The sequence below is a fragment of the Chitinophaga sp. genome, assembly GCF_019236475.1.
Lineage (GTDB): Bacteria > Bacteroidota > Bacteroidia > Chitinophagales > Chitinophagaceae > Chitinophaga.
In genome coordinates this window covers 115,343-173,013 of record NZ_JAFAIX010000014.1, presented here as the reverse complement: position 1 = coordinate 173,013, position 57,671 = coordinate 115,343, and the positions used below count along the sequence as shown (strand labels likewise).

Annotated in this window: 37 protein-coding genes (2 of these 37 running past the window's edge); 23 read left to right on the top strand and 14 right to left on the bottom strand. The window is 42.5% G+C overall.

What is annotated here, in order from left to right; translation table 11 throughout:
* The 11 genes from JO154_RS25925 to JO154_RS25875 form a co-directional block, all read left to right on the top strand.
* Positions 1-461, top strand: the final stretch of a protein-coding gene (locus tag JO154_RS25925; RefSeq protein WP_291951995.1) for a hypothetical protein. The gene continues 610 nt to the left of window position 1, outside the view; the window shows 461 of its 1,071 coding nt (coding positions 611-1,071); its start codon lies beyond the left edge, outside the window; its stop codon occupies positions 459-461.
* Positions 462-883: 422 nt separating this feature from the next.
* Positions 884-1,945: a hypothetical protein gene (locus JO154_RS25920; RefSeq protein ID WP_291951992.1), complete on the top strand. Its 1,062-nt coding sequence runs from the start codon at positions 884-886 to the stop codon at positions 1,943-1,945.
* Between the two features lie 567 nt (positions 1,946-2,512).
* Positions 2,513-3,349: a hypothetical protein gene (locus JO154_RS25915; RefSeq protein WP_291951990.1), complete on the top strand. Its 837-nt coding sequence runs from the start codon at positions 2,513-2,515 to the stop codon at positions 3,347-3,349.
* A 250-nt stretch (positions 3,350-3,599) separates the two neighbouring features.
* The gene (locus JO154_RS25910; RefSeq protein ID WP_291951988.1) at positions 3,600-4,970 is read left to right on the top strand and encodes a hypothetical protein; all 1,371 of its coding nucleotides are present in this window, start codon (positions 3,600-3,602) and stop codon (positions 4,968-4,970) included.
* Positions 4,971-4,979: 9 nt separating this feature from the next.
* Complete coding sequence (locus JO154_RS25905; protein WP_291951986.1) at positions 4,980-5,369, top strand: hypothetical protein; 390 nt, start codon at positions 4,980-4,982, stop codon at positions 5,367-5,369.
* On the top strand, positions 5,370-5,732 hold the full coding sequence (locus JO154_RS25900; protein ID WP_291951984.1) for a hypothetical protein: 363 nt from the start codon (positions 5,370-5,372) through the stop codon (positions 5,730-5,732).
* 916 nt (positions 5,733-6,648) lie between these two features.
* Positions 6,649-10,434, top strand: a complete 3,786-nt coding sequence (locus tag JO154_RS25895; protein ID WP_291951982.1) for a DUF5977 domain-containing protein — start codon at positions 6,649-6,651, stop codon at positions 10,432-10,434.
* Positions 10,435-10,455: 21 nt separating this feature from the next.
* Positions 10,456-14,874: a DUF6443 domain-containing protein gene (locus JO154_RS25890; protein WP_291951980.1), complete on the top strand. Its 4,419-nt coding sequence runs from the start codon at positions 10,456-10,458 to the stop codon at positions 14,872-14,874.
* A 6-nt stretch (positions 14,875-14,880) separates the two neighbouring features.
* Positions 14,881-15,252 carry a hypothetical protein gene (locus tag JO154_RS25885; RefSeq protein WP_291951978.1) on the top strand — a complete coding sequence of 124 codons (372 nt, stop codon included), beginning with the start codon at positions 14,881-14,883 and terminating at the stop codon, positions 15,250-15,252.
* Between the two features lie 767 nt (positions 15,253-16,019).
* Positions 16,020-16,823, top strand: a complete 804-nt coding sequence (locus JO154_RS25880; RefSeq protein ID WP_291951976.1) for a helix-turn-helix domain-containing protein — start codon at positions 16,020-16,022, stop codon at positions 16,821-16,823.
* A 72-nt stretch (positions 16,824-16,895) separates the two neighbouring features.
* Positions 16,896-17,762, top strand: a complete 867-nt coding sequence (locus JO154_RS25875) for an NmrA family NAD(P)-binding protein (RefSeq protein ID WP_291951974.1) — start codon at positions 16,896-16,898, stop codon at positions 17,760-17,762.
* A gap of 250 nt (positions 17,763-18,012) precedes the next feature.
* Here JO154_RS25875 and JO154_RS25870 read toward each other — a convergent pair whose 3' ends face one another.
* A complete protein-coding gene (locus tag JO154_RS25870; protein WP_291951971.1) occupies positions 18,013-18,468 on the bottom strand; it encodes a cold-shock protein in 456 nt (151 codons plus the stop codon).
* 211 nt (positions 18,469-18,679) lie between these two features.
* Complete coding sequence (locus JO154_RS25865; protein ID WP_291951970.1) at positions 18,680-18,955, bottom strand: RNA-binding protein; 276 nt, start codon at positions 18,953-18,955, stop codon at positions 18,680-18,682.
* Between the two features lie 454 nt (positions 18,956-19,409).
* Between JO154_RS25865 and JO154_RS25860 the strand changes: the two genes are divergently transcribed.
* Positions 19,410-21,374: a KUP/HAK/KT family potassium transporter gene (locus tag JO154_RS25860; RefSeq protein WP_291951967.1), complete on the top strand. Its 1,965-nt coding sequence runs from the start codon at positions 19,410-19,412 to the stop codon at positions 21,372-21,374.
* A 135-nt stretch (positions 21,375-21,509) separates the two neighbouring features.
* On the opposite strand, the gene JO154_RS25855 is transcribed toward JO154_RS25860, so the two are convergent.
* The 5 genes from JO154_RS25855 to JO154_RS25835 all read right to left on the bottom strand — a co-directional run bounded on the left by JO154_RS25855 (position 21,510) and on the right by JO154_RS25835 (position 30,536).
* Positions 21,510-22,100, bottom strand: coding sequence for a TetR/AcrR family transcriptional regulator (locus JO154_RS25855; protein WP_291951965.1), 591 nt, complete (start codon positions 22,098-22,100; stop codon positions 21,510-21,512).
* Between the two features lie 5 nt (positions 22,101-22,105).
* Positions 22,106-23,674: an ATP-binding cassette domain-containing protein gene (locus JO154_RS25850; protein ID WP_291951963.1), complete on the bottom strand. Its 1,569-nt coding sequence runs from the start codon at positions 23,672-23,674 to the stop codon at positions 22,106-22,108.
* Between the two features lie 217 nt (positions 23,675-23,891).
* A complete protein-coding gene (locus JO154_RS25845) occupies positions 23,892-25,265 on the bottom strand; it encodes a RagB/SusD family nutrient uptake outer membrane protein (protein ID WP_291951961.1) in 1,374 nt (457 codons plus the stop codon).
* Between the two features lie 46 nt (positions 25,266-25,311).
* On the bottom strand, positions 25,312-28,356 hold the full coding sequence (locus JO154_RS25840) for a TonB-dependent receptor (RefSeq protein ID WP_291951959.1): 3,045 nt from the start codon (positions 28,354-28,356) through the stop codon (positions 25,312-25,314).
* Positions 28,357-29,144: 788 nt separating this feature from the next.
* Complete coding sequence (locus JO154_RS25835) at positions 29,145-30,536, bottom strand: FAD-binding oxidoreductase (RefSeq protein ID WP_291951957.1); 1,392 nt, start codon at positions 30,534-30,536, stop codon at positions 29,145-29,147.
* A 297-nt stretch (positions 30,537-30,833) separates the two neighbouring features.
* Here JO154_RS25835 and JO154_RS25830 point away from each other — a divergent pair, with 297 nt between their 5' ends.
* From JO154_RS25830 to JO154_RS25820, 3 genes are read left to right on the top strand one after another with little or no spacing between them, the layout of a single operon-like run.
* Complete coding sequence (locus tag JO154_RS25830; protein ID WP_291951955.1) at positions 30,834-31,865, top strand: S41 family peptidase; 1,032 nt, start codon at positions 30,834-30,836, stop codon at positions 31,863-31,865.
* Between the two features lie 29 nt (positions 31,866-31,894).
* Entirely contained in the window at positions 31,895-33,019 is a 1,125-nt protein-coding gene (locus tag JO154_RS25825; RefSeq protein ID WP_291951953.1) for a sensor histidine kinase, read from the top strand.
* Positions 33,019-33,714 (top strand): LytTR family DNA-binding domain-containing protein, encoded by a 696-nt coding sequence (locus tag JO154_RS25820; protein ID WP_291951951.1) that lies wholly within the window; start codon positions 33,019-33,021, stop codon positions 33,712-33,714. The genes JO154_RS25825 and JO154_RS25820 overlap by 1 nt, the downstream gene beginning before the upstream one ends.
* 35 nt (positions 33,715-33,749) lie before the next feature.
* On the opposite strand, the gene JO154_RS25815 is transcribed toward JO154_RS25820, so the two are convergent.
* From JO154_RS25815 to JO154_RS25800, 4 genes are read right to left on the bottom strand one after another with little or no spacing between them, the layout of a single operon-like run.
* Positions 33,750-34,997 carry an FAD-dependent oxidoreductase gene (locus tag JO154_RS25815; protein WP_291951946.1) on the bottom strand — a complete coding sequence of 416 codons (1,248 nt, stop codon included), beginning with the start codon at positions 34,995-34,997 and terminating at the stop codon, positions 33,750-33,752.
* A gap of 7 nt (positions 34,998-35,004) precedes the next feature.
* Positions 35,005-36,006: a 4-hydroxyproline epimerase gene (locus tag JO154_RS25810; protein ID WP_291951942.1), complete on the bottom strand. Its 1,002-nt coding sequence runs from the start codon at positions 36,004-36,006 to the stop codon at positions 35,005-35,007.
* A gap of 44 nt (positions 36,007-36,050) precedes the next feature.
* Positions 36,051-37,475: an aldehyde dehydrogenase (NADP(+)) gene (locus JO154_RS25805; protein ID WP_291951939.1), complete on the bottom strand. Its 1,425-nt coding sequence runs from the start codon at positions 37,473-37,475 to the stop codon at positions 36,051-36,053.
* Between the two features lie 21 nt (positions 37,476-37,496).
* Entirely contained in the window at positions 37,497-38,414 is a 918-nt protein-coding gene (locus JO154_RS25800; protein WP_291951936.1) for a dihydrodipicolinate synthase family protein, read from the bottom strand.
* Positions 38,415-38,640: 226 nt separating this feature from the next.
* On the opposite strand from JO154_RS25800, the gene JO154_RS25795 reads away from it, so the two are divergent.
* Positions 38,641-39,531 (top strand): AraC family transcriptional regulator, encoded by an 891-nt coding sequence (locus tag JO154_RS25795; protein WP_291951933.1) that lies wholly within the window; start codon positions 38,641-38,643, stop codon positions 39,529-39,531.
* Between the two features lie 62 nt (positions 39,532-39,593).
* On the opposite strand, the gene JO154_RS25790 is transcribed toward JO154_RS25795, so the two are convergent.
* A complete protein-coding gene (locus JO154_RS25790; protein ID WP_291951929.1) occupies positions 39,594-41,012 on the bottom strand; it encodes an MBL fold metallo-hydrolase in 1,419 nt (472 codons plus the stop codon).
* A 99-nt stretch (positions 41,013-41,111) separates the two neighbouring features.
* Positions 41,112-45,089, bottom strand: coding sequence for a hybrid sensor histidine kinase/response regulator transcription factor (locus JO154_RS25785; RefSeq protein ID WP_291951926.1), 3,978 nt, complete (start codon positions 45,087-45,089; stop codon positions 41,112-41,114).
* A 168-nt stretch (positions 45,090-45,257) separates the two neighbouring features.
* Here JO154_RS25785 and JO154_RS25780 point away from each other — a divergent pair, with 168 nt between their 5' ends.
* The 7 genes from JO154_RS25780 to JO154_RS25750 all read left to right on the top strand — a co-directional run bounded on the left by JO154_RS25780 (position 45,258) and on the right by JO154_RS25750 (position 56,826).
* Complete coding sequence (locus JO154_RS25780; protein ID WP_291951923.1) at positions 45,258-48,266, top strand: TonB-dependent receptor; 3,009 nt, start codon at positions 45,258-45,260, stop codon at positions 48,264-48,266.
* A gap of 11 nt (positions 48,267-48,277) precedes the next feature.
* Positions 48,278-49,741 carry a RagB/SusD family nutrient uptake outer membrane protein gene (locus JO154_RS25775; protein ID WP_291951919.1) on the top strand — a complete coding sequence of 488 codons (1,464 nt, stop codon included), beginning with the start codon at positions 48,278-48,280 and terminating at the stop codon, positions 49,739-49,741.
* An 18-nt stretch (positions 49,742-49,759) separates the two neighbouring features.
* Positions 49,760-51,808, top strand: coding sequence for a glycoside hydrolase family 2 TIM barrel-domain containing protein (locus JO154_RS25770; RefSeq protein ID WP_291951916.1), 2,049 nt, complete (start codon positions 49,760-49,762; stop codon positions 51,806-51,808).
* A gap of 110 nt (positions 51,809-51,918) precedes the next feature.
* The gene (locus JO154_RS25765) at positions 51,919-53,943 is read left to right on the top strand and encodes a DNRLRE domain-containing protein (protein WP_291951913.1); all 2,025 of its coding nucleotides are present in this window, start codon (positions 51,919-51,921) and stop codon (positions 53,941-53,943) included.
* A gap of 170 nt (positions 53,944-54,113) precedes the next feature.
* Positions 54,114-55,058 (top strand): hypothetical protein, encoded by a 945-nt coding sequence (locus tag JO154_RS25760; protein ID WP_291951910.1) that lies wholly within the window; start codon positions 54,114-54,116, stop codon positions 55,056-55,058.
* A gap of 196 nt (positions 55,059-55,254) precedes the next feature.
* Entirely contained in the window at positions 55,255-55,845 is a 591-nt protein-coding gene (locus tag JO154_RS25755) for a TetR/AcrR family transcriptional regulator (RefSeq protein ID WP_291951907.1), read from the top strand.
* 57 nt (positions 55,846-55,902) lie between these two features.
* Positions 55,903-56,826 carry a trypsin-like peptidase domain-containing protein gene (locus JO154_RS25750; protein WP_291951905.1) on the top strand — a complete coding sequence of 308 codons (924 nt, stop codon included), beginning with the start codon at positions 55,903-55,905 and terminating at the stop codon, positions 56,824-56,826.
* 75 nt (positions 56,827-56,901) lie between these two features.
* Here the strand turns inward: JO154_RS25750 and JO154_RS25745 are convergent, their stop codons facing one another.
* Positions 56,902-57,671 carry the end of a hypothetical protein gene (locus JO154_RS25745; protein WP_291951902.1) on the bottom strand. It continues 988 nt past the right edge of the window, so the window shows 770 of its 1,758 coding nt (coding positions 989-1,758); its start codon lies beyond the right edge, outside the window — the gene reads right to left on this strand; the stop codon is at positions 56,902-56,904.

The window sequence follows — 57,671 nt, the reverse complement described above, 5'->3', positions numbered from 1 at the left end:
AAGGAAGTATCACAAGTGATATGAAAAATTCCTCAGTACAGCCTATCCTGATAAATTCCATTTCTCTATTTGAATTTTTGAAAGAGGATAGGATTTTTGAGGAGATTCGTGAGATGATGGTTAAGGAATGCGGAGTAATAGGTTTTGTTGAAGGAAAGGATTATAAAGAAATACTTGCCAGACTGAGGTTCCTTGAAATTCATACTATTCAAAATCTAACGGAGATTTTGAATGAAAATGAACAACAATTAAAGCAATTTGTAAAATTGCTCTTTAAAGAAAGAAGTGATCGTAGATCAAACACGGCTGTAATAGACCAATCTCCCCTATTTTATCTTTTGCATTACATTGCCGCATCCAAAGGTGAGCAAACATTTAACGAGTATAAAGATTATGGAGACTTTAAATTACGGGAAGTCGTGAATTTTTTAGACCTCTATAAGAGATCTCAATTAACATAAAGTGGTGTTCGTATATCATAATCAAATTATAGCCAATGGAAAAGATTGACCAATTTGATAGATATCTCAAAAAAGACCAGAGTTCTTTGAACAGATTGCAGCCTTGGAAGCGAAGCATAGTACCAAAATCTTATCCAAAATGAAAACACGGCGATTTGATTTTGATAGCTTTACCGGTATTATGGCAGAAATTGATTTTGGTTTTTTTTGGATACTTTCTGCCAGCATCTTGTTTTTGAGCCGAATTTTAGCGAATTAACTCCTGACTGGCAAGTAACCATTGAAGGACGGGAGGTGATTGTGGAAGTGGCTAAACTTAAAGATACAAATGAAGTTGAAAGGCAAACACGCCAAGACCAGGAAAGCGGGAGAAATCAATTTCATGGCCCCAACGTCCATATAACTTTATAAAAATCCCCACGATGAACCTTACAGTAGTTATCATTCTTTCCCTCCTTGAGAGCCTTGTAATATGCTTTTTAGTACGGGCTATTCAACTGAAAAGGACATCTATTACAAGACCTCTTTGGTATTTTGTTGGTTATAGCCTTGTTTTAAGCTTGCCAGTCATTATTATTAACCTGGCTTTGCTGAAAAACCATGCAGTCGAAAGTAAATTTCAGGTAGAAGTATTAAGTAGGAAGAATGATTTTCCGGTATTTGATACCATGGATTTAAATCATCGACCTTGTTTTATTGTTGTAGATAAACGTATCATTTTATCAAAAGGGAATAATTTTAATTCAAACTTCATAAAATCCGATTCTTCTCCAGCAGGTTTTCCGAAGGAAAACCGCCTTTCCTGGTGGGTTACTAGAAAATTGAGTAATGAGAAGTACTATACTAGCTTAATTACTCAAACACAATTAAACTATTATAAGAAGTCAATAGAGGATAGCATTCTTGCTGCTATTGATACCTTGATAATATGCAAATTCCCTGAAAGAGTATCACTGAATGAGCAGTTTAAAGGTTTTGTGATTGCCGGGAAATCATTACGTAATCTGATAATTAATGGGGAGGTTGGAGCAAACATTATTGATCAGATCTCCTTAACACCTGAATTGGAAATCCATTTGGCAAATACCTATGATAGTAGCTTCTTTTTCAGAAATAGTTTAGGTGAGGAAAAACGCGAATTACTTGCTGGCTCCACAACTGATTGGGAATACTATATGAAATCAATTAAACCAGGTGACTCACTTGGGGTCGATGTAAGAATGAAACTAACTCTTCAAGGAGGAGTTGGGACAACAACTTTATACCTCGGCTTGAAGAATAACTATATCTCAGTCAGAGATTTAAACATAATAGAGAAAACTGTTGAGTTTGGTAAAAACAACTGGGCATTTATTCTTGGACCTTTTGGCGGGTTAATAGGAATTTGGAAATGGTTAATTCCTTGGCTTAAAAGGAGATGTGCGCGTAAAAAACGAAATCATATTGGATTCCCTAGTGTACAGAACAATAACAGTAGGCGTTAAATCGCCACATTTAATGGAGTTAGGTGGGATGTCTCTTGTGGAGTATCGGAATATTAATTGAGTAAAGAACAGTATTCCTTCGTTTCATTGTTAACTTATTCAGCGTACATAAAAAAACCTAAAGATGCAATTTGCTCCTTTAGGTTTTTATTTTTCTAGCCAACAACTCATTCTTGTATAAGAGTTGTTAGCTAGTTCTATTTGTGATGAGTTTAAAATCTTTGTTTTGACCTCCTCCCCAAAACTGTAGCGTTGAAAATTGGAAATTTCGGGGTAATGGCGGCAACGATCCTAACGGAGATAATATAGGGGGGAGGTTTGGTGTTTATATTCCCGTAGAAATTAAAGAGGATGCACCTATATGGATAGAACCTGTAGTTTGGTTTGGTAATCTTTTTGAGGACGGTAATATGGATTTCTGGAAAGATAATTTTTCTTTTGGATTCAACGTATCTATTGCGTTAAAGAAGTTTTCGCCGTTTGGGTAAAAGTAAAAGATTTAATTCAAATTGAAAGCAAAAGAATCAATATGACCTTAATGACAACAGCGAATAAAAGCCTAATACTATGAGTAGAATTAAAGATTACATGATTGAGCTGCAACAGCAAAAAATAGACGAAAGGATAGCACAAAAACTCGGCTTAACCTTAGAAGAATTTGAGGAGTATATCGAATCTCAAGGCGTGGATGAAAGCGAAGATGGGTTAGTCTACGGATTTTATTTCCATTTTAACGAGGAGATGCCCGAAGAAGTAAGGAATAAAATTATCGGGTTAGAAAATAATTCCGTGTTTGTCGATCCCTATTTCTATGAAGATGAAATGAGTTACTACGATGAACAATATGATGCTATTCACGGTGGGGGACATGATTCTCATTTCTATGAAACAGAATTTGAAAATTTACGAAAATTGAACGCAGTCGAAACAGGAAACGAGCAATTAAACTCCATTTTAAGGCGCCAGGTTTATATTGCCGCGATTGGAGTGACTGAGGCTTTTCTTAGCAGCACTTTTATTTCAAGAGTAATGGAATCCGACACATTGCTAAAAAAATACATTGAAACAACACCGGCCTTTAAAGAGAGAAAATTTGCATTCGCGGAAGTATTCGATGCGATGGGGAAATTAAAAGAAATTGCTAAACAAGAAATGTTAGACGTCATTTATCACAACTTGCCAGTTGTCCGCGGGATGTTTCACGACACTTTTGGAATCGACTTTCCGCCTATCGGAGAAGTTATGAAATGCATAGCTATACGACATCATCTTGTACATCGCAATGGCAAGACAAAAGATGGGGATTTATTGGACATTAATGCAACTATCGTCGCTGATGTCATTGATAAAACCTTCGAACTCTGTAATGATGTTAACGCCAAACTAAATTCCTCACCCTTTTAACCGAAATTTCTCTTGTTTTCAAAACAATTTTGAGAGTAATAAAATAAAACACTAGGACAATGTAAAATCAAAAATACACTTGTTATTTATTGATACTACTTAATAGTTCTGTCTCATATTCTACTTTATAATGCTTATATCAATTAATATTACACATATATAATATATAAAAATCTATTCTACTTAAATTTTAAATATTACCTAATTGTGTATATTTGAGAACTATACATGCACCCCAGAATCATATACCATGGCATTGATCCGCCCACGACTTAATGACTATCATAATTTACCCTTTCGTCAAGGGGATGTCGAGTTTGCAATACCGTTTTTAGATGAAGATATTCCGTTATATGTAGATCCTTTTTTATTGTGGAAGATTAGCTCCCAGCAAGACAATGCGCTGCACGCTTCTCTTGTCAATTCTTTTAACCAATTGGGACATTTATTTGTAAAAGGCAAAGAAGTTGAAGCCAGAAAGATTTTAATCGAATTGACGGAATGTAATGAGGTTGGTTTAGGAAATTCAAAAACAAGACAGGGGAAAAAAGTAGGAGAAAAAACAGCAAATGAGATTCTCTCATTATTTAAACTCGTTCCCCAGGTGAATAATCAAGGGTTTCAACATTTTGAAGAGATTCAGTTGTTTATTGACAATATTTCTAAGGATAGAATAAGTGACATTACATGTTCATTAATAAAATCTTTCCTAATTGACTTTACAATAGATCAATGCCAGAAATTACAAATACCAATAGAAAAATGTACAATACCAATTTATGATTATAAGACTCAAAAAATTAAAATAGAAGAAACGTTTCTTCCTATAAATCCAGATAATCAGCAACCAATAATTCTAACACCTAAAAGATGGTTAAGGTATGTACCTTGGATTAATTATGATGATTACTTTGAAAATTATTATATTAAAGACGTTGAAAAGACATTTGATGGTAAACTAAATAGAGTTCAAATTCTGAATTTCAATCGAAATAACTACGATTTAGTACAAACATATATTTCTTCAAAAGAACGTAGTAGTGAAAACCTAGCAAATGACCCCTTGTTTTCTCAAATCCCAGTATTGTCAGCGAAACGAAAATTTGCATCAATACTAAAGCTGCCTACAGGGAAAACTAATAATGCTGATAAGGAATATGAAGATAATATGGTTCAAATAATGGCCTCTTTGTTATATCCTCATTTGGACTTTGCAAAAGAACAAAGTAGAACCGATTCAGGAACACAGATCAGAGATTTAATATTTTATAACAACCGCTCTTTTGACTTTTTAAAGGATATCTACGACACCTATGATTCAAGGCAACTTGTAATAGAACTAAAAAATGTAAAGGAAATTGAAAGAGAACATATCAATCAATTAAATAGATACTTATCAGAGCATTTTGGGCGCTTTGGAATAATCTTCACTCGTAAGAAAGTGCCAAGAAATATTTTCCAAAATACAATAGACTTATGGTCTGGTCAAAGGAGGTGTATAATTGTCCTAGATGATTCTGATCTTGAACTGATGTGTGAAGTTTATGAAAGTAGACAAAGACACCCGTTGGAGGTAATAAAGAGAAAATATATCGAATTCACAAGGAGTTGCCCATCTTAAATAGAAAACATGACAAAGAAAGACGTAGATACTTTTGAAAAACTACAAGCACAATTAGAAGGTTTACATACAGAAATAAGTGCATTATCAAAGAAATCTCAGAATGACGCATTGAATAAATTCAAACTCAAATTTGTAAATCAAATTATTTCAGAAGCAAATGGACTATTAGGTGATAAATACAAACCATTCAATAGTTTTGAATTGTTTGACGAGAATGATTTGCCTACAAATAGCGATGTGGCTATGATGTTAACTCAGTACTTAAATTGTTTGGAGAAGCTAAGAGCTGATAACATAAAAAAAGAAAGTAAATATCCTGGCCATTGGTATTGGCTTGTTGATGGGGAGCTATCAGATATTAGAACTGTCACACCCAAAATAATAAAAGAGAAATAAATGGCAAAGAAAAAACTCATTACCAGTAGTAAGCCAACAAAGGCACAAGCTGAGCAATTTGATATGCTTTTTCCAATCCTTGAATCAGTTTTCAATGAAATTAAAGAACTCTCAAAGAAGAAGCAAGACGGTGCTTTGAATGAAATTAAAGTCAAGATGACTAATAGGATTTTGACGAAAGTTAAAGCCATTCTTAATGATGATCCAACGTTGGAGTTCTTAGATCTGCTTGATGAAGATACTTTACCAACTAATAGCGATGCAGTATTAATTATAGCTCAGTTCAAAGCTGCTATGGAACAATATAAAGAAAAGCATTTTGGTTGGGATGGTCTTGATCACGCTTGGACTACAAGTGATTAATTGATAGGTAACCAAATAGCTAATCAGTTCTCAGTCAAAAGTAAAGCCCGTTCTAAGAATGGGCCTTACTTTTGGTATTAAGGGAGAACACAGTCCCTAATGAACATTAGCGCAATTCATTGTATGTTTTACTTAATTTACTGACAATCAACATAAATTGGTTCGATAACCCTCCACTAAGGGGCACGTTAATAGGTTGTCTTTACTTAGTAGAGACAACCTATTTTATTTTCGGTGAGTCTCAAAAAGTCCCGCTATTTCTCGCTTCTTCCCACTATCTGCGACACTCGAATGACACGCACTATTGAGTGCAGCTTTCTTTGCATAATTACATTTGGGGATCGTGGAAACCTAATTTATTTTTCGATCTTTTGAAACATAGCGAACAACGCAATATTGACACATCATATAATTTGCTTTTTGGATGAATCTGAAGTTGAGGAAAATAAAAATGATGTTTATTTCTGAATGAAATAACGGGGATTGCTTCAATGTTATTTTTTCTTCTTGATTTAAGAATAATTAAATTAATGATTATTTTGCTGACAGTTGTTACCCACCTATTTTGTAGGTAATAATTATTGAGTGGATATGTTGTCCCTGATTAACGCTATACTTATGAATGATATCTGTATTGTACTATGCTGCGCACTGATGACTTACTGTTGCCAGCTTGTTACCAGACTATTGATGTTTGATATTTCCCGAATTGCCACAACCAGTCATGGTGTATTAGTAAATGCTTGTTGTTAGCCTTATACACTTCAATTTCCTAAGAATATATAATGCCGTCATGGAACGTTACCCCTGCCCGAAAACCCGGCCGGTCGCGTGTTTTATCGGTGTATAGCACAAGTGATTCCGGACAGGAGCCCATAAAAATTTAATTAGTTGTATTCAAAAAAATAACAATAGCATGAAAACTTGCATGTCCCTCTGGCTAAAAAGAGTGGCAATTATTATGGCAATTTGTTTTGGGAGAGATCTTGCTTTCGGACAATCCAATCAATTAAATACTGTCATTCCTCCCTCTCCGCGTTCCAGAGAGTTTGAGAAATTTATTAATTACCCGGTTTCATTGTATAACGGATTGCCACAGATCGGTATTAATTTTTACACGATTGAACTGGGTAGCGTTAAGATACCGATTGGCATTGCCTATCATGCATCCGGTATAAAATTCGGACAAACAAGCGGTGATGTGGGGCTAGGCTGGGGCCTGGAGCCAGGATTTCGTGTATCGCGAACGGTACACGGCCGGCTGGATGAAGCCTTTGATATGCCCGATATGAATAACATTGCAAGTGACAAAGCGATTGGCAGTTATCTCAGCAGTTTTACGTCTAAGTATGACCGTGACAGGTATCTGGCCCGGTACATGGTAATGGTACCAGGTAGCGACATACCTGCTGTTGCGGCTTCTCAGAACGATTACCTGGATGGTCAGTATGATTTGTTTACCATTGGGATGCCCGGTAACAGTGGGAATTTCATCATTTCTAACCGGCAAAATAAAACTGTAACAGTTCTTGATAACGCCGCATTGCAGAAGATTAGTTACGCCACAGGAGATATTGGTATTGCCGAATTCAATACCACCGATGGTAGCGGTATCCAATATCAGTTTGGAGTGTCCGGTGGCAATACAGAGAGCCATCAGGTTTATATCAATGGTACTTACCGGAAGTTTAATACTGCATGGTTGCTGGGAAAAGTTAATACACCTTTCAATGATTCCATTACTTTCCAATATCAGCCTTTTACGGAGGCCAGTCAGGGAATGCCTGGTTATAGCAGGACTTTTATAGAAGGGGATAGAAGTTCTTGCGGCGATTGTATTACTTCTTCAGACAATAACAATAAAGGAGAAGGGCAGCCAGCCACTATTAAATATTATTATACACAGTTGCTCACGGGTATTATAAGCCCGAATGAGGTGGTAACACTTTCCCGAAATATTAATGGTTCTGTAAATACCATTACTATCGCGAACAGAAAGGGAGTCCTGTTAAAAAAGGTTACTTTCTTTTATAGTTCAACAAATGCTGCTTATTTCCTGGATTCTCTTCAGGTAGCTGGAGCGGATAATGTGGTGGTTGAAAAGTATGGGTTTGACTATACTTCAAAAGATGTCCTCTTTCCCAATTATGACTGCTTCGGATATGGATTAACCAATCCGGGCGGGGGGGAAAGTTATTGTAACTATCGTGGTCAGTTTAAATATCACCAGGTCGGTATTGATCCTTATGAACAGACAAGCAACAATCCAGAACTCCAGTATATGCGGTGTACTGCGGATTATCTTAAAACATCCTACATCGATGGAACAGACAAACGACTTCCGGCGCTTGATGCCGGTATGTTAAAGCGGATAACATATCCTACCGGTGGCACTCAGCAATTCGTGTTTGAAAATAACAATTATGAAGTGTTGGTAAACGGTACTCTTTATTCCAGAAGTGGCGGCGGGTTCAGGATTGGAGCTATTATCAGTGATGATAAAGTGAGTGGTACTACAATGACAACGAGATACATTTATAATCACGGACAACGAAGCTTTGATCCAACTGATCCCAGTTACAGCATAACCCGGAAGGTGGCACTGGGAATTCTGTCATGCTCTAACCCACGTGTATATGGCCTGAACAGAACCACTTTTTCTGCCCCTTATAATGAAGAGGTGGCAGAAGCCTTGACGCAGGAACATAATGGCTGGTATACCAATGTAAGGGTGGAAAACGGTGTCGGGGCAACGGAGTATAAATATGCGGTATCAAGTACAGCCAGTGGCTTGAATCTCTACCCGCTTAATGGTACTTTTTCTCCAACGGGTAACTATTGTTTGCAAACATATAATTATTGGAATAAACCGTATTTACAGGAAAAAAGTGTTTATGAAGTCAAGCCGATTACAGGAAACACTATCAAACAAAAGGAAACTTACGAATATACTATGCCTAGTCCAGCTCCTTTGGTGGATGAGTTTACGGGGCTGAAAGTAGCGGCATTTGGGTTGGCTTATAAAGTAGATGTTCAAAGTTCACCAACTCCTACCTATGACCTGTATGAGTCGGGACTCCAATCTGTGTTTAACTATTTACCATATACCATTACCAGTGGAGAAATCCTGCTCAGAAAGAAAACTACTACAGTTTATGATATGTTGACTGGCGAAAGCAGTGATATCGTTTCTGAGTATAGCTATACGTATGCTAATTTGCCTGCTACGGAAAAAGTGACAAACAGCAAAGGAGAAGTCATTTTTACCAGCTACAAATATCCACTCAATTTTACTGGTATTTCCGCTACAGATGCTGTTTCTGCTGGGGTGAAGCAATTACAGCGAGTGGGAGCTGTTACTCCGGTTATTGAAAAAAGTACTTATCGGGCGAATGCAGATATGACAAATAAGCGATTGATATCTTCCCTGTTTTTCTCTTACAAACCGGATGCTCCTTTACTTGATAAAGTATTCAGAACAGATTTAACATCACCGGCACTTTCCTTTACTGAATCAGGTGTCCAAGGAGGTGTAGTAACAAAGGATAATATTTACAAGGAGAGTATCAGTTTTGATACCTATGACGTGAAAGGGAATATACTGCAGCAGTCAAAAACCGATGATGTGAAGGAAGTATATTTCTGGGGGTATAACAATAAATACCCGGTCGCAAAAATCATGGGTAGCGACTATAACACCGCAAAGCAGTACGTTGATCAATCAATACTGGACAATGCTGCCAACTTCTCAGATGCAGCTGTTCAGGCGGAACTTGGAAAACTACGAACCGGCTTAAGTACAGCTATGGTATCGACTTACACTTATCGTCCATTGGTAGGAATGGGAAGTGCCACTGATCCTATGGGGAAAACGACCTACTATGACTACGATTACTATGGCCGGCTGAAAGCGGTGAGAGATAATAACAGCAATATCGTGCGTCAGTACGATTATCAGTATCAGGCTCCCAGCACCCCAGTGTGGTTCAATACCAATACTCGCCAGACATTCACCCGTAATGACTGTACTATAGGTGGTGGTACCGCAGTGGAATACGTGGTGCCGGAAAGAACCTATTATTCTAATATCAGCCAGGCAGATGCAGATCAGAAGGCACAGAATGATATCAAGGCTAACGGCCAAGCCTATGCGAATAAATATGGTTCCTGCATCTTCTTTAAAAATGAAAGAAAGAGTCAATGGTTTACCAGAAGTACCTGTACAGCGGATTCCGTTGGGAGTAAGATAGTATATGAGGTGCCGGGGGGGACCTATACCTCGGCTATTAGCCAGGCAGACGCCGATCAACAGGCATTAAATGGCATAAATTTGAATGGGCAGACATTCGTCAATCAAACTGCCAGGTGTCTTCAACCTGTGTATGCCAAGCTAAAGTTTGAAAATATTGTACAGTCACCAACTTCTACCATCGGTGATGTGGTAGTGCGATTTTACAGCGATGGGGCGTGTACGGTTCCGTTATCACTTCCCAACAGCATTGTTGTGACAATAAAAAGCACGAAAGTGACCACTCCGGATAATACAACAGTGATCACTACTGAAAATTATGTCTGTTCCGGATCAAGTACCGTCCTGAAGGCTGCTTTCCTATTGTCTGACCGGCAGTCACAGGCGCCAGGTGCCCCTGCCACTAACTATACATTCACCTTACAAAATGGCTACGGATATACCGTTCGGTAATCCAATTTAATTTGAATCAATATGCGCAATAACCTTTTTACTATCTGGCAGCATTTGTTGTTAATCCTAATAGTACCTGTGGCAAGTGTGCAAGCGCAAACACCGGTATCTACTGTTCGGCAAACGGCTACTCCCATTTATATGCCGGGCGCTTATAGCAACACTTCTATTAACTATGTCCGTACCTGGGAGCCCTCCACAGCCACTTCGGATACTGCATTTGTGGCTGCCGCAGCACGTACTGTCGATCAGGTCAGACAAACTACCCAATATTTTGATGGTTTGGGCAGACAGCTGCAAACAGTCGCTAAATCAATAAGTCCGGCAGGAAAGGACCTGGTTACGCCGCTGATATATGATGCTTTCGGGAGGGAGCAGTTTAAATACCTGCCTTACGTGGCGCAAGGAACAGCTGATGGTAAGTTTAAAGCAGACCCGTTTAATGACCAAAACAGTTTTTACCAGATACAGACACCTGGAGAGAAAGTGCATTATAGCCGGATAGACTATGATGCTTCTCCTTTGAATCGGGTGCTGAAAACCTATGCTCCTGGTGCCAGTTGGGCAAAGAATGATCCTGCTGGTATGGAAAGGGGAGGTAACCGGCCGATAGAAGTGCAGTATCTGTTGAACAATGTCGCAGATTCTGTGAGATTTTGGGATTTTACTGCCGGGCAGGTAATTCCCACCAATGCTTCCGGGCGTGTCTATGATGCTGGCCAGCTTTACAAGCATGTTACCATCGACGAGATTGGAAACCAGGTAGTAGAATATAAAGACAAAGAAAACCGGGTAGTACTTAAAAAAGTGCAGTTGTCTCCTACGCCCGGCACCGCGCATATGGGGTGGCTCTGTACTTACTATGCCTATGATGAATTAGGAAATCTTCGTTTCGTAATTCCTCCCCGAGCAGTGGAGGCAGCTCTTTCCAACAATTGGGTTATTAATACCGACATAGCCGGAGAGTTGTGTTTTATGTACCGCTACGATGGCCGTAACCGGATGATTGTAAAAAAGGTGCCTGGCGCCGATTCCACGGAAATGGTGTATGACGTACGGGACAGGCTGGCATTTACCCGGGATGGGAATATGAAGGGAAGAACGTGGCTGGCCACATTTTACGATGAACTTAACCGGCCGGTAATGACGGCATTATATAAAAATGCTACTGCTACCAGGGAATCATTGCAGACTTCGATGAATGGTATCACCGGGACCAGCAGCCAAAATATTACCTACAATTTTCCCGCGCCGGCCGACCTGTTGCTGGATAACTATGACGGAAAACCGTTGTATCAGGCAACTGGCAGTATTACACTGTTGGATGGATTTGATTCCGCTACAGGTACAGAAACTACGATAGAGATTAATTCATCGGCAACCACTGGTAACAGTACCATTGCAGCTACTAATACACTAACTAATATTCCTGTCGATTCACTCACGCCACTGACTTATACTTATTACGATGGGTATACTTTCAATGGAGTGCAGTCGTATGCTAGTACTGATATCACAAAACCACAGGCAGATGGTAGTCCTAATGCAGAGGCTTTGCCAGCCACTGGCAGCAATATGGTAAAAGGACTGGTAACCGGCACCAAAGTAAGGGTGTTGGGTACCAACCAATGGTTAACGACCACGAACTACTACAACGATATGGGCCGCCTGATCCAGGCGCTGACAGATAATGTAAATGGGGGGCTGGATGTTGTTACCAGTTTGTATGATTTTAACGGGAAAGTGCTCAGCACTTACCTGCGACATAAAAATCTCCGCTCCAACCTTTCTCCCCAAACCACGATGCTAACAATGCTGCATTATGATGCCGCAGGAAGGCTCATCAGTGTTAAAAAGCGGCTCAATGATGCCGATGCATCCCAGGATAAGACGATTGCTGTTAATGCCTACGACGAGTTGGGGCAACTGAAAACAAAGCGTTTAGGCATTACACCAACCAGTCAGTTGGAAACGCTAACCTATGACTACAATATCCGGGGGTGGCTCACCGGAATCAATCAAGTATACGCAAGTACGCCTAATAGCTCCACCAACTGGTTTGGACAAACACTGGCCTATGACTCAGGATTTACTGCCCTTCAGTATAACGGCAACATTGCAGGCAGTACATGGAAGAGTAAGAGTGATGGCGTTTCCCGTGCATACGGCTATAACTATGATAAGGTGAACCGGTTGCTTGCCGCCAATTTTACCCAGCAAAACAGCGGCAGTTCCGACTGGACTCAGACCCAGCAGGATTTTTCAGTAAGCAATTTGAGTTACGATGCTAACGGTAACATTCAAACGATGAACCAAATGGGAATGGTGGGCACTGCCGCCAGACCTATTGACAAGCTTATCTACTCCTATGGTAAAAGTGGAAATGCTTATTCCAACAAGCTTGGTGCAGTATCCGATACCTGCAATACTGTAGGTGCCAAACTGGGAGACTTTATTAATGGAGTCAATACGGGAGATGACTATGACTATGATGCTAATGGGAATCTCATATATGACCTGAATAAAAATATTGCTGCTATTACCTACAATCACCTGAATCTTCCCGACAGTATTGGGATTACCGGAAAAGGTGGCATAAAATACCAGTATGATGCTGGTGGCAATAAACTGAGAAAGGTCGTAACGGACAACACCGGTAGCTCGGCTAAAATAACCACCACAGACTACATAGCTGGGATGGTATATCAGAATGACACTTTACAATTTGCAGGTCATGAAGAAGGACGTATCCGTGTTACATTCCGAACCGGACAACCAGCCAACTGGAGTTATGATTATTTTGTAAAAGATCATCTGGGAAATGTGAGGATGGTACTTACCGAACAAACAGATCAGCATATCTATGCTGCTTCCATGGAAACAACTAATGCAGCAAAGGAAGTAGCTTTATTCAGTAATATCGATAATACCCGTACACCTAAACCTGTTGGTTATCCTTCAGATCCGACTACCTCACCTAATGATAATGTAGCCAGATTAAATGCAATCAACGGGCAGAAAATTGGCCCATCGCTGGTTTTGCGTGTAATGGCAGGCGATACTTTGCAATTAGGCAGCAAGGCTTTTTATAAGAGTACGGCGGCAAATAGCCCTGCCACCAATACTCCCGGTATGCTGGCGGCCCTGCTCCAGGTCTTCGGAGGAGATGGCGTTTCAGATGGTATGCATGGTGCTACGGGGCCAGGTTCCCCAATGGCAGTAACATTTAATAACAGTGCGTATGATCAGTTGAAACAAAAAGATCCTGGCCAGAACCTGTCTGATAAGCCACGGGCCTATCTTAATTATGTATTGTTCGACGACCAGTTCAAAATGGTAAACGAAAACAGCGGTGTAAAGCAGGTACAGGGAATACCCGATGAGCTACAAACGTTGGCTACTGACCGAATGGTGATAGGAAAAACAGGTTTTATTTATATTTACACCAGTAATGAGAGTGGACAGGACGTGTTCTTTGACAATCTGGTGGTGTCTCATAGTAGTGGTCCTCTGCTGGAGGAAACACATTATTACCCGTTTGGGATGACGATGGCAGGGATATCTTCTAATGCTTTGGTGGGGACCTGCTATCCGGAGAATAAGATGAAGTATAATGGAAAAGAGTTGGAGAGTAAAGAGTTTGGAGATGGCTCAGGGATAGAGTGGTATGATTATGGCGCGAGGGCGTATGACGTACAGGTAGGGAGATGGCATTCCATAGATCCTCTCACAGATAGTATGCGTAGATTCTCTCCTTATAACTATGCGTTAGACAATCCAATTCGGTTTATTGATCCAGATGGAATGTCTCCAATGGACGGTGGACATCCTTGGGCATACCTTGCATATGGATTTAAACAGTATTTTCAGGCAGGAGGAAGATTACTCGATTATGTGACAGATGTATTTAAGGTCGACGCGACTGCATATACAACAGATGAAGAGAAAGTCTCTGTCAAAGCCGGGCCTTACGAAGGTAGTGCTACAGTCACCATAGCTGAATCAAGAGTATCTTTAAAGATTGGCTCATTTGAAAATCTCTTTGTAACTGGAGAATCTCCATTTAGTATACGTGTGACTAATTCGTCAGTTAGTAAGTTAGAGGTTAAACATGCAGTTAGTGGTGTTTTGGGAAATGTTCCAGTGGAACTTTCTCAAAAAACAACTATGACTGCGAATGGTTCCCAATCTACAGAATCATTTGGACCTAAACTTAGTACAAGTGTGAGTGCTTTAAAAGCAGACGGAAGTGCCCAGTTGTTCCATAACGCGAATATTTCAAACTCGAATGTCGTACAACATTCAGTGGGAGTAAAATTGTCAGTAGATGGTACATTTGTTACAAAGAAAAACGTAATTGCAAATTATGGTTTAATCCAAGTTACCCGCCAACATCAGAAAAAGGTTGGTGGATCATTCTCTATGTCCTTAAATTTGTAACATTCAATGAAAAATTTACTTTCTTATTTACCTTTGTTATTTATTACTTGTTTGATGAGCTACAGTATTTATGTAGTATTAACAACTAATATTATTTTCTCTTACGAGCATTATATTGGACTCACCGTTATATTAATTGCCTTGATTTCAATGCCCTTCAGTCGCCTAATTAATAGAATTTCTACTTTAAGTGTTTTGGTTCTGGGCTCATTTAGCCAAGCGGCATTTACGCCAATAATTTCAAGAACAAGATTGGGGTTAGCCATTGGACATTTTTCTATAGAAATAGTTATTCAGCGATACTGTATAATATTATTAATATTGTTTATAATACTTAATTGGGGATGGATCAAAGGTTGGAAACAAAGAGCAGCATAATTGAATTTGCCTGGCTTTTTAACGGAGAAAATGGCAATTCGTAATAGTTGTGCTTACGGAATAATACTTGCCTAAATTTGAATTAGAACAGATAAACTAACAGGAGTAGTACCTAAGTGCCTATTGCAATTGGGGCACATGACTGGGTTGTTTAGGTAAAGCGGGCCTTTTTCCCTAGCTCTGATATGCATCTGGCAAAGATTTAAAAAAGAGATCGCAAGAGGGTTTTCCCTCATGCGATCTCTTTTTTAAATCACTAAATCCTGTACCAGTTATTTATGACTCGGCATTTGCGTAAAAATCGCGGAAGGCATTCAGGCAAACCGCTCCAGCTCCACCACCACTCTCCTCACCAGCAATCCCATTACATTGTAAAAACGTCCTTCGATACAGATTAATAATTTAATTCTCAATTTTTTATCAAAAAATAGTTAAGAACTGATTTTGGGTCATGCTCCGTTAGATAAAATCTTCATAATCAACATGAATTGGTTCGATAATCTTCCACTAAAGGGCACTAAAGTGGAAAGGTCGGAGATTTCTCCGACCTTTTCCTTTTTAAGTACTTCCAAATCCTTAGAAATATTAAAACATTGCATATTCCCAGTTTCGAGGTACTAAAAAGTTGGTACCCAATTCATAAACAGAGAAATTTTTTCTGATAAAACATCCATCTAATTTTGGATAGCTGTACTTTTGATAAAACAATGGAATAACCCCAAAAACTTTTATTGGTATAGCAGTTTATTACGCCAAATGCCTGAAGAATGAAGTATAAACAAGTACAACCTGTTACGAAGTTGCAGCCATACATACGGTATTTTGGCTTGCTGGAAAGTGACGGTTCCTGCAATCAAACAAAAACCTTTAAGATAATTGCAGATGCTAACCCCGGACTTATATTCCAGGAAACCACTAACAGTTTTACAGATATTAATAACGAAAAGTTACCACAACTTTATCTGCATGGCCTAACAAGATCTAACTCGCAAAAAACAGTCACCGGTGAATATTGTAACCTTGTGGTATGTTTTCAGCCCAATGCTATAAAATCAATTTTCGGAATTGATGCTGATGAATTAACAGATAGTTATGTTCATTTAAATGATATTGTTAAAAATGACTTAGCATCACAATTACTGGTGGAGAAACGTTTAAACAAAAGAATTACTATTATCTCCGATTTCATCTCCCGGTTGATTGTAAAAAATAAGCATTGTGAAAATCTACAAGCTTCATATGCAGTAACAAATTTGAATATTAACAACGACGATGGCTTGCATAGAATTCAGTCGGAACTGAACATTACAGAACGTTCTCTACAAAGGATGTTTAAGGCGAATATAGGTGTACCTCCCAAGTTATATTTTAGCATTTGCCGTTTTCAGGCAGCACTGGATTCTGTTCGTAGTAAGAAATTCACCTCTTTTACTGAAATAGCCCATCAGCATTCTTATGCGGATCAGGCACATTTTATTCGTGATTTTAAAATGTTTACCGGCACTACACCGAAACTGTTTTCGCAACAGGCAAACGAACAGGTATTAAATTTTCCTGAATGGCTGTCTTAAAAATGTCGGGTTTGTTCAATTTCTATTTTTTCCGTTAAGATAATTTTGTGTCATAATTCAAAATTTTTCAAAATGGAAAACAATAAAATTACCGTTTTCGGTGCATCTGGCAATATTGGTTCATTGCTGATTCAGTTGTTATCTAAAGCTCAAATTGAAACAATCGCAGTAACCAGAGACCGCAAAACCGCTACTGGTCTTCCTTTTATACACTGGGTACAGGCAGATATCTCCCAGAAGGAAAGTTTGTATGCTACAATGGAAAACAGTAAGGCTGTTTTTTTATTATCTGGAAACAGCCCTACTGCTGTGGAAGATCAAATAAATGTGATTGACGTAGCAAAGGAAATGGCAATTAAACATATCGTGAAGCTTTCCTCAGGAGCAGCTGACCCCAGTTCCATACTTTATATTCCACGTATTCACGGGCAGGTAGAGCATTATTTGATAACATCAGGTATTCATTATACGATGCTGCGTCCCAATGGAATTATGCAGAATTGGTTAGGTGAAATAGCCAATACTGTACGTAAGGAACGGAAGTTTTATGAAGCTACCGGTGATGGAAAGAGAGCACATGTGGATAGGAGAGATATTGCGGATGTAGCTTTTGCATGTCTGACCGCACCTGAAACTCACTTTGACAAAATATATCTACTTACCAGTGATAAGGCAGTAAGTTATTTTGATGTTGCGACAGCCATCAGCAATGCGATCAATGAAAAGGTAACTTACTGTCCTATTTCAATCGCACAGGCAAAACAGCATATGGAAGAAAAGAACATGCCGGCGGCATTAATCGAAACTTTTCTGGCTTATGACAGTGCTCAGCGTAATGGAGAAACTGAAATTGTTACAAATTGTGTAAATACAATACTTGGCTATCCGGCACGGACCCTAGAGGATTTTGCAGCGGAATATGCAACATACTTTAAATAACAGTATTCTTCCATTAATTTCGGACAGCGCTGGTTTGAGATTGACCCTGTATTTTATGTTATCAGATTATTATCGGTTCTTAAAGTAATAACATTGGTACATGTCCCAAAGAAACAAACGGTCATTGCCTAAAACATAAGTAGAGAAGCCAGTCCTAACTACTATTTCTACATTCATAAGTAGAAATAGTAGTTAGGACTGGCTTCTTTATTAAATTATTGTAATACAACTACTACTCACTGTTCCATTATCAAGAATTTCTTGTCCTAAGATTAACCTTCTTTACCAAAGTAGCAAAGAAGCCCTTAGCATTTTTTTCCTTTATAAAGGTAACTTTGTCTCTTTCCTTCACTGGTTCGGACAAATCATTGATATGGAAGAATACATTTTCCCTGGACATATCATCAGATATAAATCCAAATCCTTTTGACTGGTTAAAGAATGTAACCATCCCTGTTCTCGTTGTATCTTCAGGAGGCCGTGGCGCAGCGCCAATCCGGATATCTTTGGAATCTATTTCAGCCTTCTTCCCATCTTTAGGAGGAACAGCACTCAGGTTTCCATTTTCATCTACGTATGCCAGCATGTCCTCCAGACTCTTGCCTTTATTATTGTTCAATTTCCGCTCTTTCGTCCGCTGAGCCTTATCTTCTTTCGCTTTTGCTTTCTTGCTCCTATTTTCTTTCTTGGAAAAAGATTCGCTCATTATTATCTGGTTTTCGTTAAATCGCAAGATTGCGCAATAATTCTATTCTCTGATCATTCAATTTCATAATGGCAGATCCACCATTGCTTTCATATTTCATGCTGACCCAAATAACGAATTGAATTAATAAATATTCGGCACACTATAAGAATCCTTATAGTATACACTATCAATATAAAGTCATAGGGTAAAGAAAAAGATAACTAATGGTTTAATACCTGGGCCTGGAGAAGCGATCGCGTTCTGTTCTTGGACGTGCTTCATTTACTACGATTGTCTGCCTATCAACGACAGTATCGTTTAAATTTCTGATGGCACGCTCACCATGAGCATCATCCGGCATCTCTACAAAAGCAAAACCTTTGGAGCGACCAGTATAATTGTCAAGAATCACTTTAACACTACGAACAATACCAAACGGAATAAATAAGTCTGATAATTGTTGCTCAGTTGTTTGGCTACTTAAATTGCCAACATAAATGTTCATAAGATTTAGCTTTTTGAATGATGAAATATGGGCAGCTGGAAAAGCGAAGACTGAGGAAGAAAAGAGGTTATCCAGACTAAATCAGCAGAAGCAGAGGCAGAAGCCTGATGTAATTTGGCTAAAGGTAGGGTTTAAAGTTGGATAATGCAGGATTATTCTTGATTTAAAGGTCAAGGTTGTTTTATAAGTGAAAATATATGTTTATATGTTCCACCGGCATAAAGAATGTTGGCGAAGATTAAGCTTTCCATACAGTCATATAAAATGAGGGTTTATAAAAAATGTCATGAATTGTAATATAGTCATGGATGTTCAAATGCGGATAACTCATTTAGTATGCCGAAATGTCAAAACAGGCAAGCATTTCAGAGAAATATTTACCCTATGTTATACTGCAATCTCCTCAGTTTATTATATTTGGAGATATTAATATCTAATAATCCCCAAGAAACGTATGACAGATCAGTTAACGACAGACGTAAAAGCATTTCATCAGCAGGTAAAGCTCGCTGGAATGCTGATTGCCATTGGTGTTGTATTTGGCGATATTGGTACTTCTCCTTTATACACCTATAATGCCCTGTTCCATCCGGGTGAAAAGGTAACTGCCCTAAAAGCATTGGGAGTATTAAGTTGTGTGATCTGGACGCTTACGCTGCAAACCACCTTTAAATATATTTTCATCACCCTGCAGGCTGATAATAAAGGTGAAGGCGGCATCTTTTCACTCTACGCCCTCATTAGAAGGTACTTTGGTAAATGGGCCATTGTACTGGCGGTGATCGGTGGCTCCTTCCTCATTGCTGATGGTATTATTACACCACCCATTTCAGTGGCATCAGCCATTGAAGGGCTCCAGAAATTCGACCCAGGACTGAACACCGTACCCATAGTAATAGGGATTCTCATTGTTTTATTCATTATCCAGCAATTTGGCACACAGCAGATCGGTAAGTTATTTGGGCCGGTAATGGTGATATGGTTTACGTTTATCGGTGTGATAGGAATGATGGCGTTAAGCAAGGATATTACCGTATTGAAAGCGCTCAACCCTTATTACGCTATTAACTTGCTGGTAAACTATCCCCGTGGGTTCTGGTTGCTGGGTGGTATTTTCCTTTGTACTACAGGTGCGGAAGCACTGTACAGCGATATGGGGCATGTAGGAAGAAATAATATCCGCGCTTGTTGGGTCTATATTAAAATAATGCTGATATTGAACTATGCCGGACAAACAGCCTGGTTGCTGCAAACAGGTGTGGCGAATGAAATAAGCCCTTTCTATAATATTGTACCGGAAAGTATTTATATTCCTTCGGTGGTGTTGGCATCGCTGGCGACTATTATTGCCAGTCAGGCCTTGATTAGTGGCTGCTTTACCTTGGGGAATGAAGCAATACGCTTGGGGCTATGGCCACGTAACCGGGTAATATTCCCCAGCCATATTAAGGGACAGCTATATATCCCATTTTTTAACTGGGCATTAATGGTAGCCTGTATCTTCAGCGTGTTGCATTTTAAAGAATCACGTAACATGGAGGCTGCTTTTGGATTGTCTGTTACGCTTACAATGCTCACCACTACTGTGCTGATCACATTGTATATGCGTAGCCGACGCCGGCCCTGGTGGGAGATATCCCTCATCGCTGCCTTGTTCCTTACAGTAGAAATATCCTTCCTGATCGCTAACCTGGAAAAATTACAGCAGGGTGGTTGGATCATGTTGATAGTCGGTGCTATACTCACCACTATCATGCTAGTATGGCATAAAGGCAAGCAACTGCAGGGAAAGCTCATTGCTGTAACTGCGCTTACGCCACCTGTAATAAAGCAGCTCTCTGATCTGGGCAACAACCAGGCTATCCGTACCTATGCTACTAACCTGATCTATCTTACTGGAGTAAACCGTCCAGGGTTTGTGGAGCAGCATTCACTTGATTCCGTATTCCGTACACCGGCAAAGAAAGCAGATGTATATTGGTTCGTGCATGTAGAGGTCACGGATGAACCCTATACGATGAATTACGAGGTGCGTACATTGGCAAAGAATGACGTGTATTATATTACGCTGTATATAGGGTTCCGTATAGAACCACGTGTAGACCTGTTTTTCCGAAATATTGCTACTGAATTGCTTCGTTCCGGTGAACTCAGTTATGAGGTGTCGGAAGAAAAGAAGTATGATCCAAATGATATGGGCGATTACCGTTTCATAGTAGCGCATTCTTTCCTGTCATACGATAATGAGCTTTCCTTCTGGCAAAACCTGATTATCAAATCCTATTACAATCTGAAGATTATTGGCGTAAAAGCAGCAGTTAACTACGGCCTGGATGAAAGCAATGTGATATACGAGAAATACCCATTAGTATACAGTAAAGGCGGACGTTCCCAACTGCAAAGATTGTATGCGAAATAAAAGAATACGTATTTAAATAATTGTTTCAAAATCAATAATAACTGGTTTGATAATTTTCCACCAGGGGGCAATAGTGAAAGGTTGTAGATCAACAGATTTACAACCTTTTTTGTATTGTAGAAATCTTTAGTTTAATTATTGTTTAAATAACAAACTGATAATAAGTCTTTCACGCTCTTCTATCAACTCCTTGAAATCTTTCCCAGATACCCGGAACAACTTCTTGTAAAGTGGCGCCATGATCAATGGATAGGACAAAAGGGAAAATAAGTTCATGAGAAAATGAATAGGATTCATTTTTTCAATGGTTCCTTTCTCCATTTCGACGGCAGCTTCTTTTAGATAGGACTTTACGGGATCAGATTGAATGTTAGTGATTAGGTTCTTGCCCAAAGTGTTCATCTCAGTCACCAAAAAGGTTTCTTGATAGGGGAAAGCAATCATATGCTTTAGGAAAACTGAAATAATTTTTTCTGTCTTGGCTTTAAAGGATTCGTCTGATATCATGCATTCGTTGAGGCGTTGGCTCAAATCCTGCATCGCATCTTGAAATATGGCAGCAATTAACAGATCTCTTGATCGGAAATAATAGTGTAGTGCAGTTCTGTTAACGCCTGCGGCATCTGCTATTTCCTGGGTCGTAGCATGGAGCTTTCCTTCCGCGAAAAGCAGTCGTTTGGCAGTATCTTTTATATGTTGCTCTGTGCCTGTATTTTTTAGTGGCATATTTTTTAAGTTAATCTTATGCTATAGTCAATTCCAATTTCGTTGATAAAATATTCATCATGCGAAATTACTAATAGGGTACCTCCGAAATTTTTTACTGCCAATGTCAGCACTTTCAGACTCTGAATATCAAGGTTATTTGTCGGTTCATCCAGGATCAGTAAATCCGGCGCCTGATTGCTTACCAACAAACAGCTCAATGATAATTTCATTCTCTCTCCACCACTTAATCCAGCACATTTATTATCAAAATTTGCTGGGTCAAACTGAGCATGAACTAATAATTCTTTTAATTCCTGTTCCTCTAACCCACGTTTATTGTAGGCTTCTATTTGTTCATAAACACTTCGTTTCGGATCTATCAACGAGTAGTTCTGATCAAGATAGAAATAAGAGAATGGGGAACTGTTATAGCAGCCTTCAATTGGTTTTAGCTCCCGTGTAATGATTTTTAGTAATGTGGTCTTCCCGCTTCCATTCTCGCCTTCGATCTGTACTCGCTCACCGGATTTAACCTGAAAGCTAAGATTATTCCATAAGAATCGATCACTATATTTAAAGTTGACATCTACAAAATCGATCAGCAACTTTCCATGGATTTGTTCCGGGGTCTTGATATCGAGTTTAAGCATTTCATATGCTTGTATTTGGGCTTTGGTCTCTTCCATATTGTGGAGTAGCGTAGCTATCTTCTCTTCATGTGCATGTATCATTCTCGCTGTACTGCGTTCTGCTTTGTTTTTTAAACCACCCGCAATAATACGTGGAATGGAATTGCTCAACCCTGCCGATCTACCTTTGGATTCCTGTTGGGCTCTGTGGTCAGCCATATCTGTGGCTTTTTTCTCGGAGGCTTTCAATGCTTTGGTTTGCTCATTCAACCGAGCACGCAATGCATTTACTTGCTCCATTTTTTTCTGCTGATAAAACTCGAAATTTCCACCGAATACTTCAATTCCCTTTTCATTCAATTCGAGTGTTTTGTTCATGAGATTCAATAATGTTCGGTCATGACTCACTATCAGCATGGTGGATTTGCTTTGAAGGATCAAGGAATACAGTTTCTTCCTGGTTTTGATGTCCAGATGATTGGATGGCTCGTCGAATAAAATAAGATTGGGGCTATTTAAATCCATAGCGGAAAGAAAAACTTTTGTCTTCTGACCGCCGCTGAGGGTACCTAATAACTGATTTTCATTTATTTTTCCAAGTCCCCATTTTTCAAGCACTTTTCTAACTTTATTTTCGATATCCCAATCATCATTCAATTGTGCAAAGTGCTGTGCATCCGTATCCCCTCCTAAAATGGCATGCAGCGCATCTAGCTTCTTATCGGCTCCAAGCGCCTTGGCAACCGTCCAGGTATCAAATTCGCCCAAGTGTTGTGGTACATACCAAGGGATCTCTGAATGGGTGATTTCTCCTGATGATAAGGCTAGTTTGCCTGAAACGATGCGCAATAATGTTGACTTACCGGCGCCATTTATGCCTACCAATGCTGCTTTTTCTCCATCAATTAGAATAAAGTTCAAGTCATGGAATAGCTCCACATTATCTGGGTGAACATAATTCAATGATTTTATAATTAGGCCCACGGGATTATCTGATTTTAATTATGAATACTTCCTTTCGGAGGCAAATATGCATTAAATATTCTTTTTTGTTAGACAAAAATGTTAAGATAGGATATTTTCTTGGTGGTTGGTAATTTACAATAGAAAAAGCCTATAAGCTTAGCTTACAGGCTTTTTCTATTCGGGGAGTATCAAATATCTAACTGGTCAGTACATTCTAATAGCCAGGGTTCTGGACCAGTGAGGAGTTTACATCTATTTCCCGCTGTGGGATGGGGAAAACCAACATATTGTCATTGTATTTGAGATTGCCGACATTTAGTTGCAGCCGTTTTACGATCCAGAAGTTGTCGCCTTCAAAAGCGAGTTCCAGTCTTCTTTCCTGTACGACATCATCCGGAGTTACCGCAGCGAGGGGCGTAGCTTTAGAACGGTTTCTTACCAAGTTTACGTCGTTGAGCGGATCATCACCAACAGCAGTACCTGCACGCAAATTGGCTTCTGCACGGGTCAGGTACATTTCAGCCAAGCGTACTACAGGGATGGTACCATATAAGTCTCTCCATTTGCTAGTGGTGATACTGGAGCTATCGCTGGAGTAATTATAGAATTTTCCACGTTGATCTCCTGCGTCATATTGTGCAATCTGGTTAGGGCTGATGGTAACATCATTTCGTTGATCTAGGGCATAAAAGGTAACCAGCCCATTATTGGAAGTACCGGCGTTGCTTTGGCTGGTTTGAACAATCGCAAATATATCTTCTGCGGAAAGAGCGGTGTTATTGAATTCTGCATCGAAGGAGGCCACCAGGGCGTAATTACCTGATTGAATTACCTTGTCGGCCGCTTTTGCCGCTTCCACATAATTATGTTGTGCCATGTAAACCCTTGATAGGAAAGCATATGCGGAATATTTTGTACCCCTGCTTTTATTTTTCTTCTCCGAATAGCTATCTGGTAAATTAGTAGCAGCTTCCTGTAAATCAGCAATGATCTGGGTATAGATGGCCGCAACAGTTGCCCTTGGTTGCTTGCTGGCGGGCAGGTTGGCAGGGCTTATTATGGCGGTGGTTACCAGCGGCACTGCCAAGTTTTGGTCTACATTACCAGCGGAATAGGGCAAGCCATAAAAACCCGCCAATTCATAATAAGTGATCGCCCGGAGGAATTTAGCTTCAGCAGCAAGGGTTGCCTTATTGGCATCACTTACTTTATCCAGGTTGGCCAATACAATATTTGCCGTATTGATGGTGACATACCCTCTGCCCCATACATCGCTCGGAATACTTCCACTCTTCTGCATCTGCCGATTATTTACCTGCGTATAATTGAGGAAAGTACCCTGGTAGGTAATAAAGCCGGCATCTGCCAGCAGGTCAGAGAGGAATATATACCGTTCTCCAAATGCACTTGGGTCCTGGAGGGAGTTATAGCCACTCAATAGTATGGCTTTGACATCATCTTCCGTCTGGATCTGTTCTGGCGAAATCTGTTGCCCTGGCTTCACATCCAGCTTTTTATTGCATGCACATGTAAAAGCCAGCATGGCAGGTAACAGGATATAACTGATATATTTAGTTATTGGTTTCATTGCTTAAACTTTTTGTGATTCATATTATTTTCTACAGGATTACTGTTTAAAATTTTACGTTTAGCCCAACAGTAACTGTTTTCGCTTGCGGAACAGTATAGAAATCCAAGCCCCCGCTGATATTTCCCAGTGTGTTGGTATTTACTTCTGGGTCGCTGATATATTTGGTTTGGGTCCAAAGGTTATATCCTGCAAGGAAAATGCGGGCGCTATTCAATTTTACAGTAGATAAAACAGACTTAGGGAGATTGTATCCTAGTGTGAGCTGTTTTAAGCGGATATATGAACCATCGTATATCCATTGAGAAGAAGGGTATTGGTTACCATTTCCAAAGAAGTGGGAGAGTCTTGGTACATTGGTTACATCGCCTGGTTTCTGCCATCTGTTCATCTGATCAATGGTTTGGTTGTCATATCCACCACCAAAGCCAACAGATTGGTATTGGCCGGCCTGGTTGAAGATCTGATTGCCTTGAACAAAAGTGAAGAATATGCTTAGGTCAATTCCTTTATAGCTGAAAGTATTGGTGAAACCGCCTGTCCAGTCGGGGTTAGATTTACCCACCACCCCTCTGTCGGCCTGGGTGTAATCATTTGTTTTCTTACCGTCCTTGGTATAGTATAATGCATCTCCGTTACTTGGATCTACCCCTGCATAACGTTGCATATAGAATACACCGATAGGCTGGCCTTCAACCGCCCGCTGTACGCCGCTTTCAATGATTTGACCATTGATGGATTTTACGTTGTTTTTATTGTAAGCGAGATTCAAGGAGGTGGTCCAGGTAAATTGTTTAGTTTGGATATTCTTAGAATTCAGTAAGATTTCTATTCCTTTGTTTTCCATGGAACCTACGTTTCTGTATATAGAACCAAAGCCGCTTGATAGGGGTACGTTGGTTTTCAATAACAGGTCGGAGGTTTGTTTATTATAGTAATCAATTTCACCACTCAGGCGGTTGTCAAAAAATCCAAATTCCACACCCGCATCTGTCTGTGCTGTACTTTCCCAATGCAAGGAGGGATCGCCGAGTTGTGTAGGAGCAAAGCCTGGCAGCATGGGGTAGTTGGTTACACTTAGGAGGGTATAATAGTTATTTTCCCCGATCTCCGCATTACCGGTTTTACCGTAGCTAGCTCTGATCTTCAGTAAGTTCAATACTTTGCTTTTTTTGAGGAAATTTTCTTCCGTTAGTACCCAGCCTAATGAACCTGCTGGGAACCAACCATACCTGTTCTTAGGACCAAAGCGGGAGGACCCATCTGTACGGATACTGAAAGAAGCGAGGTATTTGCTCTTATAGTTATAATTTCCGCGGAGGAAGTAGGAAAGGAATGTATACCGTTGTTCGTTGGAGGACCCGCCAGTAATGGTTCCTGCGCCACCCAGGTTTTTCACTGCATCAGATGGGAAGTTCTCACCACTCACGGAATTACCCCTCTGGTCATTTTGTAGGTAGCTCATACCTAATACGGCAGACAGGTTATGGCTATCGTTGATATGTGGGGTAAACGTGAAGTAGTTATTGGTATTGAGGATCACATTTTGTGTGATATTATTGCCTCCTCTGCCGATACCGCCACCATCTTGGGTTTGCTTACCTTGATAGAAATCCTCGTTCAGGGCATAAATATCTGTACCCAACTCAGATCTAAAAGATAAGGATGGAATGAAATAATAATTCAGGAAGGCGTTGCCGATTGTACGGAAAGACACCTGTCTGTTATATTCATATTTCTTACTTATCAAACCATTATAATATAATGTATTAGGATTGGGGTTACCCAAGGAGTCATAAGGGCGTGAAATCGGCACCTGTGCTACCAATTGACCGGGTGTAGAAAATGCATTGTCATTGGAGATACGGTTCAGTTCTGAACGGGTAATGCCCATATTTACGCCGAAAGACAACTTTGAATTGGCGGTATGCTCCAGGTTTAAACGGGCCCCATATCGCTTGAATCTGTTTACAATTACGATGGCTTCCTGGTCCGAATAGGATCCGGAGGCAAAGTATTTTGTTTTCTCATTACCACCAGTTGCAGAAAGATCTATTTGGTTGGTGTGTGCCGTTTGTCGGAACTCTTCATCCTGCCAGTCAGTGTTTATGGCATTCGTGCGCCAGCCATTGCCTCCAGCGAGGGTAGTCATTCTCTTTTCTACACGATTTTTGTAATAATTGATAGCTGCTGCTTCTGTAGCGAAACCACTGATTTGGTGTGCAAAGTCATATTTACCATCGTTTACGGCCGTTTCTTCGATAAGCGTTACATACTGTTGCGCATCCAGGAATTTGCGTCTCATGGTTGGTTTAGCGATACTGCTATTAATATTCAGTTCGATCCTGGTTCCTTCGCCCACTTTTCCTTTTTTGGTAGTGATCAGCACCACCCCGTTGGCGGCCCTGGCACCATAGATGGCAGCAGCAGAAGCATCTTTTAATATTTCCACTGACTCAATATCATTTGGATTGATATCTACCAATGGGTTAGTAGGATCATTATCGGTGGTAGACATACTTGCCGACATAACAGGCATACCATCGATCACATATAACGGCTGGCTACTGGCAGATATGGAAGAAGTACCACGAATACGGATCTTCATGCCCTGGCCAAGTTTACCACTGCCTGATTCGATGACCACTCCCGGCGCTTTACCTTGTATGGAAGATTCAAAACTGGAGACGGGTTGGTTGGCTATTTCTTTAGCAGCGATTTTGGTGACTGAACCCGTAAGTTCTCTCTTGTTTTGGCTACCATATCCCACTACCACTACTTCAGAAATATCCTTGGTTCCATTTCCCAATGCAACGTTGATGGATTGTCTGCCACCAATTTCAATCTCTTGGTCGGCATAACCCAAGAAGGAAAATATCAAGGTAGTTGCATTGCCTGGAATGGAGAGTTCGTAATTACCGTTTACCTGGGTAATGGTACCGGTATTGGTGCCTTTGACTTTTACAGTAACACCTGGCAATTCATTGCCATTTTTTGAGTCTGTAACTTTACCGCTAATGCGCTTGGCTTGCGCGAACGAGAGGGCACTTATGAGCATAAGTGCGCTCATAATCGAGTAGAGACGGTGCATAACAATTTGATTTGGTTAATGAAAATGGTTATCAATAAAAAGTTGACCTTTTAAACAGTGGTTTTTAGTTAATAGAATGTTGGCTCATCAACGACTGGACTTTCCTCCAATCACTGATCAAAATGTTAGGTTAATCAGGTTTTAAAACAATTAAACAAGGGCACTTAATAGCTACATAGAAAATTTGGGTTAAAGGGGCTTCTTAGTAGTGGTCAAAAATTTAGCTAGTATGTATATTACCTTTTAAAAATATTATTCCCAATGTATTCTTTATGGTCGGGCTGAAAACAGCTTAAATGGTATTCGATTATTAAAATTGCAAAAAAGTTCTGCTGAAATATCACAGTAGGCAAGATTTAGGGCAGATGTATGTCAAATTGGATAGTGTTAGGAAGGTAAATTCATGAGGAGTAGGTATCCTAACTCCAATGCATATACTTTTTATTAAACATTTTCATAGCCAGAAGCCCATTGCAGGGAAATATAATTCCCCACAACAGGCTTCCAGTTGTTAGTAATGCAAGGGATTAACAAGGATAGACCAAAGACGTATTAACAGTTACCTTTGCAAATAACCGAATAAGCTATGCGATTCTTCAAATGGACCAGCCGTGAAAAATATTTTTTGTGGTGCGGATGGTACATTGCTTTCAATGCCCCATAAACCGTCAATAGTGATGGGGTGCGATAAAAAAATGATTGCATTTGACTATTCCCTCCTGATCCCAATAGGGACCAATACGGTAGTATGTGTAGTTTGGGATTAGATCAGGCTGTTGATTGATAAATTATTCGGCAGTCACACTTTGTTCAATATGTGGTTTAATATTTTGATTGACTCTAAACAAATTATGGGGATCGTATTGGTTTTTGATCGATACTAACCTACTGTAATTTTCACCATACGTTGCTTTCACGCGATCTTCTCCTTCATCCATCATAAAATTCACATAAGCGCCGCCAGCAGAATAAGGGTGTAGCGCTTCCCAATATTGTTTAGTCCAAGCGGTAATCTTTTCTTTATTTGCTGGGTCAGGATCCACACCAACGATCACCATTGCCCATAGCGCATCGCGGTAGCTCCAAGGGGTATCAGTATTACCAACCCGTGAAGCCGCGCCATTGATAGGGTAGAGGTGCATGGTAGAATGCATGGTAGGCATTTCATTACCAAATTTTATATGTGCAGCAATGGCATCATCACTTAATTCTCTTACAAAGTCGGCGCGCCAGTACCACTGTAATCCGGGAGGATATAAGCCATCAAACATACTTTGCAAAGCGGGTTGGGGTAGGGGACCTACAAAATCAACTACTGGAGTCTTGAAAGCCCGAATGGGCTTGAAGAATTCTTCCGCTTTTTCCATTGGTCCTGTATAAGTCCATACGATGCCACACATTTTTTTAAGATGTAGTTGCTCTGGAAATGGCGCTACTGGAGGAACAGTAAGAAAGGCAAAGAAGCCATTCAGGTCATCTGGTGCATCTTTTATCAGGTCATAATACCATTTCATCACTTCTTCAGCGTCACTTAATTCGTAAAACATAGGGCCACCATATACCATGGATACAGGATGCAGTTGGAAAGTAAAAGCAGTTACTACACCAAAATTTCCGCCGCCACCTCTTACAGCCCAGAATAAGTCTTGATTTTGATTGGCGTCTGCTACAACAAAACTTCCGTCTGCCAACACCATATCTACTGCTAACAGATTATCAATACTTAGCCCGTATTTACGGGTCAAATAACCAATGCCTCCTCCTGTTGTGAGGCCACCAACCCCTGTAGTAGAAATGATTCCGCTGGGTGTTGCCATTCCGAACACATGGGTGGCATGGTCAATATCTCCCCAGGTACATCCTGCACCTGCTACGATGGTTTTTGTCTTTAGATCAATGTGGGTATATTTCATCAAGGAAAGGTCAATCACCAATCCGTCTTCACAAATCCCTAAACCGCCGGCGTTGTGTCCGCCACTGCGAATAGAAAGTAGCAAATTATTTTCTCTTGCAAAATTTACTGACCGTATCACATCTGCCACATCCATACATTTGGCAATCATCCGGGGATGTTTGCTTATCATCGCATTATATACCTTGCGGGCGTTTTCATATCCGTCATCATTTGGCTCTATCAACCCACCTCTCAAACTGTCCTTAAATTCTTTAATAGTTGTCATAAGCTAAGTTTTTTAATTAAACTATGGACCTATTAAATGACATTTTTAAAACAAAGAAATGCTATAGAAAGTTACTGAAGCTGTGAAACATTTATGATGATCGTTGTCATGATCGGATACATTCCTTTTTAATAGACTCTACAGTTTAAAGGTTGTTAATCATTGGTTGTATCTGGTATTTGCAGGATGCCATGACTATTGAATTCCCATTTTGGTACCGCTAATACTTGATTTGGTGTAAATGAATTGTATACATCACACGCACACTGTAGTTTGAGCCTTCAAATAAATTGAAGTATGCGAAAATTACTCTCTTGTGCCCTGCTTTTAATGTGTACTACTGCATTACATGCACAAAAAACATTGTTTGATTCTGTCTTTACAATGGTAAAAGAACGATCTATATTTTCACAAAGTGCCAACTGGGATAGTATCGCTCCTAAAGTTTATCAGCGCTATCATGCAACTGCATCTGACAGTGTTGAAGCCATATTTCCTGCTTTCGGGTTATTGCTGAAAGAGCTCAAAGATATGCACAGTGGCATGTCCTACAAAGGCCAAGGGTATGGAAATCCAGATGCCTACGCATTTGTAAGGAGTAAGATCAGTAAGGAGATGAAGGATGCTTACAAAAAAGGTTACGGCGAATTACGTACAACTGTGCTAGATGGAAGATATGGCTATATTACTATACCGGAGACGTCCATCACGCCATCAGAAGACATGCAGGCGGCCTTTCGAGATATAACCGTATTTGCCCAGCATCTTTCCGACTCATTATGGATGCTGCAAAGTAAACCCTTGAAAGGGATTATCATTGATCTGCGATTGAACGGCGGCGGCAGTACCCCTGCTATGATAGGCGGAATAGCTTCGTTATTCGCTGATGGCGTTTGCTTTACCTTCTCAAAACTTGGTAATATCAAGGAGGAGATGATCTTTAAAAATGGTAATTTATTCTATGATACCATGCAGATAACTCGACTAAATGAATATAGCGTATCTCCGCGAAAGGTAAAAGTCGCGGTTCTGATAAGCGGTTTTACCGCTAGCGCTGGAGAGCATACGGCCATTGCATTGAAGGCTATTAAAAATACTCGTTTCTTCGGAAGTCCGACACGGGGACAGATAACAGGCAATGAGACTATTTTTTTAAGAAAAGATCTTACCTTAAGTTTGTCGAGCGCATGGGCTGAAGATGGCGTGGGAAAGAGGTATATGGTGGATGTTGTTCCTGATGAGGTAATTACCGATGGTGCTGATTTTGAGCATTTGAATAATGATAAGAGCGTTCAAGCCGCCATCAAGTGGTTTGGGAGCCGGAAATGAATGGAAAACTAAAATGTATTGTTAGTAATATGGCCGAGAAAGGAGTTGATTATCTTTTAAAAAAGCTGTTCAAAGATCAGAGAATTCCTTATTGGAAAATAGCCAGTTGCTTAGCAGTATTGCAGGTGATCATTAATGTCAAAACATATTATAGAAACAGTCGCTTAGAGGACCCGGAGCTACGGCTTCGGGTGCTCAACTGGCAATTCAGCGGGAGTTACATCCTTCAGCAATTTATATCGCTTGTATCAGTTTCATTTTTATGCTTTGTTACCTTCAATCTATACTACCAGTTATCCATTCAAAAAGCAAAGGTCATCGCTTTTATTGTCGCCATATTCCCATTGCTAGGATTGTTTTTCCTCATCGATCAGGGGATCAATTATTTTTTTTATCGGGAAACGTTTAATTTATTTTTTACAGACCCCATTGCATTTTTATCCGATAGCCTGTTGGGGGTAGCGATTATATCTGTGCTGACAATTCTACTCGTCAAAGTGGCCGTTTCAAATGATGTGAAGGCGCGGAACAAGCAACTAGAATTGGAAAATGCCAGGCTAGAGCTGGGAAAGAAAGATGCAGAATTCGAATTGTTGAAAGCCCAAGTAAATCCTCATTTTTTATTCAATTCACTCAATTATTTATATTCAAAATCACTGCCGCATTCAAATGAGCTGTCAGAAGGCATTCTGACGCTTTCAGAAATCATGAAGTATGCCTTTGATACCTCTCATGAACAAGGGGATGGCATGGTTTTCCTAAAAAATGAGGTGACTTATATAGAGAAGTTCTTGCAAATGAATTCACTCCGTTTTGGCGATCGATTTTATACCAATTTTGAAATGACGGGAAACTTAGGTGGGGAGAGGATTATACCGTTTGTTTTGATTACCGTTGTTGAAAATGCGGTGAAACATGCCGATGCTACCAATCCGCTCAAACCAATCCGAATGAAATTATGGATCAGCGAGACGCAACTGCACTTTAGCTGTGAGAATCAGAAAAAGCCTCGCAGTACAGGTATTCATTCCACTAAATTAGGTATTTCAAATATGCGAGGAAGACTTCAAATGACCTATGGTAGCAGTTATGATATGCAGATTGAAGAGACTTTGGAAACTTATCTTATTAAACTTACTATTCCTTTGAAATAATGGCCATTAAAGTTATTGTAATTGATGATGAACCTGCAGCGATTGACGTCATGAAATATTATATTGACATGACGCCATCACTGCAGTTGCTGGCAACATTTTCCGACAGTAGGGAAGCCATTCACTATTGTCGGCAGCACGAGATTGATTTAATGCTTTGTGATATAGAAATGCCATTATTGAATGGAATGGAAATAGCTGCAAATCAGAAAGGACAGACTGCCATCATTTTTACCACTGCTTACACCAATTACGCGGTGGAAGCTTTTAATCTAAATGTGGTGGATTACTTGGTAAAGCCAATCCGTTATGAAAGATTCTTGCAGGCGATCCATAAATTCCAGGAGCAAAACCCTATACAGGAAGCAGATCATTTTTTCGTAAAGACCGGCACAAAAGGGAATCTGGAAAGAATAAATATTTCTGACATCATTCAGATTGAAGGCGCAAAAAATTATGTCACCATTTATCATGGTACTATGAAAACAATGACACTCCTCAACCTCAAAGATCTGGAGTCCCGCTTATCGTGTAATGATTTTTGTCGCATTCAGAAATCCAGTATTGTATCCATTAAACATATTACCGGACTGAAAGGCGGTGCGGTTCTACTGTCGAATGGCATTCTAGTGCCGATTGGGCCTACTTATAAAGAGCAGGTGATCGGTCTGATCAATAGCAAGCTAATTAACTAAGTCGGGCAAGGGCTATCTATTGCGCATTTATTGGGTTAACAAAACCGCTCTGGGTTGAAAGGCCGTAGATCCATGGATGTAGGTAATCCCGTTACCAGTTCTGATACTAGTTTTCCGGTGGCTGCACCCAGGCTAATACCCAGCATAGAATGACCTGTAGCGATAGTAACGTTGGTATAGTGAGACAAATTACCGATGTAAGGCAGTCCGTCCGCACTGCAAGGACGATAGCCGTACCACACTTTTTCGGCAGGTGGCACTGGGATGTCGTAGGAGGGGAAATACTGTTTTACGGACTCCACTATTCCTTGTACCCTTTGCATACGGGGTGGTGTGTTCAACGGTGTGATCTCCATGGTACCACCAAAGCGAACCTTATTGCCATTCATGGGAGAGATGGCTACTCGGGCTTCGCTGAGAATGATGGAATGCCGCAGTTTATAGGGAGCATCTTCAAAGGTAATAGAATAGCCACGTCCGCCTACCATTGGTATGTTAAGGCCAAATCGTTGCGCTAGGGAGGCGCTCCATACGCCGGCAGCCAAAACAACATGATCAGCGTCTATTACCTCGCCGGAGGCCTTCACTGCTTTAATCGAATTTCCTGCTGTTACAAAATCGGTTACCTCACGGTGACGTATAAACTGAACGCCTGAGCGCTCCAGGTATCCACGGAGGTTATGCATCAGTTGATTGGGATAAAGCTGCGAGTCGCCAGGAAAATAAACGGCTCCTGCCGCCTCGATGGTAACGCCTGGTTCCATTTGGCTCAGCTCTTCTTTTCCAAGTATCTTGGCTTCAATACCCAGTGCCGTCGCTTTTTCTACTGTTTCGATGGCGTGATGTGCATGTTCGTCTGTTTTAAAAAGCTCCATCATACCAATGGGTTCGTAGGAGAAATCAATACCCGGCGTGGAGGTCCATTCTTCATAGAGTTGTTTACTCAGCAAGGATATATCCCGTAATGGTACGGCAGAACGTTCTACATGCGTTCGGGTGGCGCTTTTCATGAATTTCAAGCCCCAGTTTACCAAGTCCTTGTTCAGAGAAGGTTTTATATAAAAAGGGCTTTTGGCATTCAACATCCATTTTAGTCCTTGTCTTACAATACCCGGTGTAGCGAGTGGCACAAAGTGACTTGGACATATATAGCCTGCATTGCCGTAAGAGCATCCCTGTAGCATGTCTGAGCGGTCTACTACCGTTACGCTGCAACCTGCCTGTTGTAGGTAAAGCGCACTACTAAGCCCGATGATGCCGCCTCCAATAATGATTACTTTCATAGTCAGTTTATATTACCTGTAATCCATAAGCATATGGATCATCTTCCGGATCAATTGAAATCGTGTTATACCCATAAACCCTGGCCCATCCTTCAATACTAGGTCGGATGGCAGGGATGCCCCCTACGTTGGTTTCCTCCTCTATTCTACCAATAAAACGAGAGCCAATGATACTTTCATGGACAAATTCATCTCCTTTTTTCAACTTGCCTTTTGCATACCATTGTGCCATCCGGGCAGAAGTGCCGGTACCACAGGGAGAGCGGTCTATTGCCTTGTCGCCATAAAATACTGCATTCCGGGCGGTTGATGTTTTATCCAGTACCGCTCCTGTCCACAATACATGGGAGCAACCATTGATATGCGGATTATCTGGATGTACGAATGTGTGTTTTTCGTTTATTCGTTTCCGTAATTCCCTTGCCCATCCGATCAATTGAGACGCGGTGTAGTGTTCCATGCCAGGGAAATTTTCCTGTACATCTACAATGGCGTAAAAATTACCGCCGTAAGACACGTCTACCTTTAATAACCCTAGGTCTGGGCATTCCACTTCAATATCCGTTGCTGCCAAATAAGAAGCAACGTTGGTTAGTTTTACACTCTTTACTTTATTGCCTTCTTGTTTATAACTGATCTCCACTAGGCCGGCTGGTGCTTCCATTCTTACGATGCCTGGCGTTTTAGGCTTTATCAGTCCTTCTTCTAATGCGATGGTAATGGTACCGATTGTACCATGTCCACACATCGGTAAACAGCCACTCGTTTCGATGAATAGGACTGCTACATCGTTGATAGGATCATGAGGAGGGTATAACATACTACCACTCATCATATCATGACCACGAGGCTCAAACATCAGCCCCTTTCTGATCCAGTCATATTTCTCCAGGAAGTAGTTACGTTTTTCGCTCATATTGTTCCCCTCCAGCACTGGAGCGCCGCCAGCAACGAGTCTTACCGGATTACCGCAGGTATGTGCATCTATACAAAAAAAAGTATGTTTCACAGGTTGACTTTTTTGCAATGAATAATACAGGATGTGGTGGATAATTACCGGGTAAACGTGTTATCCACTAATCTCCATATACCACAAGGATTGTTTTGCTTTAATTCGTCTGGCAATAGGTCATCGCTAAACTGCTGGAAGCAGATAGGTCGCACCCAGCGACGGATAGCGGCGGTACCTACGGAGGTATAGCGAGCATCCGTTGTAGCTGGGTAAGGGCCGCCGTGCATCATGGCAGCACATACCTCTACGCCGGTAGGTGGATTGTTCAGAATGATGCGGCCCGCCAAGGATATTTGTAGCTCCACTACTTCTTGCCAGTTTGCCAAATCATTGGTGGTTGCCATAATGCTGGTGGTGAGTTGTCCTTTCAAACTTTTAAGCACCTGTAAGAGTTCTGCTTTGTCTTTACAAGCTACCAGCAAAGCATGCGGTCCAAAGACTTCCTCTTTCAGCGCTGGATTAGCCAGGAGAGCAGCTCCGGAGGTCAGTGCCAATGATGGACCTACCATGGTATCATCCACTATCTGAGCAGGATGTTCCAGCAAGCTAACCTCTTGTTGCGCTAGCATCTCACTACGCCCTTTTAGGAAGGCCTGGTGGATACCTGGGTGCAACATGCGTTGTGGCGATGTTTGCTCCATGGCTGCACCGAGCAGTTGCTGAAATTGGGTGAAAGCCTCGCTTTGCAAACCAATCAGCAAGCCAGGATTGGTGCAGAACTGTCCGGCTCCGAGGGTGATAGAAGTGGCGAAGGTGGTAGCTAGTTCTGTAGCCCTTGTTTGTAGCGCTTCTGGCAGCAAAACCACCGGGTTAACGCTTCCCATTTCCGCAAATACGGGGATGGGCGTTTCCCTTTGCGCAGCATATGCTACTAATGCTTTACCGCCTTGGAAAGAACCCGTAAAGCCCACGCTGGTAGTAGCGGGATGCATCACCAGTTCTTTGCCGATGTGATAATCGCCTGTTACGTGTTGCACAGTGTAGAGTGGCATGCCACTTTGCGTGATAGCCGCTTGTATCGCTTCAAATACCAACAGCGAGGTACGCTGGTGGGCAGGGTGTCCTTTGATGACTACCGAAGCACCAGCAGCCAATGCGCTGGCGGTATCGCCGCCGGCTGTTGAAAAAGCAAATGGGAAATTGCTGGCGCCAAACACCACTACAGGGCCCACTGGAATTAACATCTTCCGAATATTGGGCTTGGTATCAATGACTGCTTCTACCCAACTGCCTTCCTTTATCAGGTTAGCAAACATTTGTAGTTGATGGGTAGTACGACCAATTTCTCCATTTAACCTGGCGGCAGGAAGATTAGTTTCTTCTCCTGCCATCTGTACCAGCATATCCTTTCGTGCAACAATTTCCGCCGCGATCGTTTCGAGGAAAGCTGCCCGCTGTGCCGGTTTTATCCGTTTGTATTGTTCAAAGGCTTGAGAAGCCTGTTGCATTATAGTATCTACATGCATGCTGTCCATATTTTTGGATGGTTACAGGGAAAGATAATCCGGCAGGGAAGGGCGTTTTGCCAACGCGGTGTGGATGACCTGTAATACTTTTTCTCTTTCGGTCCCTGTCAGCAGTAATCTTGGAGCTCTCACATGTTCGCTACCCAGACCAGCTTCCGCCTCTGCCAGTTTAATGTACTGTACCAGCTTTGGATGGAGGTCTAGTTCCAGTAATGGTAGGAACCAGCGGTAGATATCCAATGCTTCTTTCATACGGCCAGCTTTTGCCAGTCGGTATACGGCTACTGTTTCTGCCGGGAAAGCCGCTACCAAGCCACCAACCCAACCGTGAGCGCCTAGCATCAATTCCTCGAGGGCGAGGGTGTCTACGCCACATAGAATTTTGAAGCGGTCGCCAAATCGATTGATCAAGCGGGTTACATTGGAAACATCGCGGGTCGATTCTTTTACCGCCTGGATATTGGGCAGCTCTTGCAGTTGTTCAAATATATCGAGCGTCACTTCAATCTTATAATCGACCGGATTATTATAGACCATAATCGGCAGAGGGGTGGCTTGGGCTATTGTCTTAAACCAGGTGGTCGTTTCCCTTTCATCTGTTTTGTAACGCATAGGCGGGAGGAGCATCAAACCTTGGGCGCCCCATTGTTGGGCCAGGTTGGCTTGTGTGATGGCTTCCTGGGTGGAGCCTTCCGCGATGTTCAAGACAACCGGGATTTTACCCGCTACTTTTTCGACGGTGAACTTGGTGAGTGTTTCTTTTTCCGCAGTGGTGAGTGTGCTGGCTTCTCCCAGTGACCCGCCGAGTACAATACCGTCGATCCCTGCTGCCAGTTGCGCTTGCAGATTTCTTTCAAACAATGACAGATCCAATTCGTCTGTAGCAGTAAATTTAGTAGTGATGGCGGGAAATATCCCTTTCCAATCGATAGCCGACATATGCAATAGTTTTTTTCAAAAGTATTCCAATCAACATCAGTCCACCTACCCGATTGTAATCAATTGTAACCTGATATTAACCAGTTTTGCCTTTATGGGAGAAAATTTGCCCGGAGTAGCAATTTTTTAACCTATTAATTAGTATTATGCGGTCATTTCCGGTCAATATTTGTAATATTTATGGGTAGTGAGATCGTGTCTCCCTATAATATCAACCATCAGCATCATGAAAGTTTTACAATTTACCGTACCAGTAGCGTTAGATAAATCTATCATCGTACAGCAAGATGTGCTACCATACTTTTACCCTCATCTGCATCGGCACCAGGAAGTGCAGCTTAGCTGGATTCAACAAGGGGAAGGCACATTGGTAGCGGATAATAATATGCATACCTTTCGCTCGAATGAAATTTTCTGGTTGGGGGCCAACCAGCCTCATATCTTTAAAAGTGACCCTGGATATTTTTTGCCGAGAAGTCGGAAAAAGATCATGGCCTTGGTCATCTTCTTTAATCCCGAAGGTGCTTTGTCAGCTTTTTTTAATCTGCCGGAAATCAAGCAGTTAAAGAATTTCATACAGCAACGTCAGGGAGGTTTTAAAGTACCTGCCTCACAAACTACTGCAATATCCGGACAGATGCTGCGTATCAGCAACAGTACTGGCGTAGAACAGTTGATGCATTTTGTGGAACTCCTACGGTTATTAGCTAGTTGCCCGGATATTACCCCGCTGGCATCTGGTAGTAACAAAGTAACAGTGAGCGATCATGATGGTATCCGTATCGGCAATATCTACAATTACATCATGCAACATTATGATAAGGCGATTACCCTGGAAGATGCCGCCAGTCAGGTCCACATGACTCCTCATGCTTTCTGTCGGTTCTTCAAAAAACATACTTTACACACCTTTGTGTCCTTTCTCAATGAAGTAAGGATTAATGAGGCATGTAAAAAACTGACAGATGGTAATTATGATAATATTGCTACTGTTGCGTATACCTGCGGATTCAATAGTATTACCAATTTTAACCGGGTGTTTAAAAGCGTTACGGGAAAATCGCCGAGTCAATATCTTAATAGTTATTTTGAGAATCCCGCGCTGGGTAATAAATAGGAGGAACCCATCAGCGGTCATAAGGCGCTGATGGGTTACATGGCTGTTTCTATATCTAATTGCTAAAGCATCGTATTGGGCGAAACGTAATTACTAATAGTGAACAAGCCACTTTCTTTGATGCCTTTGAATCCACCCGTCACATTCACCAGATTGGTATATCCACGCGATCTCAGGATAGAACTGAAAATCATGGAGCGGTATCCACCTACACAGTGTACAAAATAGGTGGTGTTCTTGTTGATCTCACTCAGATGATCATTTATATAATCCAGTGGTATATTAATGGCATCCATTAGGTGCTCGGACATATGTTCGCTGGATCTGCGTACATCCATGATGACCGCCTCTTTGTTTGTTTTTATTTCCTCGGCAAGTGCTGTGGCATTGATAACAGGAATATTGTCTGTTTCTTTCCCCGCTATTTTCCAACTGTTGAAACCACCTTCCAAGAAGCCAATCGTATGATCATACCCTACACGCGCCAATCTGATAACCACTTCTGCTTCGCGGCCTGCATCGCAAATGAACAAAATAGGTTGTGTGATATCAGGCACCAGTGTACCTACCCAAGGCGCAAAGCTACCGTTGAGACCAATATTGATCGCATTGGGAATGAACGCTTGTGCGAATACCTCTGGATCACGGGTATCGAGTATGATAGCACCAGTGGCATTGGCCGCCTCTTCAAAAGCGTCAGCCGTAAGGGATTGTAAGCCATTTTTCAGGACGTTATCGATGCTTTCATATCCGTGAATATTCATCATAACGTTTAATGGGAAATAAGCAGGTGGCGGCATCAAACCGGTTGTTACTTCTTTGATGAAAGTCTCTTTGGATATGGGTTGTAAAGCATAGTTCACTGCTTTCTGATGACCCAGCGTATCCGTTCTCTCTGCACTCATATTTTTACCACAAGCAGATCCGGAGCCATGTGCCGGATATACAATGATATCATCGGCAAGTGGCATGATTTTATGATGTAGCGACTCATACAGATGCCCTGCCAGCTTTTCTTGTGTGAGATCACTGTTTATTTTCTGCGCCAGGTCTGGACGACCTACATCGCCAATAAAAAGCGTATCCCCAGAGAATAATCCGATGTCCTTTCCATCTGCATTTTTCAATAATAAACAGATGCTTTCCATGGTATGACCAGGAGTATGTAGGACGATGATACGGAGATCTCCTACAATAAATTCCTCGTTATCTTTGGCAATATATGCTTTGAAATCAGGTTGAGCGGTAGGTCCATATATAATAGTGGCGCCTGTTTTACTGGCCAGGTCTATGTGACCACTTACGAAGTCAGCGTGAAAATGGGTTTCAAAAATATATTTAATCTTTGCGCCGTCTTTTTCAGCTCGGTGGATATATGGTGCAGTTTCTCTTAATGGGTCTATGATGGCAGCCTCGCCTTGGCTTTCAATATAGTAGGCGCCTTGAGATAAGCAGCCTGTATAAATCTGTTCTATTTGCATGATTGAAAGAAATATTATACAGCGAAGTTGCCATACATTCCTAATTTAAAAGGTGATATTTGTCACCTTGAAACCTTTATTTTATCATGCAATTGTATTTTATGCCATACTGTCCACAAATTCAGTAGGTGTCTTACCAAAATGTTTCTTGAACTCCTTGCTGAAATATTTACGGTCGCTGAAACCCACCATGTAAGCCACTTCTGAGATAGTATATCGTTTTGTTTTTAGTAGCTCCGTGGCTTTGCGGAAACGTACTGCTTTGATGAAATCATTTACAGACATTCCCGTGAGCGCATCGAGTTTTTTATAGAGCACTGGATGACTCATGTTCACCTGCTGGGATAGCATGGCGACGCCAAACTCCGGCTCGTCTATATTCTCTTCAATGATGCCCACCACCTTTTGCAGAAACTCATCTTCCAAGGGCAATGGCACCGGGATATCCACAATTGGCACTGTTTCAGGAGGAAATACCAGTTGTTGCTTTACCCATTCTTGCATGCGGCTGCGCAATTGTAACAGGTTGTGGAGGTGTAGTTGTAAGACCTGTATGCTAAATGGTTTCGTGAGATAAATGTCTGCGCCCATTCTCAGCCCACTAATATGATTGGCTTGGGTAGACATTGCGGTGAGCAAGATAATGGGGATATGACTGGTAGCCGTGTTGGATTTGAGCTGTTCGCATAAGGTATAACCATCCATTTCAGGCATCATTACATCGCTGATGATGATGTCGGGAAGCAGGCTGTTGGCCATTTCCAGGCCCTGCCGTCCGTTTACGCTTTCAATGATCCGGTAACCGGTGAGCGACTGCCGGATGAAGGCACGTATCTCGGCATTATCTTCTACCAGCAGAATGGTGCAGGAACTATTTTCCGTGGTGGATACTGGGCTGAGGGGGCTCGCAGGCATCATGGGGGTTAATAGGGTAGGACTGAACTCTTGTGTGGCCTCACTCACCCAAGCCGCCGGGAAATGGGCATGGCCTTTTAATAGCGTTACTTTGAAAACCGTTTTTTCGCCACTGGATGCACTGATAGTACCTCGGTGTGTTTCAATAATGCTCTTGGCCAGCGCCAGACCTATGCCATAACCGGTATTCTTAGACTGGTCGCCTTCCTGGAAATAATTACTAAACAGCTTATGGAGATTTTCAGGAGCAATACCTTTACCATTATCAGTTATAGTGATGACAACTGTATCATGTTGCTCTTCCACTGCGATACTGATATGACCGCCCACTGGCGTGAATTTGAAGGCGTTCGACAAGAGATTGTAACAGACCTTTTCCAATTGCACAGGATCGAAATATAACTGAATATTATCCGCAGCGCCAATGAAATCCATGCTGATATTTTTGGAAACAGACAGTTCGTAGAAGGTGTCGTAAATATGTCGGAGAAAGGCCACCACATTGCCTGGAGCTATATGTAACTGGAGATGACCAGTTTCGGCCTTCCGGAAATCCATTAGCTCGGTAACGAGTTGCAACAGACTATCGGCATTGGTTTTAATGGTATGCAACTGTCGCTGCGTGTGTTCGTTGCCGTTAGTATTGTGTACCAGCTCATCTACCGGACCGTTGATGAGCGACAAATGTGTTCTGATCTCATGCCCGATATTGGTAAAGAAAGACAGTTTGAAGCGAGTGAGTTCCTGGTCTTTCTTTAGCAGTGCCTGCAATAGAAAATACCGTACAATAAAAAAGGTAAGCGTAGCTGCCAGCAGTATGTATAACAGGTATGCCCACACGGTTTTCCAAAAAGGCGGGCGTACTTGCAGGTGCAACATCGCTTCACTGCTCCATACGCCATCATTGTTGGTGCCCTTTACCAGGAAAGTATAGCTGCCAGGCGGCAGATTCATATAGGTAGCAGTAGGGGTAGACGTATAGTTCCAGTTGTCATCGAAGCCTTTCAGCTTATAGGCATAACGGTTTTTGTTGGGTCGGATATAATTCAGTGCGGCAAATTCCAACGTGAACGCATTCTGCTTATAAGAGAAGGTGATGTGATCCGTGAGACTGATATCTCGCTGTAATAGCCCATCAGGGCCACCGGCGCTCACAGGCTGGTTAAATACCCTGAGTTTCGTTATTACAATGGGTGGAGCCCAGTTGTTACTTTCTATCTGTGAAGGATAGAAACTGGTGAGGCCATTGAATCCGCCGAAAAGCATTTCCCCGTTGCTAGTACGCAGGCAAGAATTGACATTGAAGGTATTGCCACGGAGGCCATCGCTTTTATAGTAGCTTTTGAACTCTTTATTATCGGTGTTGAAGCGCGAAAGGCCGTTGCTGGTGCTAATCCACAGGTGATGGCCTTCTCCGAGAATAGCTACCACATTATTGTTGCAGAGACCGTTCTTTTCTGTATAGGTGGTAATGCTGTCTGGGTGCACTTGGGCCAGTCCTTCGTAATAAAACCCCGCCCAAACATTGCCATGCTCATCTTCATACAGGCAATTGATATCATTCCCCGGTAATCCTTGTTGATGGGTCCAGGTATGTAATTTTTTATGAAGAGGGTCGATGCGGTATAATCCGTCTGTAGTGCCAATCCAGATGTTGTGATCATGTGTTTGTAACAGGGCTTTCACTGCCTTCTGACCGATTTGCTGCTGAAAGGGGAAGGAGAGTGCTTGTTGCAATTTTGTCCCGTTCTTTTTGTAGATCAGCAGGCCGTTCTGGGTACCGATCCAGAAATTGTTGTCGTCATCTTCCAATAGTGACACTATTTCGGAGCTGAGCGTAAGCGGATCATTTTCTTTGTAGAGTATTCTTTCAAACTGCTGTTGGCGGGGGAGAAATAAGTTGAGACCACCGCCGTGAGTGCCCACCCATATATTGCCTTCCCGATCCCCATAGATCACCTTGATGAGATTAGAACCGAGAGAAGACGGCACATCCAACTGCTGTCGGTAGAGGGTTACTTGGTCCTGGTTTCGGTCGAGGAAGTTGAGGCCATTGCCTTCGGTACCTACCCATAGGTTGTGATGACCATCTTCCCAGAGGGCGCTGACCACATTATTATTGATGCCCGGATGGTATTTGCCGGCCTGGAAAGCATGGAACGCAGCGCCATAAGGGGCCACGCTGTTAATGCCACCCCAATAGGTGCCAATCCATACCGTGGACTGGCGGTCGATATAAATACTATAGATAGAATTATGACTAAGGCTGTTTTTATCTTCTGGATCGTGCCGATAATGCGTGAATTGCTGCTGTGCAGGGGCTAAGAGGCTAAGGCCACCCAGGGTACCAATCCAGATATTGCCGGTGCTATCACATTGCATGATGCGGATATTGTTGTTCACCGGTCCGGAAACGCCCGCTGATTCTGTAAAACGGCTGAAGGTACTATTCTCGCGGTGGAAGAGATTAACCCCGCCGTGCAAAGTGCCTACCCAGAGTCGTTGGGTATTATCTTCCGTCATACAGGTGACATAATCATCACTCAAACTGTTGGGCGCATTGGTATGATGGTAGGTATGGAAGCGATGATCAGTTGTCATGGAGGTGAGGCCCGCAGAAGTACCCAACCAATATAGGCCGGTATGGTCCTGGAAGATGGTGCGCATGCTGATACCGCCCAGGCCTGCAATGGAATCCGGCAGGGGGACGGGCGTAAACGTATCGGCAGTCTGCAGCCGGAAAAGACCAGTGGCTGCCCATACCCAAATCGTCCCTGCCCGATCTTCATACAAGTAACTGATAGCGCCGGTGACAGATGCCCTTTTAAAATTGTCCATTTCGGGACAATAGCGGTTCAGGCCATCGCGGGTACCTATCCAGAGATGCTGGTGGCGGTCTTGGAGGATACAGGTAATATAATTGGAGGACAGACTAGTGCTATCCGTAGGCAGATGACGATATATTTTAAATCCCCGGGTATCATATTTATTAAGCCCATTTTGGGTGCCATACCACATAAATCCCCGGCTATCCTGACAAATGGATAGCACCGCATTCTGCGAGAGGCCATTCTCAGTGGTCAGGTTGTCGAAGAGAATATGTTGTGCCACCGACACATGACATATAAGGCATAGCCAGATGAAAAATAGAATGCGTGACATCTTCGTGGAAACAGTTGGTATAATATTATGATTTTACCCCTAAAAAAAGCGCGCTGTTTCTAAAATTACCCCTATTTACTTAAAATTTTACCCCTGCCTTCCCTGTAAATACAGGGATTTTTGAATACAGCAAATCTTAGCTGTTCCACTGACGAAAAACTGAAATCTATGTTTCCGAGAATTGTATTTGTCTGGGTATTATGTGTCCCCGTATTATTATTTGCCCAGGAAAAAAAGATTAAAGGCACGGTACTGGATGACATGGGCCATCCGCTGCCAGGTATCAACGTGACCGTGAAAGGCAAACATCAGGGAGCCGTAACAGACAGTGCCGGAAGCTTCGGCATACTGGCGGCCAAAGGCGATGTATTGCGATTTTCCTCCGTTAATTATGAAGGAGATGAACAAACCATAGGAGATGGCAGCACTTATTTAATGGCCCTCCATTCCAAAGTAAGGACCATCAGCGACGTAGTGGTAGTCGGTTATGGCGTGCAACGTAAAAAAGACCTTACCGGTGCACTGACCTCTATCTCCACAAAAGATTTTAAAGACCAACCCATCACATCGGTCTCCCAAATATTACAGGGTCGTTCTGCGGGCGTACAGGTAACCTCCAATGCAGGGGCGCCCGGTGGGAATGTATCTGTAAGAATCAGGGGTAATAATTCGATAAAGGGAGACAACAATCCCTTGTATGTGATCGATGGCTTTGTGGGCGCCGACTATAGCACCCTCAATCCCGCAGATATCGAAAGTATGGAAGTCTTGAAAGACGCCTCTGCCACGGCTATTTATGGTAGTCGCGGTGCCAATGGGGTGGTACTCATTACAACCAAACGCGGTAAGCCCGGACAGTTGCAGGTGGATTTTTCTCCCCGTTTCTCTTCTTCCCGCGTAATTAAAAAACTGGATCTCCTCAATGCCGCTGATTTCGCCGAAACTGCCAATGCCAACGCAGCAGCCACTGGTACTTCTCCTATCTTCACCCCCGATCAGATTGCGCAATTCAGGAAAACAGGGGGCACCAACTGGCAAGACGAAATATTTCGCACCGCACCCACCCAGGAATACCAGTTGGGCATTAGCGGTGGTACGGACAAAACATCTTTCTATATCAGCGGTAACTACCTCGATCAGCAAGGGGTAATCATCAACTCTTACCTGAAAAGATATGCGTTCCGTAGTAACCTGCAATCGCAGCTCACGGATAAACTGAGCCTGCATCTCAACGTATCTGCAGCCAGACTCCAATCTTGTAATACCACCGGTAACCTGGGCCGCTTCTCACCAGTAACACAAGCGATCGCGTGGTCGCCCACCTTGCCTGTGTATGATGCGAAAGGAAATTACACGCTCAATGATCCAATCAGCTCTATTACCTACAATCCGGTAGCGATCGCGAAAGACCAGAGTATGCGCAACGATAATACCGCGGCCAACCTAATGCTCGGACTGCGTTATGAGTTCATTCCAGGACTGTCCCTCGATGTGTCTGGTGGCGTGAACTATACTAATGCCCAAGGCCGTAACTATACCGGTCCGGCAGTGAGCCAGAATTTACCTTCTGCCAGTCGCAGTTCTTTAGAAGGCATCGCCTTGCAGAGCACCAATAATCTTACCTATACGCATCTCTTTGGCACAGATCACCGTTTGACGCTAATGGGTGTTTTTGAAGTGCAGTCGTTTACTTCCAACGGATTTAATGCCAGTGGTAATAATCTCACGTACCCTTCTATGGAAGCTTACAACCTGGCCTTAGCAGCCACTTATGGCGTGGGAACCACCTATTCTAATTATTCGTTGTACTCTTATCTCGGTAGGGTGAACTACAGCTTCAAGGATAAATATTTACTGACCGCTTCTTTGCGTCGCGATGGTTCTTCCAAGTTCCAGGGCAACAACCAGTATAGCGTATTTCCTTCTGCCGGCGTGGCCTGGCGTTTGTCTGAAGAACCATTTATTAAGGCGCTCCATAAATTCGATAACCTGAAAATACGTGCAGGCTATGGTGTAACAGGTAACCAAGCCATCAATCCTTACCAAACACTGACCACTTATAGCAATGTGACAACCGCATTTACTACGGGCACGGTTACACCGGGCATTTTATTAGGCAATCCCGGTAACCCGAACCTGAAATGGGAAACCACTCGTCAGGCAGATATCGGAGTGGATGCGGACTTCCTGCAAAACAGATTGTCCGTATCAGCAGATTATTATGTGAAGAATACCAATAACCTGTTGTTATCAGTGGCGGTGCCAGCATATGCCGGCGGTGGATCTGTGTTGTCCAATGTAGGTAAGGTGCAAAATAAAGGTATCGAATTAACGGTGAGTGGTACACCTGTGATGACCAAAGACTTCAAATGGACCAGTTCTTTCAATTTCGCGGTGCTCAACAATACCGTGAAACAACTGGTACAAGGACAAGATACCTTGTTTACCGGTTCCAATGTAGGATCGGGATTATCCACTCAGTCGGAGTTTGTGCTGATCCCCGGACAACGTATGGGATCTTACTGGGGCCTCACTTACTTGGGTACTTGGAAGCCTAAAGATGCAGCAGATGCCGCCAAATTTGGCGCACAGCCAGGAGATGCCCGCTACCAAGACCTGGATGGCAATAACATTATCAATGGCGCCGACTACCATGTGATCGGTAACGGTCTGCCGAAATATTCTTGGGGCTGGAACAATAGCTTTACTTATAAAGGTCTTACCCTCAACATCTTCCTGCAATCCCTTTCCGGCTTCGATAAACTGGATTACACCTATGCCGCTGGTATCACCGCCAATTCGGATGTAAGACAAGCTACCATTGCGGATATCCGTAACCGTTATATCCCAGGTGTGAATGAAACATCGGATATTCCTGCTTTCAGCAAAACCAATAAGAATTATACCCTCAGTACACGTTTCCTGGAAAACGGCAGCTTTATACGTTTTAAGAATATTGGACTGAGCTATGAACTGCCGAAGTCGCTCTTGCACAGGCCTGGCATCACTGTATCGCTCAGTGGTACCAACCTGATTACCATCACTAAATACAAAGGCTTTGATCCTGAAACGAACAGCGTAACCTCCGGGGCAGGCGCAGATGTGAACCAGGGTATCGACTATGGTTCCTATCCAAATGCAAAAACAGTAACCCTGGGCTTCAACTTTAAATTCTAAAAAGATCGACCATGAAATATTTCGCAATTATATCGCTGTTGAGCGCGCTTACATTTTCCTCCTGCAATAAAACTTTGCAGGAAGACCCAAATGGGCAGCTCACCGGTGCAGGAGCAGTGAACAGTATCCCCGGATTGCAAGCAGCCGTGCTAGGGGCTTACCAGCCTTTAAAGAACGGCTATACATCTGGTTTTGCATCCTCCGCCATCGTTGCTGTGCTAATGGGTAGTGAAGACCTCACTACTCATCCAGCCAGTAATAAACAGGAGTTACGAGAGATGGACCAGTTTGCCGTTAATGCTACCAACAGTCGCATTAACGTGATTTGGTTGGGCTGCTATAAGGCCATACAGAATGCGAACAATGTGATTGCTAATTATACAAAAGTGAGCGGTGATCCTGCTGTCATCAATCCGTTGGCAGGGGAGGCCTATTTTATCCGGGCGTTCTCTTACTATTGGCTGGTAAGACTTTGGGGCAATATCCCATTGATTACCACTGCCGATTACAGCGCAGACGTGTATAATGTAAAAAAGAGTACCCCGCAGGATGTATATAAATTGATTGAAAGCGATCTGCAACAGGCAGAAAAAATGTTGTCCAATACAAAAGCTGCACCTGGAAGAGCGAATGCCGGCGCGGCCAAAGCGTTGTTGGCAGATGTATATCTCACGGAAGGCGGCTGGCCTATCAAAGATGCCTCCAAATATGCGCTGGCAGCGGCCAAAGCAAAAGAGGTGATTGACAATAAAGGCGCATATGGCTTTGATCTCGTACCTGATTTGGCACAACTGTGGTCTGGAACGCCTGCCAGCATTGGCACGCCAGAAGAAGTATTTGCTTTCCAGTTTTGTGCGAGCTGCGGTAATGGCAACAGTGTATATGGCAAATCATCTATGCCTTCAGACGAAGGTGGCTGGGACGACTATTTCACCGAAATTAATTTCTATAACAACTTCCCCGCTGGCAAAAGAAAAGATGTGACCTTCTATACATCCTTCAAAACATCTGCTGGTGTTATTAACTGGCAGAATGGTATCACCAAACATCCCTACTACAATAAGTTTCGCATCAATACGCCAACGCCTGGCTACCTTACTTCCAGCACCAATATGTCTACTCCGATTATCCGCTATGCACATGTGCTGCTGATTTTCGCGGAGGCGCAAGCCCGCGCTGGGGCTCCTTCCACAGATGCTTATGCTGCTATCAACAAGGTACGTGCGCGTGCAGGCCTTCCGGATCTGGCGAACCTGAGTGCTACTGATTTCGCGAATGAAGTAGTACAGGAGCGCAGTTGGGAATTTGCCGGCGAATATACCCGCTGGTTTGATCTGCAAAGACTAGAACTAGTGGAGAGTGCTAATGCCAATAAGGATGCTAGTGACTTACCGCCGCTGCGTCCTATCTCAAAAGCCAGTTATTGGCTGCCTATACCGTATGGAGATGCACAACTGAACCCTGGCATTAAATAAGAAGAGGATATAATTGATATGAGAGCTTTTTTGCTGACCATTTTTTTGTTGACGGGCGCCTGCTGTGGCTTTGCGCAGCAAGCCCGTCAGCGAATTCCCATCAACGATGGATGGACTTTTCGTTTTGCTTATGACGTAAGAAAGAATGCACCGGTACAACATGTACAGTTGCCACACACTTGGAATGCCAGTGATGTAGCCGCCGGTAAGATGGACTATTATCGTACTACCGGCATCTACACCCGGAAAATTCACCTGGAGCCGGCCTGGAAAGGCCGTCGCATATTCCTTTTCATGGAAGGGGCCAATGCGGTAGCAGAAGTATATGTCAACCAAAAACTTGTCACAGAACACAAAGGCGGATATACCGCTTTCTGCACGGAGATTACAGGATATTTGCAGGAGGGGGGAGACAGCCAGTTATCGATACAGGTGAGTAATGCATATCGCAACGATGTGTTGCCCTTATCAGGGGATTTCAACGTATACGGCGGCATTCACCGGCCAGTCTCGCTGATTGTAACAGGGCCAGATTGCATCACCCCGTTGGACTATGCATCGCCAGGCGTATATATTCAACAACAACATGTTTCGGCCTACGAAGCGCAGGTGCAAGTGACTACCAAACTATCCCTGAAACGGGCCACAGACCTGCAATTACGCACCATCATCACCGACGCCCAGCAAAAACAGGTGGCAACCCTAACAACTACTGTTGGACAGGATAGCATTATACGTCAGCCTCTCACTATGCAGCATCCACACTTGTGGAACGGTCGAAAAGACCCTTACCTCTACAAAGTAACGGTGCAGCTCATGCAAAATGGAAATGTGCTAGATGAAATCGTACAGCCGTTAGGGTTAAGATACTATGGAGTGGACCCCGACAAAGGTTTCTCTCTTAATGGTGTAAACACTGATCTACACGGCTTCGGATTGCATGAAGACGTTGCTGGTAAAGGCTCTGCCATGGACCATCAAGATCAACAAAAAGATATGCAACTGATAATGGAAGTAGGAGCCAATGCTATGCGCCTTACCCATTACCCGCATTCCAATTATTTCTATGAGCTGGCAGATACAAATGGCATCATACTGTGGACAGAAATACCACTGGTAGGCCCTGGGGGCTATAACGGTGCCGGCTATGTAAATAGCAACGGGTTACGTCAACAGGCCCGACAGGTACTCACGGAGCTGATTCGTCAGCAGTATAATCATCCGTCTATTTGCTTTTGGGGATTGTTTAATGAACTGAAGTTGGATTATGACGACCCGATTCCTTTTGTAGATACGCTCAATCAGTTGGCCAAATCAGAAGATCCGACCCGACTCACCACCTGCGCCTCTTTCCTCGATAATGGAAAATTCAACCAGAGCAGTGATGTCATCGCATGGAACAAATACTTTGGTTGGTATGGTGGCCGATTTGAAGAGATGGGAACTTGGGCGGATAGCCTCCATCATCTGTTCCCGCGCAAACCCATTGCGATAAGCGAATACGGGGCAGGCGCCAACATCGGCCAGCATACAGAAGTGTTACAAGCACCAGATCCCGGCGGTCCTTTTCATCCTGAAGAGTGGCAAACAGCTTACCATGAGAAAAACTGGGAAGAGCTGAGTCGCCGTCCTTTTATCTGGGGGAAATTTGTATGGGTCCTATGCGACTTCGGTTCCGCTATTCGAGAGGAAGGCAGTGTAAAAGCGCTGAACGACAAAGGACTGGTCACCTATGACCGCAGCATGCGGAAGGATGCCTTCTACTTCTATAAGGCCAACTGGAGTAATGAACCGGTATTGTATATCGCAGAGAGAAGAAATAATATTCGTAAACAAGAAAAAGCAAATATAAAAGTATTCACCAACGCTAACGCTGTAGAGCTGTTTGTAAATGGTAAGTCGATGGGAAAAGCCACCACCGATGCATTCAAAAGAGCCACTTGGCCGCAGGTGCCTTTACAGCCCGGAGAGAACCTTATTTCAGTCCGCGCTATCCGGAATGGGCAAGTGTTGAACGACAACTGCACCTGGCAGCGCAGCGATAATGCTACCACTTTATCACGATAAGACGTGAGTAATAATGATTATGGAATTAGTCAACAGCCGCTGGCTATCTAGTCGGCGGCCATTTTGAGAGATAGGAAAGTTCAATTTTTATCAATCATAAATACACTCGTATGAAAACACTTGCAACACTGTTGTGCGCACTCATCCTCTTTGCATCCTGTAAGAGGGATGTCCTTGAACTACAAAAGCTAAATGGCCGATCGACCGCCGTTTTAGGGGTTAGTCCTGGTGGTACTACCTATTATGTGGACCCCAATGGTAGTGATACGGCTAATGGAACTAGTACAACTTCCGCTTGGCAAACCCTTGCCAGAGTGGATTCTATGATCTTCCAGCCGGGCGATAAGATTCTCTTCCTTGCTGGTGGGGTATGGGCAGGTCAGCTCGCTCCAAAAGGATCTGGTTCTGCAGCAGCCCCTATTATCATCGACCAGTATGGCACCGGTAATCAGCCACGCATTGACGGTGGCGGCGTTTCCAACAATTTCGCGACCGTGCTACTCAGTAATCAATCTTACTGGGAAATCAATAACTTGGAAGTGACTAACACAGCGATTGCCGGCGCTGGTTTGGCATTGACTGGGATCAAAGTGGCAGCCATGGATTCCAGCTTGGCTTGTACCCATGTGTACATCAAAAACTGCTATGTGCATGATGTGAATGCTACCGGTTACGGTACTACGAATTACAATAAGGCATCTGGTGGTATCCTGGTGAGTGGTACTTTCAATGATGCACTGGTACAGAACTGCCATGTAAAAAACTGCGCGGTAGAAGGGATACGTACTACTTACACTAATAACTTGTCCACTAATGTAGTATTCGATGGCAACCTGTTGGAAAATATTTATGGCGATGGTATGGTAATGTCTTCTGTTGCTGGAGGCGCAAAAATGACCAATAATACAGTGGTAAACGCTTGTATCACCAATGCAGCCAACTTTGCCGGTATCTGGACATACAGAAGTCATGGTACCCTTGTTGCCAATAATGAAGTATATGGCCTTACTGGTGGTATGAATGACGGTCAACCTTTTGATGCCGATATCAATACCAAAGGGGATATCTTCGAATACAACTATTCCCACGACAATAGCCGTGGATTCATGCTCTTTATGCCGGATGCAGACAGTATCATTGTGCGTTACAATGTGAGTGCAAACGATACCAAGGGTGGTAGTAAAGTATTTAATTATACCTCTACCAAAACCACCAACCAAATTTATAACAACGTCTTTTACATGACCAACAATGCGACTTATTTCTTCCAGACGAAATTTATCGGATTGTTTGCCAATAACATCGTTTACAGCAGCGGTACAATTACTAATTTTTCGCAAAATGCGATGGATGCCACTGCGAGGTTCGTCAATAACTGTTTCTATCCTTCCGCCAATGTGCTTACTACCAACTGGGGTGGATATCAGAGCAATAATATTACTAGTAATCCCTTGTTTGTTAGTCCTACTACTTATAGCATTGGTCGCAGTACTGCATCAGCTTTCAATTTGCAGAATACCTCGCCTTGTTACAATGCGGGCGCAGTGATGGCGGGCAATGGGGGCGTGGATTTTGCTGGTAATGCTTTACCGATTACGTCTCCAGATATGGGTGCATTCCAACATGCCGTGTCTGGTACATCTACCGTTACCATTGCAGATGCTTATGTGCGCGATGGAACTTATGCAACCACTAACTATGGTACAGCTACCTCGCTGGTGGTGAAGTCGGACGCTACCTCCTATAACAGGAAGGCCTATATGAAATTTGACCTTTCTACATTGGGTGTATCGCATGTTAGTTCCGCATTGCTGAGCGTATATGCCAATAGTGTGAATACTTCGCCTACCCGTACCATTTCCGTGTATGCGACTACTACCAGCAGTTGGAGCGAATCGGGTATCACCTGGAATAATGCCCCAATGGATACCACGCTGATAGGTACTTTCACCGTTACCTCCACCGGTACTTATACCCTGGATATTACGCAAAACGCTAATAACATATTGTCATCCAGCAATAAAATTGTTTCCTTGCTGCTGATGAATGCAGGGCCGGCTGATTCAAAAGGAGATGTAAGTTTCAATAGTAGAGAAGCTAGTACGAATATGCCGAGCATTGTGGTGGCCTATTAATAAGGTTATTCTTAAAATTCAAGCTCCCTGGCGACATTTGTTGCCAGGGATTTTTATTTCTTCGTGGTTTGTATCGCTTCCTAACTATCGCAGTGGTGTGCATTACATTAGCATAAGCCCGAGCTATCCGTTTCTCCTATACTCACAATTCTTAACCCAAACCCCTATTTATGAGCAAATACATCATCCCTTTTTTGCTGTTGAGTGCTATGATATTTTCTGCCTGCAATAAAGAGCAGCACAGCACATCCGGTAATAATGCAGTGACACCTGCCACTAACATGCAAACAGCCGATCATAAGGACCAAGTTCTTACCCCTGTAGGCTGGGTGGCTAAAACGCAAGTACATCATATTGAAACAGGAGAATACCTGAGTGGTGAAGGTAATCGTCTTCGCAGGTATGATCGCAATGGAAAGGTGTTGGAAGATTATGGTGCTATGGAGCAGAATGCCAGGCAGACGCCGTTCTATCCAGACAATTCAAAAGGAAAAGGTGTACTCCCACTGGGTTCCGGCTGGATCACCTACACTTACTGGACCAACAATAGCGCTTCTGCGATTTCCTACTTTAATACCAATTGGACCGTGCCACCTGCTCCGGCTGTGAATTCCGGTCAGACCATCTTCCTTTTCAATGGTATACAGAATTCAGATCACATCCTCCAACCAGTATTGCAGTGGGGGCCATCTGCTGCTGGTGGCGGCGCTTATTGGGCTATTGCCAACTGGTATGTAGGTAATAGTGCCATCTACAGTAATTTAATCCGTGTGAGTCCAGGTACGAATTTACAAGGATTAATGACGCTACTCAGTGGTGGTAGCAGTACTGGTAGTTATAAATCGGCCTTCGTTGGGTATTCTTCCATTGATTTGAATGTTTATAATATTCCCACTTTATACTGGGCTGCGGAATCCCTGGAAGCATACGGCGTGGCTACCTGCTCTAACTATCCAAACACCACTAGTACAAGGCTCAGTGGTATTGACCTGAGAGTGGGCGGCGTACAAGCGCCATTATCATGGTCAGTGGCCAATGCGGTTACCGACTGCGGCCAGCACGCTAATGTGGTTAGCCAGGGTACACCTAATGGCATTGTAGATATTTATTATTGATTAACCAGAAACGGTGTCGGGCGACGAAAGCAACCGCTGGATATCCTGGCGGTTGCTTTTTATTATTGGCACATCGTAAGTTGAGTTTCCTGACAAAATTGTAAATAAATAGGGGAAACGACTGATATTTTGACACGTGTCTCCAGAAATATACCAATCGGTATATTTTTCGTACCTTGTTTAAAATGTAGGAATCATGTCAAAAGCCGAAAAAACTAAGGCATTTATTATTGAGAAATGCGCTCCTGTATTCAATAAAAGGGGATACGCAGGAACATCCCTAACGGACATAGAAGCAGCAACCGGCCTTACAAAAGGGGCCTTGTACGGGAATTTTCGGGATAAGAATGACATCGCAAAGGAGGCATATCACTTTAGCGTCGGTTGCTTGAAACAGCGATACATGGCGCATGTTAAGAGCGATCAAAATGCCTATAACAAACTCATCGCATTTACAGAATATTACCGGCATGACTGGAAGAAATTTCTCCAGGAAGGCGGGTGCCCTATTCAGAATGCAGCAGTGGAATCTAACGCCGACCTTCGGTTTTTAAGACCTCATGTTCAAAAGAGTATAAAAGGATGGGCGGGATTTCTTGCAGACATTATTGAAGAAGGTAAGGAGACACGGGTCCTTAAACCTGTAAATGCGCATGAATATGCGTTTATGATCATCATGGTGCTAGAAGGAGGAATTATGCTTGCTAAGGTGATGAACAATCACGCGTATCTATGGCAAGCCTTGGATAGGCTGGTTAAAATAATAAATGAGGAATTAAAGCGATAAATCCGGCATTGACATATTTCGCTGCTATTATTTTATACAATAAGAAGGAGCTGAATTATGACAGATTTATTTTCTGAAACAATAATAGGAGCTATTGACAAAGTTAAAAGCTCCGTCGTTAAAATTGAACGAGTAGAAGCGGTTAACGGTAAGGATAGGATTACAGGAACCGGCTCTGGTTTTTTATATTCCTCAGATGGGTATCTCTTTACCAATAGTCACGTAGTCCATGGAGCAAAACGCCTTCGCGTAGTATTGCATGACGGTGATTTTCATGAAGCGGAACTCATCGGAGAAGATCCTTCCAATGACTTGGCTATTTTGAAAATATCAGCCTCCGATTTTACGCCCGCAGTGTTGGGGGATTCCACCAAATTAAGGATAGGAGAGCTGGTCGTCGCGATTGGTAACCCGATGGGATTTCAGCATACCGTTACGCATGGCATCGTGAGTGCCCTTGGCCGCTCGCTGAGAAGCGAAGCAGGTAACCTGATGGATAGCATGATACAAACAGATGCGGCGCTGAACCCAGGCAACTCTGGCGGCCCACTCATCAATGCCGAAGGCGAAGTGATTGGCGTGAATACCGCCATGATACAAGGTGCTCAAAGTATATGCTTTGCGATCAGTATCAATACCGCTAAAGAAATTGCTTACCAGTTAATGAAGTTTGGGAAAGTTCGTAGAGCCTATCTGGGCTTAGTGCTCCAACAGATTGAACTGGTTCCAAAATTAAAAGCATACCATCATTTGATAAACAAAAGCGCTCTTTTTGTAACGCAAGTCGAGAAAGGGAGTCCGGCGGATAAAGCCGGCATCCTGTCTGGCGACATCTTAGTGTCGTTCAGCGATAAAATGGTGCAGACTTCTGATGAACTGTTTAAAATGTTGACGGAAGACAAAATTGGGTCTTTCTATTTTACAGAAGTGATCAGGGGAAATCATAAACAAGAATTGAGAATTACACCATCTGAAAAATAAGACCAGCAATGGTTGGTACATGAAAAGGTCGGAGATTCACTCCGACCTTTTTCTTTTTTAATGGTGGCCAATATTTTAATGACAAGGTACTGGTTCCGCCATATACTGTAGACTCAGCGATTCCAAGGTTGTACTGGCTTGTTGTAAGTGTGCTTTCAGCTTATCTGTAGCAGCAGTGATAGTATCTGCTAATTGTTGGTAATATGCGATACCTTCGTTTAAGTTTTGGAAAAACGTAGTGTAGTATTTCTTTCTTTTTGACACCTGATCCGACTGACTGTCCTGCTCCAATTGCTCTTTCAAGTAAGCAACATATAACCGCAATTCCCCAATAAATACATGTGGTCTTTCACTGTTCTGCAAGATATTGGTGCGGCCGTATATGTGATCCGTCATGGTTTGCAGCGAAACGATCTTAGAGAAATTGACAATATTCGGGCCTGGGCAAACGGTTACCGCCTTCAATGTTCTGACGAAAGGCTCATTATAAAGAATAGCAGCGGAATTACTCAATCCAACGCATAAGCATTCCTTTTCCAAAACACTCTCCAGTTGCCTTTTGTATTCGTCCGTTGGTAAATTGAGCGATTGCAGTTGAGCGATCTTTAATTGCTGGTATTTATGAGAGGCCGTACAAATGGGCTCGGAAGTAAATTCCGTATTAAAAGAGAGGTGTTTCTCAGTGCAAGGATTTCCTGGCTTACCTTTAGCGATGCGTGATAATCTTTCATCTTCGGCCGAAGTGCCTTTCAGGTAATGGAATCGGGCGCCTAAAGGAGAGCTGTTACTGAGTACCACCTCTTTTTCCGTAGCAGCGCATAGCTTTTGAAGCGTCTCCTCATCAA

Bases quoted from the DNA above. Each gene is read 5' to 3' on its own strand.
- JO154_RS25920 (WP_291951992.1), top strand. From the start codon at position 884: ATGAACCTTACAGTAGTTATCATTCTTTCCCTCCTTGAGAGCCTTGTA.
- JO154_RS25915 (WP_291951990.1), top strand. From the start codon at position 2,513: ATGAGTAGAATTAAAGATTACATGATTGAGCTGCAACAGCAAAAAATA.
- JO154_RS25910 (WP_291951988.1), top strand. From the start codon at position 3,600: ATGGCATTGATCCGCCCACGACTTAATGACTATCATAATTTACCCTTT.
- JO154_RS25905 (WP_291951986.1), top strand. From the start codon at position 4,980: ATGACAAAGAAAGACGTAGATACTTTTGAAAAACTACAAGCACAATTA.
- JO154_RS25900 (WP_291951984.1), top strand. From the start codon at position 5,370: ATGGCAAAGAAAAAACTCATTACCAGTAGTAAGCCAACAAAGGCACAA.
- JO154_RS25895 (WP_291951982.1), top strand. From the start codon at position 6,649: ATGAAAACTTGCATGTCCCTCTGGCTAAAAAGAGTGGCAATTATTATG.
- JO154_RS25890 (WP_291951980.1), top strand. From the start codon at position 10,456: ATGCGCAATAACCTTTTTACTATCTGGCAGCATTTGTTGTTAATCCTA.
- JO154_RS25885 (WP_291951978.1), top strand. From the start codon at position 14,881: ATGAAAAATTTACTTTCTTATTTACCTTTGTTATTTATTACTTGTTTG.
- JO154_RS25880 (WP_291951976.1), top strand. From the start codon at position 16,020: ATGAAGTATAAACAAGTACAACCTGTTACGAAGTTGCAGCCATACATA.
- JO154_RS25875 (WP_291951974.1), top strand. From the start codon at position 16,896: ATGGAAAACAATAAAATTACCGTTTTCGGTGCATCTGGCAATATTGGT.
- JO154_RS25870 (WP_291951971.1), bottom strand. From the start codon at position 18,468: ATGAGCGAATCTTTTTCCAAGAAAGAAAATAGGAGCAAGAAAGCAAAA.
- JO154_RS25865 (WP_291951970.1), bottom strand. From the start codon at position 18,955: ATGAACATTTATGTTGGCAATTTAAGTAGCCAAACAACTGAGCAACAA.
- JO154_RS25860 (WP_291951967.1), top strand. From the start codon at position 19,410: ATGACAGATCAGTTAACGACAGACGTAAAAGCATTTCATCAGCAGGTA.
- JO154_RS25855 (WP_291951965.1), bottom strand. From the start codon at position 22,100: ATGCCACTAAAAAATACAGGCACAGAGCAACATATAAAAGATACTGCC.
- JO154_RS25845 (WP_291951961.1), bottom strand. From the start codon at position 25,265: ATGAAACCAATAACTAAATATATCAGTTATATCCTGTTACCTGCCATG.
- JO154_RS25840 (WP_291951959.1), bottom strand. From the start codon at position 28,356: ATGCACCGTCTCTACTCGATTATGAGCGCACTTATGCTCATAAGTGCC.
- JO154_RS25835 (WP_291951957.1), bottom strand. From the start codon at position 30,536: ATGACAACTATTAAAGAATTTAAGGACAGTTTGAGAGGTGGGTTGATA.
- JO154_RS25830 (WP_291951955.1), top strand. From the start codon at position 30,834: ATGCGAAAATTACTCTCTTGTGCCCTGCTTTTAATGTGTACTACTGCA.
- JO154_RS25825 (WP_291951953.1), top strand. From the start codon at position 31,895: ATGGCCGAGAAAGGAGTTGATTATCTTTTAAAAAAGCTGTTCAAAGAT.
- JO154_RS25820 (WP_291951951.1), top strand. From the start codon at position 33,019: ATGGCCATTAAAGTTATTGTAATTGATGATGAACCTGCAGCGATTGAC.
- JO154_RS25815 (WP_291951946.1), bottom strand. From the start codon at position 34,997: ATGAAAGTAATCATTATTGGAGGCGGCATCATCGGGCTTAGTAGTGCG.
- JO154_RS25805 (WP_291951939.1), bottom strand. From the start codon at position 37,475: ATGCATGTAGATACTATAATGCAACAGGCTTCTCAAGCCTTTGAACAA.
- JO154_RS25800 (WP_291951936.1), bottom strand. From the start codon at position 38,414: ATGTCGGCTATCGATTGGAAAGGGATATTTCCCGCCATCACTACTAAA.
- JO154_RS25795 (WP_291951933.1), top strand. From the start codon at position 38,641: ATGAAAGTTTTACAATTTACCGTACCAGTAGCGTTAGATAAATCTATC.
- JO154_RS25790 (WP_291951929.1), bottom strand. From the start codon at position 41,012: ATGCAAATAGAACAGATTTATACAGGCTGCTTATCTCAAGGCGCCTAC.
- JO154_RS25785 (WP_291951926.1), bottom strand. From the start codon at position 45,089: ATGTCACGCATTCTATTTTTCATCTGGCTATGCCTTATATGTCATGTG.
- JO154_RS25780 (WP_291951923.1), top strand. From the start codon at position 45,258: ATGTTTCCGAGAATTGTATTTGTCTGGGTATTATGTGTCCCCGTATTA.
- JO154_RS25775 (WP_291951919.1), top strand. From the start codon at position 48,278: ATGAAATATTTCGCAATTATATCGCTGTTGAGCGCGCTTACATTTTCC.
- JO154_RS25770 (WP_291951916.1), top strand. From the start codon at position 49,760: ATGAGAGCTTTTTTGCTGACCATTTTTTTGTTGACGGGCGCCTGCTGT.
- JO154_RS25765 (WP_291951913.1), top strand. From the start codon at position 51,919: ATGAAAACACTTGCAACACTGTTGTGCGCACTCATCCTCTTTGCATCC.
- JO154_RS25760 (WP_291951910.1), top strand. From the start codon at position 54,114: ATGAGCAAATACATCATCCCTTTTTTGCTGTTGAGTGCTATGATATTT.
- JO154_RS25755 (WP_291951907.1), top strand. From the start codon at position 55,255: ATGTCAAAAGCCGAAAAAACTAAGGCATTTATTATTGAGAAATGCGCT.
- JO154_RS25750 (WP_291951905.1), top strand. From the start codon at position 55,903: ATGACAGATTTATTTTCTGAAACAATAATAGGAGCTATTGACAAAGTT.